Annotated in this window: 51 protein-coding genes and 1 riboswitch (2 of these 52 only partly in view); of the genes, 29 read left to right on the top strand and 22 right to left on the bottom strand. The window is 56.9% G+C overall.

From position 1 onward, the window contains the following. The 3 genes from NC979_RS12475 to NC979_RS12465 all read left to right on the top strand — a co-directional run. A protein-coding gene (locus NC979_RS12475; protein WP_242024125.1) for a CoA-acylating methylmalonate-semialdehyde dehydrogenase crosses the window boundary here: on the top strand, positions 1-1,404 show its 3' portion. The gene continues 102 nt to the left of window position 1, outside the view; only the last 1,404 of its 1,506 coding nucleotides appear in the window; its start codon lies off the left edge, out of view; the stop codon is at positions 1,402-1,404. Between the two features lie 85 nt (positions 1,405-1,489). After that, a complete protein-coding gene (locus tag NC979_RS12470; RefSeq protein WP_190521785.1) occupies positions 1,490-2,377 on the top strand; it encodes an AEC family transporter in 888 nt (295 codons plus the stop codon). 40 nt (positions 2,378-2,417) lie between these two features. After that, positions 2,418-3,074, top strand: coding sequence for a DNA-3-methyladenine glycosylase family protein (locus tag NC979_RS12465; protein ID WP_190521783.1), 657 nt, complete (start codon positions 2,418-2,420; stop codon positions 3,072-3,074). Here the strand turns inward: NC979_RS12465 and NC979_RS12460 are convergent. Beyond that, positions 3,060-3,533 carry a Fur family transcriptional regulator gene (locus tag NC979_RS12460; protein WP_190521781.1) on the bottom strand — a complete coding sequence of 158 codons (474 nt, stop codon included), beginning with the start codon at positions 3,531-3,533 and terminating at the stop codon, positions 3,060-3,062. The genes NC979_RS12465 and NC979_RS12460 overlap by 15 nt on opposite strands. Before the next feature lie 362 nt (positions 3,534-3,895). Here NC979_RS12460 and dpsA point away from each other — a divergent pair, with 362 nt between their 5' ends. Continuing rightward, positions 3,896-4,432, top strand: coding sequence for a DNA starvation/stress protection protein DpsA (gene dpsA, locus NC979_RS12455; protein ID WP_190521779.1), 537 nt, complete (start codon positions 3,896-3,898; stop codon positions 4,430-4,432). 201 nt (positions 4,433-4,633) lie between these two features. On the opposite strand, the gene NC979_RS12450 is transcribed toward dpsA, so the two are convergent. The 3 genes from NC979_RS12450 to NC979_RS12440 form a co-directional block, all read right to left on the bottom strand. Continuing rightward, on the bottom strand, positions 4,634-5,263 hold the full coding sequence (locus NC979_RS12450; RefSeq protein WP_190521777.1) for a (2Fe-2S) ferredoxin domain-containing protein: 630 nt from the start codon (positions 5,261-5,263) through the stop codon (positions 4,634-4,636). Next, positions 5,212-5,499, bottom strand: coding sequence for an Asr1405/Asl0597 family protein (locus NC979_RS12445; protein WP_190521775.1), 288 nt, complete (start codon positions 5,497-5,499; stop codon positions 5,212-5,214). Before NC979_RS12445 ends, NC979_RS12450 begins: the two co-directional genes overlap by 52 nt. Before the next feature lie 636 nt (positions 5,500-6,135). Continuing rightward, positions 6,136-7,170 (bottom strand): sulfotransferase family protein, encoded by a 1,035-nt coding sequence (locus NC979_RS12440; protein ID WP_255524859.1) that lies wholly within the window; start codon positions 7,168-7,170, stop codon positions 6,136-6,138. A 1,264-nt stretch (positions 7,171-8,434) separates the two neighbouring features. Between NC979_RS12440 and gltB the strand changes: the two genes are divergently transcribed. From gltB to NC979_RS12410, 6 genes are all read left to right on the top strand, one after another. After that, a complete protein-coding gene (gene gltB / locus NC979_RS12435; RefSeq protein WP_190521770.1) occupies positions 8,435-13,069 on the top strand; it encodes a glutamate synthase large subunit in 4,635 nt (1,544 codons plus the stop codon). 143 nt (positions 13,070-13,212) lie between these two features. After that, on the top strand, positions 13,213-14,697 hold the full coding sequence (gltD, locus tag NC979_RS12430) for a glutamate synthase small subunit (RefSeq protein ID WP_190521768.1): 1,485 nt from the start codon (positions 13,213-13,215) through the stop codon (positions 14,695-14,697). 552 nt (positions 14,698-15,249) lie between these two features. Further along, on the top strand, positions 15,250-15,807 hold the full coding sequence (locus NC979_RS12425; protein ID WP_190521766.1) for a J domain-containing protein: 558 nt from the start codon (positions 15,250-15,252) through the stop codon (positions 15,805-15,807). A gap of 2 nt (positions 15,808-15,809) precedes the next feature. After that, positions 15,810-16,823, top strand: a complete 1,014-nt coding sequence (locus tag NC979_RS12420; protein WP_190521764.1) for a hypothetical protein — start codon at positions 15,810-15,812, stop codon at positions 16,821-16,823. A gap of 211 nt (positions 16,824-17,034) precedes the next feature. Continuing rightward, positions 17,035-17,688, top strand: a complete 654-nt coding sequence (rnc, locus tag NC979_RS12415; RefSeq protein ID WP_190521762.1) for a ribonuclease III — start codon at positions 17,035-17,037, stop codon at positions 17,686-17,688. Then, positions 17,685-18,509, top strand: coding sequence for an SDR family oxidoreductase (locus NC979_RS12410; RefSeq protein ID WP_190521760.1), 825 nt, complete (start codon positions 17,685-17,687; stop codon positions 18,507-18,509). Before rnc ends, NC979_RS12410 begins: the two co-directional genes overlap by 4 nt. Before the next feature lie 5 nt (positions 18,510-18,514). Here the strand turns inward: NC979_RS12410 and NC979_RS12405 are convergent, their stop codons facing one another. The 3 genes from NC979_RS12405 to NC979_RS12395 all read right to left on the bottom strand — a co-directional run bounded on the left by NC979_RS12405 (position 18,515) and on the right by NC979_RS12395 (position 22,796). Further along, positions 18,515-20,152: an alpha/beta hydrolase family protein gene (locus NC979_RS12405; protein WP_190521758.1), complete on the bottom strand. Its 1,638-nt coding sequence runs from the start codon at positions 20,150-20,152 to the stop codon at positions 18,515-18,517. A 196-nt stretch (positions 20,153-20,348) separates the two neighbouring features. Continuing rightward, positions 20,349-21,902: a D-Ala-D-Ala carboxypeptidase family metallohydrolase gene (locus tag NC979_RS12400; protein ID WP_190521756.1), complete on the bottom strand. Its 1,554-nt coding sequence runs from the start codon at positions 21,900-21,902 to the stop codon at positions 20,349-20,351. A gap of 72 nt (positions 21,903-21,974) precedes the next feature. After that, positions 21,975-22,796: a cation diffusion facilitator family transporter gene (locus tag NC979_RS12395; protein ID WP_190521754.1), complete on the bottom strand. Its 822-nt coding sequence runs from the start codon at positions 22,794-22,796 to the stop codon at positions 21,975-21,977. Between the two features lie 304 nt (positions 22,797-23,100). Here NC979_RS12395 and NC979_RS12390 point away from each other — a divergent pair, with 304 nt between their 5' ends. After that, positions 23,101-23,853 carry a histidine phosphatase family protein gene (locus NC979_RS12390; RefSeq protein WP_190521752.1) on the top strand — a complete coding sequence of 251 codons (753 nt, stop codon included), beginning with the start codon at positions 23,101-23,103 and terminating at the stop codon, positions 23,851-23,853. Here the strand turns inward: NC979_RS12390 and ubiG are convergent. Both ubiG and NC979_RS12380 read right to left on the bottom strand, forming a co-directional pair. Further along, on the bottom strand, positions 23,850-24,617 hold the full coding sequence (ubiG, locus tag NC979_RS12385; RefSeq protein ID WP_190521750.1) for a bifunctional 2-polyprenyl-6-hydroxyphenol methylase/3-demethylubiquinol 3-O-methyltransferase UbiG: 768 nt from the start codon (positions 24,615-24,617) through the stop codon (positions 23,850-23,852). The two genes, NC979_RS12390 and ubiG, sit on opposite strands and share 4 nt — an antisense overlap. 60 nt (positions 24,618-24,677) lie before the next feature. Then, a complete protein-coding gene (locus tag NC979_RS12380; RefSeq protein ID WP_190521748.1) occupies positions 24,678-25,667 on the bottom strand; it encodes a hypothetical protein in 990 nt (329 codons plus the stop codon). Positions 25,668-25,872: 205 nt separating this feature from the next. Between NC979_RS12380 and NC979_RS12375 the strand changes: the two genes are divergently transcribed. Both NC979_RS12375 and NC979_RS12370 read left to right on the top strand, forming a co-directional pair. Then, entirely contained in the window at positions 25,873-26,490 is a 618-nt protein-coding gene (locus tag NC979_RS12375; protein WP_190521746.1) for a GNAT family N-acetyltransferase, read from the top strand. A gap of 285 nt (positions 26,491-26,775) precedes the next feature. After that, positions 26,776-27,264 carry a hypothetical protein gene (locus NC979_RS12370; protein WP_190521744.1) on the top strand — a complete coding sequence of 163 codons (489 nt, stop codon included), beginning with the start codon at positions 26,776-26,778 and terminating at the stop codon, positions 27,262-27,264. Between the two features lie 60 nt (positions 27,265-27,324). On the opposite strand, the gene NC979_RS12365 is transcribed toward NC979_RS12370, so the two are convergent. Then, complete coding sequence (locus NC979_RS12365) at positions 27,325-28,449, bottom strand: histidinol-phosphate transaminase (protein WP_190521742.1); 1,125 nt, start codon at positions 28,447-28,449, stop codon at positions 27,325-27,327. 202 nt (positions 28,450-28,651) lie between these two features. Between NC979_RS12365 and NC979_RS12360 the strand changes: the two genes are divergently transcribed. From NC979_RS12360 to NC979_RS12345, 4 genes are all read left to right on the top strand, one after another. Next, positions 28,652-29,734 carry a PIN/TRAM domain-containing protein gene (locus tag NC979_RS12360; RefSeq protein WP_190521740.1) on the top strand — a complete coding sequence of 361 codons (1,083 nt, stop codon included), beginning with the start codon at positions 28,652-28,654 and terminating at the stop codon, positions 29,732-29,734. A 49-nt stretch (positions 29,735-29,783) separates the two neighbouring features. Beyond that, the gene (gene aroA, locus NC979_RS12355; protein WP_190521738.1) at positions 29,784-31,139 is read left to right on the top strand and encodes a 3-phosphoshikimate 1-carboxyvinyltransferase; all 1,356 of its coding nucleotides are present in this window, start codon (positions 29,784-29,786) and stop codon (positions 31,137-31,139) included. 111 nt (positions 31,140-31,250) lie between these two features. Next, positions 31,251-31,697: a hypothetical protein gene (locus tag NC979_RS12350; RefSeq protein ID WP_190521736.1), complete on the top strand. Its 447-nt coding sequence runs from the start codon at positions 31,251-31,253 to the stop codon at positions 31,695-31,697. A gap of 166 nt (positions 31,698-31,863) precedes the next feature. Further along, entirely contained in the window at positions 31,864-32,322 is a 459-nt protein-coding gene (locus NC979_RS12345; RefSeq protein ID WP_190521734.1) for a GatB/YqeY domain-containing protein, read from the top strand. A 115-nt stretch (positions 32,323-32,437) separates the two neighbouring features. Here NC979_RS12345 and NC979_RS12340 read toward each other — a convergent pair whose 3' ends face one another. The 3 genes from NC979_RS12340 to NC979_RS12330 form a co-directional block, all read right to left on the bottom strand. Then, positions 32,438-32,947 (bottom strand): hypothetical protein, encoded by a 510-nt coding sequence (locus NC979_RS12340; protein ID WP_190521732.1) that lies wholly within the window; start codon positions 32,945-32,947, stop codon positions 32,438-32,440. 99 nt (positions 32,948-33,046) lie between these two features. Continuing rightward, positions 33,047-33,514, bottom strand: a complete 468-nt coding sequence (locus NC979_RS12335) for a globin family protein (RefSeq protein ID WP_190521729.1) — start codon at positions 33,512-33,514, stop codon at positions 33,047-33,049. Between the two features lie 105 nt (positions 33,515-33,619). Next, positions 33,620-35,650 carry a serine/threonine-protein kinase gene (locus NC979_RS12330; protein ID WP_190521727.1) on the bottom strand — a complete coding sequence of 677 codons (2,031 nt, stop codon included), beginning with the start codon at positions 35,648-35,650 and terminating at the stop codon, positions 33,620-33,622. A 499-nt stretch (positions 35,651-36,149) separates the two neighbouring features. Between NC979_RS12330 and cobM the strand changes: the two genes are divergently transcribed. From cobM to hypB, 4 genes are all read left to right on the top strand, one after another. Then, the gene (gene cobM / locus NC979_RS12325) at positions 36,150-37,016 is read left to right on the top strand and encodes a precorrin-4 C(11)-methyltransferase (protein WP_431191060.1); all 867 of its coding nucleotides are present in this window, start codon (positions 36,150-36,152) and stop codon (positions 37,014-37,016) included. A 37-nt stretch (positions 37,017-37,053) separates the two neighbouring features. Next, positions 37,054-37,187, top strand: a riboswitch (guanidine-I (ykkC/yxkD leader). 108 nt (positions 37,188-37,295) lie between these two features. Beyond that, complete coding sequence (locus NC979_RS12320) at positions 37,296-38,492, top strand: agmatinase family protein (protein ID WP_190521725.1); 1,197 nt, start codon at positions 37,296-37,298, stop codon at positions 38,490-38,492. Positions 38,493-38,628: 136 nt separating this feature from the next. Then, positions 38,629-38,994, top strand: a complete 366-nt coding sequence (gene hypA, locus NC979_RS12315) for a hydrogenase maturation nickel metallochaperone HypA (RefSeq protein WP_190521723.1) — start codon at positions 38,629-38,631, stop codon at positions 38,992-38,994. Between the two features lie 150 nt (positions 38,995-39,144). Next, the gene (hypB, locus tag NC979_RS12310; protein ID WP_190521721.1) at positions 39,145-39,846 is read left to right on the top strand and encodes a hydrogenase nickel incorporation protein HypB; all 702 of its coding nucleotides are present in this window, start codon (positions 39,145-39,147) and stop codon (positions 39,844-39,846) included. A 76-nt stretch (positions 39,847-39,922) separates the two neighbouring features. Here the strand turns inward: hypB and NC979_RS12305 are convergent, their stop codons facing one another. After that, complete coding sequence (locus tag NC979_RS12305) at positions 39,923-40,435, bottom strand: 2TM domain-containing protein (protein ID WP_190521719.1); 513 nt, start codon at positions 40,433-40,435, stop codon at positions 39,923-39,925. Positions 40,436-40,695: 260 nt separating this feature from the next. On the opposite strand from NC979_RS12305, the gene NC979_RS12300 reads away from it, so the two are divergent. From NC979_RS12300 to NC979_RS12280, 5 genes are all read left to right on the top strand, one after another. Beyond that, complete coding sequence (locus NC979_RS12300; protein WP_190521717.1) at positions 40,696-41,577, top strand: DUF1838 family protein; 882 nt, start codon at positions 40,696-40,698, stop codon at positions 41,575-41,577. Between the two features lie 106 nt (positions 41,578-41,683). Continuing rightward, positions 41,684-42,058, top strand: a complete 375-nt coding sequence (locus tag NC979_RS12295) for a CU044_2847 family protein (protein WP_190521715.1) — start codon at positions 41,684-41,686, stop codon at positions 42,056-42,058. Positions 42,059-42,414: 356 nt separating this feature from the next. Next, positions 42,415-43,089, top strand: coding sequence for a hypothetical protein (locus NC979_RS12290; RefSeq protein ID WP_190521712.1), 675 nt, complete (start codon positions 42,415-42,417; stop codon positions 43,087-43,089). Positions 43,090-43,204: 115 nt separating this feature from the next. Further along, complete coding sequence (locus tag NC979_RS12285) at positions 43,205-46,174, top strand: glycerol-3-phosphate acyltransferase (RefSeq protein ID WP_242024123.1); 2,970 nt, start codon at positions 43,205-43,207, stop codon at positions 46,172-46,174. Positions 46,175-46,438: 264 nt separating this feature from the next. Next, positions 46,439-47,074, top strand: a complete 636-nt coding sequence (locus NC979_RS12280; RefSeq protein WP_190521708.1) for a M23 family metallopeptidase — start codon at positions 46,439-46,441, stop codon at positions 47,072-47,074. Here the strand turns inward: NC979_RS12280 and NC979_RS12275 are convergent. The 4 genes from NC979_RS12275 to NC979_RS12260 all read right to left on the bottom strand — a co-directional run bounded on the left by NC979_RS12275 (position 47,048) and on the right by NC979_RS12260 (position 51,924). After that, on the bottom strand, positions 47,048-47,893 hold the full coding sequence (locus NC979_RS12275) for a M28 family peptidase (RefSeq protein ID WP_190521706.1): 846 nt from the start codon (positions 47,891-47,893) through the stop codon (positions 47,048-47,050). The genes NC979_RS12280 and NC979_RS12275 overlap by 27 nt on opposite strands. 9 nt (positions 47,894-47,902) lie before the next feature. Continuing rightward, positions 47,903-48,682 (bottom strand): SDR family NAD(P)-dependent oxidoreductase, encoded by a 780-nt coding sequence (locus NC979_RS12270; protein WP_190521704.1) that lies wholly within the window; start codon positions 48,680-48,682, stop codon positions 47,903-47,905. Positions 48,683-48,725: 43 nt separating this feature from the next. Next, positions 48,726-50,648, bottom strand: coding sequence for a tRNA uridine-5-carboxymethylaminomethyl(34) synthesis enzyme MnmG (mnmG, locus tag NC979_RS12265; protein ID WP_190521702.1), 1,923 nt, complete (start codon positions 50,646-50,648; stop codon positions 48,726-48,728). Positions 50,649-50,712: 64 nt separating this feature from the next. Continuing rightward, on the bottom strand, positions 50,713-51,924 hold the full coding sequence (locus NC979_RS12260; RefSeq protein ID WP_190521700.1) for an aminotransferase class V-fold PLP-dependent enzyme: 1,212 nt from the start codon (positions 51,922-51,924) through the stop codon (positions 50,713-50,715). 178 nt (positions 51,925-52,102) lie between these two features. Between NC979_RS12260 and NC979_RS12255 the strand changes: the two genes are divergently transcribed. Together NC979_RS12255 and NC979_RS12250 are read left to right on the top strand one after the other, a co-directional pair. Next, on the top strand, positions 52,103-52,279 hold the full coding sequence (locus NC979_RS12255; RefSeq protein WP_190521698.1) for a hypothetical protein: 177 nt from the start codon (positions 52,103-52,105) through the stop codon (positions 52,277-52,279). 85 nt (positions 52,280-52,364) lie between these two features. Next, complete coding sequence (locus NC979_RS12250) at positions 52,365-53,861, top strand: TM0106 family RecB-like putative nuclease (RefSeq protein ID WP_206755268.1); 1,497 nt, start codon at positions 52,365-52,367, stop codon at positions 53,859-53,861. A gap of 19 nt (positions 53,862-53,880) precedes the next feature. Here NC979_RS12250 and NC979_RS12245 read toward each other — a convergent pair whose 3' ends face one another. After that, a complete protein-coding gene (locus NC979_RS12245; RefSeq protein ID WP_190521696.1) occupies positions 53,881-54,324 on the bottom strand; it encodes a DUF6918 family protein in 444 nt (147 codons plus the stop codon). A 173-nt stretch (positions 54,325-54,497) separates the two neighbouring features. After that, positions 54,498-54,707 (bottom strand): RNA-binding S4 domain-containing protein, encoded by a 210-nt coding sequence (locus NC979_RS12240; RefSeq protein ID WP_190521694.1) that lies wholly within the window; start codon positions 54,705-54,707, stop codon positions 54,498-54,500. Between the two features lie 120 nt (positions 54,708-54,827). Here NC979_RS12240 and NC979_RS12235 point away from each other — a divergent pair, with 120 nt between their 5' ends. Next, positions 54,828-55,166 (top strand): hypothetical protein, encoded by a 339-nt coding sequence (locus tag NC979_RS12235; RefSeq protein WP_190521692.1) that lies wholly within the window; start codon positions 54,828-54,830, stop codon positions 55,164-55,166. Positions 55,167-55,207: 41 nt separating this feature from the next. On the opposite strand, the gene NC979_RS12230 is transcribed toward NC979_RS12235, so the two are convergent. Then, positions 55,208-55,414, bottom strand: coding sequence for a glycogen debranching protein (locus NC979_RS12230; protein ID WP_190521690.1), 207 nt, complete (start codon positions 55,412-55,414; stop codon positions 55,208-55,210). A gap of 69 nt (positions 55,415-55,483) precedes the next feature. Further along, positions 55,484-56,760 carry the 3' portion of a pilus motility taxis protein HmpF gene (gene hmpF / locus NC979_RS12225; protein ID WP_190521689.1) on the bottom strand. 475 nt of this gene lie beyond the right edge of the window, so only the last 1,277 of its 1,752 coding nucleotides appear in the window; the start codon falls outside the window, past its right edge — the gene reads right to left on this strand; it ends in the stop codon at positions 55,484-55,486.

Below are 56,760 nucleotides of genomic sequence, written 5' to 3'. Positions count from 1 at the left end.
GTCAATAACCCGGCGACCGGAGAGGTGCTGGCCCAAGTTCCCATTTCTCCTAAGCAGGAGGTCGATCAGGCTGCCCAGGCAGCGGCAACAGCGTTTGAGGAGTGGCGTCGAGTTCCCCCGCCCCAGCGAGTGCAGTACCTATTTAAGCTGAAAGACCTGTTAGAAACGCACCTAGAGGAGCTGGCCCAGACTATTACCCAGGAGTGTGGCAAAACCCTGGCTGAGTCGAAGGGCGAGCTGCGGCGGGCGATCGAAAACGTAGAGGTGGCCTGCGGCATCCCGATGATGATGCAGGGCACGGTGCTGGAGGATATTGCCAGCGGCATTGATGAGTTTATGATTCGGCAACCGTTGGGGGTGGCAGCGGCGATCGCCCCCTTCAACTTCCCCGCCATGATTCCCTTTTGGTTTATGCCCTACGCTCTGGCCTGCGGCAACACCTACATCGTCAAACCCTCCGAGAAAGTGCCCCTAACTATGCAGCGCATCTTCGAGCTGCTAGATCAGGCGGGCTTTCCCCCCGGCGTGGTGAACCTGGTAAATGGGGCCAAAGAAACGGTGGATGCGATTCTAGAACACCCCACCATTCAGGCGATCAGCTTTGTCGGCTCCTCGCCGGTCGCCAAATATATCTACGCCCAGGCGGCGGCCCACGGCAAGCGGGTGCAGTGCCAGGGCGGGGCCAAAAACCCGGTGATTGTGCTGCCCGATGCTGACCAGGAGATGACAACACGAATTGTGGCCGATAGCGCCTTTGGTTGTGCCGGTCAGCGCTGTCTGGCGGCGTCCCTAGCGGTGACGGTGGGAGAAGCGACCGAGTGGTTTACTGATGCGATCGCCCACACCGCCGCCACCCGCACCGTTGGCAATGGCCTCGACCCCGAGGTGCAGATGGGGCCGGTGATTACAGCCCAGAGCCAGCAGCGCATTGGGAGCCTGATTCAAACCGGCGCTGATGAAGGGGCAACGGTTTTAGTAGACGGCCGCAACGCTCACATTCCCACCCTAGAAGCGGGTCACTTCGTCAAACCCACGGTGCTACAAAACGTGCCACCCTCTGGAGAAATCGCCCACACCGAAATCTTCGGCCCCGTGCTGGGGCTGATGCCGGTGGATACGATTGAGGCGGCGATCGCCCTAGTGAACCGCAGCCCCTGGGGCAACATGGCCTGCCTCTTCACCAACAGCGGCGCCGCCGCTCGCCAGTTTCGCTACGAGGCTACCGCTGGCAACATCGGCATCAACATCGGCGTGGCTGCACCGATGGCCTTCTTCCCCTTCAGCGGCTGGAAGGATAGCTTCTTCGGCGACCTCCACGGGCAGGGAGCCCACGCGATGGAATTTTTCACACAGACCAAGGTAGTAGTCGAGCGCTGGCCGCAGGAGTGGAGTCGGCAGTTTTAGAAGTCATCGCCGTGGTTCAGTCGCCGCATCGCCCCCCGAACAGTCACCCTGTCACAGGTGGTAGGGTGAAAATCACTAGGTATTTATGGAAGTTTTGATTTCGGCGATGCTGCCTGTGGCCCTGGTCGCCCTAGTGGGGTTTGGCGTGGGCCGCAGCTTTGAGCTAGACATGCAAACCCTGACGCGGTTGAACATCTACGCCCTGCTGCCCGCGCTGGTGTTGACTAGCCTGGCTGAGACCACGCTGGCGATGGGCAGTGCGATCGCGATCATCACCAGCTTTTTGCTCAATACCGTGGTGCTGTACCTGCTGGCGGTGGGGCTGAGCCGTCGCCTCGACTTTTCGGTAGATGAGCAAAAGAGTCTCATTGCCATCGTGATGTTCTCAAACGTAGGCAACCTGGGGCTGCCCTTCATTTTGTTTGCCCTCGGCGAGGCCGGGCTAGAGCGGGCGGTGGTGTATCTGGTGGGCTCTAGCGTCATGATCGCCACCGTCTTCCCCATTGTGCTGCAGCAGGCAGGGCTAAAGGCCGGGATCAACGTCACGCTGCGGCTGCCGGTATTTTGGGCCGCCCTCGCGGGCATCGGTCTCCAGGCTACACACGAAGCGTTTCCGCTGCCGCTGGAGCGGGGCATGGCGCTACTGGGGGAGGGCGCAATTCCGGTGGCGCTGCTGACGCTGGGGGTGCAGCTAGCGCGGACGGAGCTGGTATTCGACCGTTATGAATTAATCGGTGCGGTGCTGCGGTTGGTGGTGGCGCCGTTGCTGGCCTACGGCATTGGTACGGCGCTGGGTTTGCAAGGATTAGACCGGCAGGTGCTGGTGCTCCAGGCGGCCATGCCCGTGGCCGTCAACTCGCTGATCTGGGTGACGGAACTGGGTGGCGACAGAACCCGCGTGGCTAGAACCATTGTGCTCTCGACCTTTCTCAGCGTGTTTACCCTACCCGTGGTGCTTTGGCTCAGCAGTTGATCGGGCGATTTCGGATTCTGGATTTAGGATGATTGTTGCGATGCCGCGTAGTGATGTAGCCAAGATCTTGGATAGCGAGCTACTGCCACCTAGCCCTCAGTTGCGGCAGGCGGTGACGGTGGTGTGCGATCGCGCCCCCACCTTTCAGCGCATTGAGGCCGAAGCTGGCCCCCTCACCGTCCGCGCCTGGGCCGCCGGATTGCCATCGCTAGTGCGCATCATTATGGGACAGCAGCTGTCGTCTAGAGCGGCCCAGGCAATCTTTCAGCGGCTGATGGCGACCATAGAGTTGACCCCTGAAGCGATCGCCTCTACCCCAGACAGCACCCTCAAACAGGTGGGGCTCAGCCAGGCTAAAATCGCCACTTGCCAACGACTTGCCAACGCCATTTTATCGGGCCAGCTCAGCCTAGAAACCCTCGCCACCTTGTCCGACACAGAGGCGATCGCACATCTGACTCAGATTAAAGGCATTGGCGTTTGGACGGCGGAAGTCTACCTGCTGTTTTGCCTCCAGCGGTTGAGCAGTTTCCCCGCCTCAGATTTGGCCATTCAAATTAGCTACCAGCGGCTACACAATCTGGAAAGCCGCCCCACGCGCAAAGACCTATTGGTTTCTACAGCAACTCTCGATCCCTACCAAGGTGCGGTGGCCCACCTACTGTGGCACTACTACCGACATCTAGCCCAGCAGTAACTGGCAGCTAGGGCAGATGCCGTACACCGTAAACTGGCAGTTCAGCAGCGAGAACCCATGGGAGGCACTCTCATTGCTGCCCACCTGGGTCATTTTGGCGTCTTCAAACTCTTCTACATCGCCGCAGTGAACACAGACCAAATGGTGGTGCTGATTCATAAAGGGAGTATTGAGTTCGTAATACTTTCTGCCCTCAGCTAGCTCTAGCTCTTGCAGCAACCCTAGTCTGACCATGACGTGCAACGCTCTATAGATGGTAGAAAAGCTGATTTTTTCACCCTGATCTAGCAACTGATGATGGATTTCTTCAGCATTGAGGTGATGACCCAGAGCTGCCGACTGAAACAAGTCCAGTATTTTTTGTCGCTGGTTGGTGAACCGAAACCCTTCCTTATTAAGAACGGTTTTGAGTAGTTCGGGCTCTTGATTTAAGCTAGGCAGAGCTGGATCTTGTTCCATCGTCTGGTCGTCACAATTGAAGAAAGCAGTTAGGTTGACCATATAAATCAGAGCATTGACATCTAACGAAGGGAATAACTAAAGCAGGATTTTGAGCGATCGCCCAGGCTTATTAAAATAGTCATTGCTATTGAAAGTGGCTTTCACCAAAGGGTTTGAGCCTATCGCCAATCAGTTTCGATACAAAGAATTAAACCTATTGAAAATCATTTTCGCTATCTCTATTAACAGTTGAATTCTGCACTTCTCTATACTTTTTTAGGCAAACAAAGTTATTAGCTAGATTCAAAAAAATGAGCTAGGCTCAATAAGCAACCCTGAAAGGCTAGGGCTGCTTTCACTGCTAAAAAAGGGGGATGCTTATGCCGATTACTGAGACTCTGCTGCAAACCTATGGCGAGGTGGCAAACAACCCAGTATTGCTGGAGAAGTCGGTTACAGAACCAGTGGTGGATGGACTGGCGACGCTCTATGCCAGCTTTACAGCCCTGTCGCTGCAGTACCAAAAGCACCATTTTGTTGTGGAAGGTTCTGAGTACTACATGCTCCACAACTATTTCGAGGAGAGCTACGAAGCGGCTCAAGGCCATGCCCACGAGGTGGGAGAGCGCCTGCACGGGCTGGGGGGAATTCCTCCTCTCAGCTTTGGCAAGCTGGCTGAGCTGTGCTGCTTCGACATGGAAAACGACGACACCTACCGCTGCCGCATCATGATCGACCACGATCTGAAGGCTGAGCAATCGCTGATCGAACTGATTCGTCGGCTGGCTGCCCAGGCTGAGAGCTTGGGCGATCGCGCTACTCGCTACCTCTACGAGCAAATTTTGCTGAAAACCGAGGAGCGGGCTTACCATCTAGAGCACTTCCTCACTCCAGACAGCCTCAAGCTGGGCTGGTAGTTGCTGAGAAGAGCCATTTGCAAACCCTGCTGCTCATTCATTGAGGGCAGGGTTATTTTGCTGTAGTTGTCCTCCAGCGGACGATCACTCACGCTCACCACCTACGAATCGAGATACACCTTCTAGATAATCCAGTTTGAAAGCGCCCAGTCACAATCACCAGCCAATAGTTCTACCGCTGGGGATTAGATTCCTGAGCGGTCATCGTTTTGCGTCTAGCTGCGCTAAAGCGTCGGCGGGGCTGACTCGGTGCAGCATTCGGCCATTGGGCAGGCGAAGGTTTGGGCCTTGCTTGCAGGCTTTCATGCAGCCAGTTTCCTTGATAGCAACGTGGGCCAAAGCTGGATCGCGATCCACGGCCTCTTGCAGGGCGCTGTGGACTTGACGCGCCCCCTGCTTGTAGCATTTGCCCTTAGTGCAAATCTCGATGCACATGCGTTTTTGCGAGGTTCGAGTCAGCTCTGGGACAGGGGCAAGGTCGCCCCACTGCTGTTGCAGTATCTCCGCCTCGCACTTGGGCAGAGGCAAAACATTAATTGCCCGCCAGCGATCGTCTTCGGGATAGGCCCAGACCTGCACGAAGTCACCCGGTGCTAACTCACGCATCAGCATGGGACGCAAATATTTGGGCAGCTTAACAGTGAATTTGGCCTCACCGGCTTGCAGCAGCAGCCCCTTGATCTTGCCTTTGTCGGAGCGATAGACCCCACTGTATTGACCCTTGAGCACTTGGCCAGTGGGAACAGTACCAGCCTCTAGGGTGGCGGGCTCGTGGCGGCTCATGTCAAGCTCCTTTGCTGCCAGCAGCGCTTCAGGTGGTCGGCGAGGCATAGCTTGGGCTGGATAGCAGCCTGCACCACGCTCCAAACCAGCAAAGCATCGGCAGGGGTATGGATGGCGACGGTAAGCGGGCGATCGCTACCACAGGCGCACACTAGGTTCAGCTCTTGCAGGCGGCGGTAGACGTTCCAGCGGGTTACCCGGTCTAAATCAACCACGGTTTGAGCGGGGGCAGTATTTTGCAGGTCTTGCCCTGACCCTAAATAATCTGACTCTAAAACGTGCATATTAACTCGACTGAATCTCCATAGTGTTGACCGCCAATGGTCTGAACTTATTGAAACTAACTCTGAGCTAAACGCTAAGGTATGGGGCTCAGCCGAGGCTTAAAAAAGCTGAAACCCTTTCCTAGAAAGCATTAGGGCATTTTTCTAAAAATTACTGAACGCGATATCCTGGGGACTCGGTTGCTGTTGCTATTGACTATCGTTGTTACTAAGATACCCAAGCCCTGGGATTAATGCAACAGATTTTCAATAAGGGCGTTTTATTCGCAGCAAGGCCCATGCATCGGCGATAGGATTCGGCAGACTGACTTGGCCGCATCGCTTTACAGGTGGGGGATTGGCCTGTTTAGGGCGATCGCTCACCCAGCTCGCCGCCTCATCCTGCGCTATTCTGATGCGTCGTGCTGAGGATCCAAAATCGGAAAAGTTAGTACGGCCTTATGCCTTATGCCGCCATTATGGCTACGATGATGAGTCTAGCGATCGCGCCCACCCTACGGGCCGACTTTGGTCTGGTGCGATCGGCCTGCGGTCCCCACACCTTATAGATATAGAAATCCCCAGATCTTCTCTTGTTCGAAAAGGGCTGGGGATGAAGATGAATGCGGCAAAAGCGGAGGCAGTCTCGTCGCTCTGCTAGCGCTTCAGAGCAGGAATTGCGATCGCATGCATCTCTTGCTTTACCTGGCTGTGCCACCCACGTAGACCAAGGCGACGTGAAAGGTACTCAACTGCTGATAGGCGTAAGCCAAAGAAGCTAATGCGGCGCTGCCACATAAACACTTTCTCCATTAGCTTAAACCGCTTGAGATCTAGAGAGCTAACAGTCAATCTGGGCAGTTCGCTGAGCTTATAACCTCTATCGATAAGCAAGTCTGAAATGTTAGCTTCTGCTACTTGTATTTCCCAGGGCGAGAGATGCGATCGCCATAGACCACTAAACTTTGGATCTGGCAAAGTGAAGTAGCTTCCTGCTTTACTAAATTTCAGCATTTCAGCATCATAGTCAACACCTAGAAACTGACAAATCTCTGTCAGTGTACCTACCGTGTCGTTGACCATATCCTCATAGGTAATTTCTAGATACTGTCCCTCGGGAAGACGCTGAGCCAACCGCTCCCAAGCCTGCTCTGCCTCACGCCATTTCTCAGCGGCGAACCAAGGATTTTCAAAGAGATGCATCTCCTTCATCCAGGAATAGGCGACATCTCGCCCATCTCGCACCATGTGAATAAAACGTGCATCTGGCCAAAGCTTTAAAAGCCGAATGAAATCAAAATGGCTGATTGCACCCACTGCCTGCTTATTGCTGCAATCCTTCTGTTGGCAAAGAAAATCGTTTACCAATTCATAGAAGTCTAAATCAGGGTCGATAGTGAAGTCGCAACAAGATTGAAAAATGAAATCAGATTCTAGCCACTGGCGGTACGTTGCCACATCAGGCATATCGCCATCATCAGACACCAGTTCAGTGATGTAACCCACTTCATCAACACAAGATAACTGAGGGTGGTGATCCAGCATGAGGCGTAGGTGGGTAGAACCAGACCGCCCTGAGCAACAAATAAAGAAGGGAGATTTTACGAGAGGGCGCTGAGTGCTGAGCCCTCGGGTTAACGTATCAACAGCCGAAGTCGCAGTAAGGCGGGGCGATGCACCTTGCTTCACCATGTCTATGAATCCTAAGTTGGGGGCAAAACTTAATAGCAATGGCGACAGATAACCTATGCAAAAGAAGGTCAAAGGTTATCTAAAGGTAAACTTATACTTAAGTTATGGTAGGTAAGATTAACTAGAGGTTAATTAAAGTTTTGATAAACTTCAATGAAATTTCCATAAAGCTAATGGCACAGTGAGTTGCTTTTTTCCGTCATCTACCTTTGGGAATAGGTACTAGAAGAACGCAAAATCAAGGGTCAGGTGCCTTAGAGCGCTGCCAAAAAACTCTCAGGCTCTGACAGAATAACCATCGAGCGAAATATTGACATTTGGCAAGAATTTGTGTACGGGTCTAATCTCGTTAGACAGGCCTATAGAAAGCTTAGATAGAGGAAAAGCTTATTAACTGCTTAGGAAGGAAGCGGTGAGGAAGCAGAGACAGACTTTTGAGAAGGTTAAGGAAGCAGGGAACTCCGCTCAATGGCATGTCAGCCTTGTGAGGCGATCGCCCTATGTTCTTCGCCACAACATTAAAAGCAACAAAATGAGGCTGGCATTTCTCAGTAGTCGAACAAACCATGGTCTTTTCACAGCATTTTTCTGACCAAAGGAAGCGATAACCAGATCAATCGATCTAATCAACACAGCCTGCAGGAGAATGTGATCTTTGAAACTGCTGCCATTCAATAGATAGAGTGCACAATTTGCCAGCCCTTTAAATCTCATAAAGATTACGGCAGGGTAGTTACACTTTAAACTGATTCAGCCAGTATATGCGAGCAAAAATAAGGCCTGATTAAGCTTAGCTTTGTTGCTGATTACTCATCGCAGCAATATGCTTGAATATTGATTTAGAGGTTCTATCCCTACATAGCAAGAATCTGAGTTTATCCTTAAATATCCTTCTTCAAAAGAGATTCTGGGGTTGAATACACTCTTTCAAGGGGCTGTGAATCAAGTTGCGACAGGTCCCTTTGCAAACAGCCTTTCAACTTGGCAAAAATCAGGCTGCTAGCATAGACACAAGCGACTCTGGCTCACCCAAGACAATTCACTGGCGAGCACAATATATCTTTTCCTATAGATGTGCTCGATTTAGCAGAAATTCTTGGCGGTTAAAAAGCCCTAGCTTTTGTGATATTTCGCAAACTTCTTAAGACATTGATCTGATTATTTTCTTAAGGGACTAGTCAATACCCCATGGCTCATCGCAGAATAGCTAGGCACGGTCCATAGCTATGTCTGTTTGAGTTCCTTCCTGTTGCTCGATAAATCAATGACCCTATCTCAACCGCCCCAAGCTCAAGGTCTTTACCATCCACAGTACGAACACGATGCCTGTGGCGTTGGCTTCATCGTCCACATGAAGGGCGCTCAGTCGCACACTATTGTGCAGCAGGGGCTGACGATTTTGGTCAATCTGGCCCACCGAGGTGCGGTGGGGGCTGAGGCCAACACCGGCGACGGGGCAGGTATTTTGCTGCAAATGCCCCACAAATTTATGGCAAAGGTAGCAGCAGAAGCGGGCATTACCCTACCAGGGCCAGGGCATTATGGTGTCGGCTTTTTCTTTTCGTCACCCACCCCGGCAGACCGCGAACAAGGTCGTCGCATCTTTGAGCGAATTGCCGCAGAAGAAGGGCAGCAGGTGTTGGGCTGGCGCGATGTGCCCACCGACAACGCTTCCCTAGGCGATACGGCCAAGGCCAGCGAGCCGTTTATGCAGCAGGTGTTCATTCAGCGATCGCCCGATCTGGCCGACGACCAAGCCTTTGAACGCAAGCTCTATATCATTCGCAAGCGCACCCACTCGGCCATTCACCCCACCGACCCCTACTGGTATGCCACTAGCCTGTCCTGCCGTACGGTGGTTTACAAGGGCATGTTGACGCCAGAACAGGTGGGGCTCTACTTCCCCGACCTGGCCGATGAGGCGATGGAAAGCGCCCTGGCCCTGGTGCACTCGCGCTTTAGCACCAACACCTTCCCCAGTTGGGAGCGGGCTCACCCCTACCGTTATGTGGCCCACAACGGCGAAATCAACACCCTGCGCGGCAACATCAACTGGATGTATGCTCGCCAGTCGATGTTTGAGTCAGAGCTGTTTGGCGGCGATCTCGATCGCGCCAAGCCACTGATCAATAAAGAAGGCAGCGACTCTGGCATCTTCGACAATACGTTGGAACTCATGACCCTGGCGGGCCGCTCGCTGCCCCACGCCATGATGATGATGGTGCCCGAACCCTGGACGGCCCACGAGTCGATGAGCGCTGAGAAAAAAGCCTTTTACGAATACCACGCCTGCCTGATGGAGCCCTGGGATGGCCCGGCTGCGATCGCCTTCACCGACGGCACCATGATGGGTGCGGTGCTCGATCGCAACGGCTTGCGCCCTTCCCGCTACACCGTCACCAAGGACGATCTGGTGATCATGGCCTCGGAAGCCGGGGTATTACCCATCGAGCCCGAGCGCGTCGCCTACAAGGGTCGCCTAGAGCCGGGCCGCATGTTCCTGGTGAATATGGACGAGGGCCGCATTGTCTCCGACGAAGAGATCAAGCACCAGATCGCCGCCGAGCAACCTTACCGGGAATGGCTCGATCAGCACCTAGTGAAACTGGGCGATCTGCCAGAGTCCACAGACCCCGCAGGGTTAAACGGCAATGGCACTAACCCCGTAGGGGCGCAGCATGCTGCGCCCCTACCCACCCCTGCACCCCTATCGATCGCCCAAACTGCCTTTGGCTACACCTTCGAGGAGCTGCGCCTGCTGCTCAAGCCCATGGCCGAGAGCGGTGTCGAAGCCGTCGGTGCCATGGGTACCGACACGCCACTGCCCGTACTGTCGAATAAGCCTCGGCTGCTGTACGACTACTTTCACCAGCTGTTTGCGCAGGTGACCAACCCGCCCATCGACTCCATCCGCGAGGCGATCATCACCTCGGCAGACACCACCATCGGCAGCGAACGCAATTTGCTCAAGCCTGAGCCGGAGAGCTGTCGGCTGATCAACCTCAAAACGCCGATCATTACCAATGCGGAGCTGGCCAAGCTGAAGAATGCTGAGGCTAGCGGATTTCCTTCGACGACGCTGCCGATTGTGTTTACGGCGGCTGATGGTGAAGCGGGGCTAGAAGCGGCGCTGAATGGGATCTTTGCGGCGGCGGATGAGGCGATCGCCAACGGCACCAGTCTCATTATTTTGAGCGATCGCACTATTGACGCCGACCATGCCCCCATTCCCGCGCTGCTGGCCGTTGCTGGCCTGCACCACCACCTGATTCGCAATGGCAGCCGCACCCGCGTCGGCCTCGTCCTCGAGTCGGGCGAACCGCGCGAAGTGCACCACTTTGCCACCCTGATCGGCTACGGCTGTGGGGCCATCAACCCCTACCTAGTGTTCGACACCATTGAGGGCATGATTGCCGACCAGCTTCTCCCCCCCATGGATCTGGAGAAAGCCTGCCAGAACTTCATCAAGGCCGTCACCAAGGGCGTGATCAAAATCGCCTCCAAGATCGGCATTTCCACCATCCAGAGCTATCGCGGCGCGCAGATCTTTGAGGCCCTGGGCCTGAACCAAACCGTCATCGACCAATACTTCACCTGGACGGCTTCGCGCATTCAGGGCATCGGGCTAGACATGCTGGCCGAGGAAGCTATCAAGCGGCACTGCCACGCCTTCCCCGATCGCCCCACCGACCGTGTCACCCTTGATGTAGGCGGCGACTACCAGTGGCGCAAAGAAGGCGAAGCTCATTTGCTCAGCCCTGAGGTGATCCACACCTTGCAAAAAGCGGTGAGAACTGGTGACTACGATGCCTACAAGCGCTACGCCGCCCTGGTAAACGCGCAAGACAAGCAGATGTTTCGCCTGCGCGATCTGCTGCAATTCAAGCAGCGCGAGCCGATTCCCCTCGACGAGGTAGAACCGGTAGAGGCCATCACCCGGCGGTTTAAGACCGGAGCGATGAGCTACGGGTCGATCTCCAAGGAGGCCCACGAGGCGCTGGCGATCGCCATGAACCGCATCGGTGGCAAGTCCAACACGGGCGAAGGCGGCGAAGACCCCGATCGCTACACCTGGACCAACGAAAAAGGCGACTCCAAAAACAGCGCCATCAAGCAGGTGGCCTCTGGTCGCTTCGGCGTCACCAGTCTCTATCTGTCCCAGGCCCAAGAGATCCAGATCAAAATGGCCCAGGGCGCGAAACCAGGCGAAGGTGGGCAGCTACCGGGCCGCAAGGTCTATCCCTGGATTGCTAAGGTGCGCCACTCGACCCCCGGCGTCGGCCTAATTTCGCCTCCGCCCCACCACGACATCTACTCCATTGAGGATCTGGCCGAGCTGATCCACGACCTCAAAAACGCCAACCGTGAGGCCAGAGTCAACGTCAAACTGGTGTCTGAGGTGGGCGTTGGCACCATCGCCGCCGGGGTGGCCAAGGCCCACGCCGATGTCATTCTCATCGCTGGGTTTGATGGCGGTACTGGGGCCTCACCTCAAACCTCAATCAAGCACGCCGGTCTACCCTGGGAGCTGGGCCTAGCGGAAACCCACCAAACCCTGGTGATGAACAACTTGCGCAGTCGGGTGATCGTCGAAACCGACGGCCAAATGAAAACCGGCCGCGATGTGGTCGTTGCGGCTCTGCTGGGGGCCGAAGAATTTGGCTTTGCCACTGCACCCCTGGTCTCCCTGGGCTGCATCATGATGCGGGTCTGTCACCTGAATACCTGCCCCGTAGGCGTCGCCACCCAAGATCCTGAGCTGCGCAAGCACTTCATGGGTGACCCCGACCATGTGGTCAACTTCATGCAGTTCATTGCCCAAGACATGCGCGAGATTATGGCCGAGTTGGGTTTCCGCACCCTCAACGAGATGGTGGGCCGCACCGATGTGCTAGAGCCAAAGGCGGCCGTTGAGCACTGGAAGGCCAAGGGCCTCGACCTCTCCCCCATGCTGCACCAGCCGGAGGTGGGGCCAGAGGTGGGCCGCTACTGCCAGATGGCCCAAGACCACGGTTTAGAAAAATCCCTCGATATGACCAAGCTGCTGGATCTATGTGCCCCCGCCATTGAGCGCGGCGAGAAAGTTACCGCCAGTCTCCCCATTCAGAACATCAACCGGGTGGTAGGGACCATTCTCGGCAACGAAATCACCAAGCGCCATTGGGAAGGGCTGCCCGAAGACACCGTGCACCTGCACTTCCAGGGCAGCGCCGGGCAGAGTTTTGGGGCCTTTGTGCCCAAGGGCGTCACGCTCGAACTCGAAGGCGAAGCCAACGACTATCTGGGCAAGGGCCTCAGCGGTGGCAAGCTGATTGTCTACCCACCTAAGCAGTCGACCTTCGTGCCCGCTGAAAACATCATCACTGGCAACGTCGCTTTCTACGGAGCTACCAGCGGTGAAGCCTACATTCGCGGCCTGGCGGGCGAGCGCTTCTGCGTGCGCAACTCTGGGGTAACGGCGGTGGTAGAAGGGGTTGGCGACCACGCCTGCGAATATATGACCGGCGGCAAGGCGATCGTGCTGGGGTTAACTGGGCGCAACTTTGCGGCAGGCATGAGCGGCGGCATCGCCTACGTGCTGGATGAGGCGGGTGACTTTGCCACCCGCTGCAACACCGAAATGGTGGATCTGGAGCAGCTCACCGACCCCGAAGAAATTCGCGATCTGCAAGAGCTGATCCAGCGCCATGTCGATTACACCCAGAGCAAGCGGGGGCTGAGTCTGCTAGAAGATTGGGATAGTGCGATCGCCAAGTTTGTGAAGGTGATGCCCCGCGATTACAAGCGCGTGCTGCAACACATCCAAAAGGCCCTGGCCGATGGGCTGACCGGCGATGATGCCCTCACCGCCGCCTTTGAAGAAAACGCCCGCGACGTCGCCCGCATCGGCGGCAGTTAGACCAACCGTAGGGTGCATTCGCGCCAGCAATGCACCGCGCGCGAAACCTCGGATTATGGTGCATTGCTTCGCGAATGCACCTTACACACCTGCCCTAGGCAAAGTACATTTCCCCCATCAACACGCTTTTCAGGATAAACACCATGGGAAAACCGACTGGCTTTATGGAATATCTGCGGGAAGTGGCGCAAGAAGTCGCCCCTGCCGATCGCATTCGCAACTGGGACGAGTTCCACCTCCACATGCCGGAGGAAAACCTCCGCACCCAGGGCGCGCGCTGCATGGATTGCGGCACCCCCTTCTGCCACACGGGCATGACCATTAGCGGCATGGCCAGCGGTTGCCCCGTCAACAACCTGATTCCTGAATGGAACGACCTGGTCTATCGCGGCCTGTGGGAAGAAGCCCTGGAGCGACTGCACAAGACCAACAACTTCCCCGAGTTTACCGGGCGCGTTTGCCCCGCCCCCTGCGAGGGTTCTTGCGTGCTAGGCATCACCAACCCCCCGGTGACAATCAAAAATATTGAGTATTCCATTGCCGAAAAGGGCTGGGAATCGGGCTGGATTACCCCCACGCCACCGCAGCAGCGCACGGGCAAGAAAGTCGCGGTGATTGGCTCTGGCCCCGCTGGACTGGCCGCTGCCGCCCAGCTCAACTCGGCAGGCCACTGGGTGACCGTGTACGAACGGGCCGATCGCCCCGGCGGCCTGCTTATGTATGGCATTCCTAACATGAAGCTCGATAAGCAGCAGGTGGTGCAACGCCGCTTAGATGTGCTGGAAGCCGAAGGTGTGACCTTTGTTTGCAACACTGAAGTCGGCAAAGACATTTCAGCTGAAAATCTGCTCAATGAGTTCGACTCTGTAGTGCTCTGCACTGGCTCCACTAAGCCCCGTGACCTGCCCATCGAAGGGCGCGAGCTGAAGGGCATTCACTTTGCGATGGAGTTTCTCACCGCCAATACGCGATCGCTGCTGGATGGCTACCCCGGCAACGACTACATCTCGGCGGCGGGCAAGGATGTGGTAATTATCGGCGGCGGCGACACGGGCACCGACTGCGTGGGCACATCCATTCGCCACGGGTGCAACAGCGTCACCCAGGTGGAAATTATGCCCCAGCCGCCCGAAACCCGCTCGGCGGGCAACCCCTGGCCCGAGTGGCCCAAGGTCTACAAGATGGACTACGGTCAGGAGGAAGCCGCCGCTATGTTTGGCGACGACCCCCGTGCCTACCTGACTACAGCCACCAAGTTTGAGGGCGATGAGCAGGGCAACGTGAAAGCTGTCCACACGGTGCAGATTCAGTGGGGCAAGGACGAAAACGGGCGGTTTGTGCCGCAGAACGTGCCCGGCACCGAGAAGGTTGTTCCCGCCCATCTGGTGCTGCTGGCCATGGGTTTCCTTGGTCCGGAGCAGCCGCTGATCGATGCTTTGGGCCTAGAAAAGGATGGCCGCAGCAATGTGAAGGCTGAGCATGAGCAGTACACCACTTCAATTCCGGGCGTGTTTGCGGCTGGGGATTGTCGTCGGGGCCAGAGCCTAGTGGTGTGGGCGATCAATGAAGGGCGTGGGGCGGCGCGGGAGTGCGATCGCTACCTGATGGGCACCACTGAGCTGCCCTAGCCCACTAACTCGAAGTCGAATCTATTGTCCAGCTCAACCCTTCAGACCCGTAAGCACGACTTATGAGCCTGGAGGGTTGAGTTTTTGTGGCTTGCCTACAAAAAATCCGCTGTTTCAATCAACGGATTCATTCTGTAGTGGCGGGTGAGGTTACCAGAGGTTGCAATGGTTGTAGCGAGAGACTGATACGGGCGATCGCAAGGTTGGATAAATGTTTAACCAAGGCTAAATAAACTTTTAGCCATCTAAATATATTGAGTAACCCTCTGCTAAGTAGCAATGATAGTTTGAGTAAATGACAGACGGTGATCGCCGCTCAACTCATACCGTTATGTATAAAGAAAACACTTTCTTTCAGGGAATTCACTAGTTCAGTTTTACCAGTCAGCAAAAAATTGAGCGAATCACAACCTTAAATAGAACATTTGAACCTCCGAGCAAAAATCTTTTAGGTTGTTGGAGTGGAGCAAAATTTAGGGAAAGCTAGTAGTGCCTACCAGACGATAGGTAGCTATACGCGGTTTCTACCCTCAAATCTAAAGCGAATTTATTATGCCGTCCAACCAGCTTAATTCACTTATTCAAAAAGAGGTCAGTCGCCTCGCCAAGGATTACAAAGTTGACTCTGAATTACTTCTGGAATTTGCTCAATTCGTTATTGAAAATCATAAGAAGAAAGATAAAGCAGATAAGAAAATCAAGCCTTTGCCAATGGCTGAACTTAAAAAGGCTGTTTATAACTATTTTGAGGTTAAAAATACAAATGAGCTGAAGAAATCTAGTTCATTCAAAATGGCCACAGATGGCATGGAGCAAATGAACCTAGGCTTGAAAGATTCTTGGGAAGTTTTATATCGGAAGTTTATCGGCGTTCTTCCTGGAGAAGATCAGGAAGAGGGCTACGGCTGCATCAATGGGATTGATATTTTCAAGTACTTCTTACCTTGGCGAGTATTTGACCTCGATCCAAAGTCGGCTTCAAAAGAAGATATCAAAAAGGCTTATCACACTTTAAGTAGAACGTATCATCCAGACGGCTCGGGCACGGACGACACGAAAGTTTTTGACCGCATCAACACCATGTACCAGAGCATTGGTGCGGAGGCTTAAAAATGGCAAAGGACACCTCGAATTTCACCATCAAGGAGAAAGATCTAGCAGATGCCTTAGGGATTTCTGTTAGTAAGTTAGATAAAATCATAGTCTTCTTTGAGTCTGATCCTAATGACGAGTGGGATTTAAGAGAGAACGATCACTACATCTACTTAAACAAGAAGCTCAAAGAACGGATCTTTGCAGAGCATGGAGCCTTTGCGATCGCAAAGTACATGGACTCAGTAGAGCCAAAAAGCCTCTGGGAAAACCTGGTTGAGTTTATAACGAGACATAAAGAAAAACTCCGGAATGCTTTTGTTCGCCGCAAAATCCATGAAAACTGTAGTTCTCTAAGTCCTAGAAACAACAGATACTTTTTGTCTAAGAAGGATGTAGTTAACATCTTCTGCACAAGCTATGCCCGGCTTAACCGAGCTTTTGATTCAATTCAACGCTCTGAAAGGCCACTTGTTAAATTTGAAGATTTCGACGATTTCGATGGAGTTAGATATTACTCTTTATCTGGTTTTGATCGTTTAAGCCGGGAACTAGCTCAGTCATTGACTATAAAAGACCGTAGAGAATGGTGTAAAGCCGTCGAGGTAGTAGGGAAGAAGACGCTTAATTTAATCATTGACACCGAGACAGCTCGGCAAAAAGAGATTACTAAAGCCAAAGCGGCTGCCAAAAAGCGAGATAAAGAAACTTGCCAAATTACTCGCAGTAAATATGGTAAGTCTCATAAGTTTAATCTCGCTGCTCACCATATTTACTCCGACAGAGACTATCCAGACTTAGCCGCTTGCATAGATAACCTTATAACCCTTAATGAGGAGGTTCATAAGGAGTTTCATAGCTGGAACGGTGGCACTCAGAAAAGCTGTACGGCCGATGAGATGATCAACTTCCTTATGGAGCGATATCCTGACGCTGAAGAAGCCTTGCTAAAGCTTTACAAGGTCAAAACCTTGTTTGGTCAGCACAGTCCAAAATCTGCATTAGGTTATAAGTCTTTTCCACCTGCGGCCTAACAGTAACATAGGCTTTACGCCCTACTTCACTAGCAACATGGCAAGCGATTAGGATGCGGGTTGTAGGAAACTGCGATCGCTACCTCATGAGCACCAATTAACTGTTCTAGGCTCACCAGTTTTGAAACCGGGTTTCGACTAAGCTTTAATAGCTAAATTAGCTTTGAAGTTTAGAGCAAGAAACCCGGTTTTCCTGTCTAGTGCGCCTAAAATGCTTCTGCCTAGTTTTCAAAATCCAGCTTTGCTTCGGCAAGCGCTCACCCACAGCAGCTACGCCAACGAACACCCCAACGAAGGCCCCGATTACGATCGCCTAGAGTTTTTGGGCGACGGCATTCTTGAAGTTGTGGTGCGCGACTTAATCTTTGCCCGCTATCCTCACCTGGCAGTGGGAGAAATGTCGCAGCGGTGCGATCGCCTCGTCGATGAGCCTTCCCTCGCAGAGATAGCAGTGCAGCTAGGCATTCCCAACCAAATGCGCCTAGGGGCTGGAGCCCAGCACGAGCGCCACAATCCCAGCGTTCAGGCCGACATATTTGAAGCGGTGATTGGCGCTTACCGCTTAGACGCTGACATTGCCGCCGCCTATAGCTATGTTGAGGCGCTCATGAGCCCCCTGATCGATCGCGCCCTAGACCGTCAGGCCACCGACCCCGTGACCGAGCTGCAAGAATATGTACAGGCCCACATGGGTGGTACATTGCCCAGCTACCTAGAAAAAGAGCGGCTTGGCCCAGACCACGCCAAAGTGTTTACCCTAGAAGTTTGGGCGGGCGGAACAAGCTATGGCATCGGCCAAGGCCGCAGCATCAAAGAAGCACGTAAAAACGCCGCGATCGCAGCACTGAGGATTTTAAAGCCATGAATGCAGCAATTTTGGGCTGTGGATACGTGGGCAAAGCAGTGGCCCAGCTTTGGGGCAGTCAAGGCGTCAAGGTCACCGCTACCACTACCAACCCCGACCGGATTGAGGAGTTACGTTCCATAGCAGCGGCTGTGCAGGTAGTGCAGGGGTCAGATGCAGGCGGCATTGTCACTCTCCTACAAGATCAAGACACACTGCTCATCTGCGTAGGGGCCGGTCGCCAGGCCAACTACGAAGAAGTCTACTTAAAGACTGCTCGAACGGTTGTGGGCGCTCTCGATCGCGCTCCCAACCTGAAGCAAATTATTTTCACCAGCAGCTATTCCGTGTATGGCAACTACGACGGGGCTTGGGTAAGAGAAGACGACCCAGTTAAACCCGCCACCGATAATGCTCGTATCATGGCCGAGACCGAGCAAACGCTGCTAGGAGCGGCTACACCCGATCGCCAAGTCTGCATCTTCCGCCTCGGCGGCATCTACGGCCCCGGACGAGAGCTGGTCAAAATCTACAGCCGCGCCGCTGGCACAACCCGCCCCGGCTCCGGCCACGAAGGCAGCAACTGGATTCATTTAGACGACATCGTAGGGGCGATCGCCCATGCCCAAACCCACTCCCTCAGCGGCCTCTACAACCTGGTGCAAGACGAGATTCCCACCGTGCGCGAGCTGATCGATCGCGTCTGCCAAGCCAACAACCTAGACCCCGTACAGTGGGATCCATCACAACCCAGTGCTCGACCCTACAACGTGCGCGTGTCGAATCAAAAGCTCAAAGCAGCAGGCTACACCTTTCGCCACAGCACCTTTGAAGGCATTTAGGAAGCCTAATTCTGCCCCACAAACTCAATACTGGCCAGATGCAGCTTGCCCTGAGAAACTTGATCAAACACCAACTCGACACTCGCCAACGCCGCTAGATCCACGCCTGCAAACTGCCCCAGAGGAATGCGCAGGGCGCTGGGGTAGAGAGGCGCTGTAGCTCCGTGGGTAGGGTCAGCCTCAAACTGCGGCAGAGCAGGCACCATAGAGAGAATTTCAACCCGTGCAGCGTTCCCCTGGCGATCGCGCAGCACCACCGCAAACGCTGGTTGCCCTTGGGGTAGCGACCAAGATGGGTCAGGGGCAAGACGCAGTTCAAGGCTAGTAAAGTCGCTGACGTTGACACCCTCCAACGGCACCTGCAGCGATTCTGTAGCGGCATCCCACCCTAGCGTGAGCAGGGTCGGAAAGTGGGGATAGGGCCGCGAGGGCTGCTGGCAATCGGTTAACAGTTCGCAGAAGGTTGCCTTTAGCCCAGCGGTGAGAATAGATGCCGGAGTATTCTCGGCCTCAAACACGGTGTAGCGTTCGGCATTGGGAGACACGAGAGTGGTAAGTACCGGCTGGCCAAACAGCTCCGCTGGGGCTACTCGATCAGGAGCCATGCCCACCTCAGCGAGGGCTGCCTCCCCAGAGGCAGGCCAGGCGGTGCGCAAAAACGCCTGGGTATACTGAGCAAGAAAATTTTCTTGGGCCACCCGCGATAGGCGATCGCGCGATCGCTGCGGGTTGCACAACGGCCCATTGTTGGGTCTGCGGTAGTAGTCATCCTCCGCCACAGCAGCGTTGAAATAGTTGTGGTTGGCCCCCGTCAGCAGTAGCCCCACAACCGGCGTTGTGCGGGGCTGCTGGCGGGCCATTTCGACGTAGTAGAGGCTGCTAAGGTCAAAAATGTCGCGATCGCATCCCCCAGCGATCACCGCCGTCGGCACATCGGGTAGCTGATAGGCCTCGGGGCGTTGGGCCATGGGGTAGCTGCGCGTAGGGCTAATCAGCACCAAGGCCGACGGGCTGAGGCCAGAGACGGTTCTGCCTTGCAGAGCGCTGAGGGCCGCTGCGCCACCGCCCATAGAGTGACCCACCATCGCCAGACGAGTCGAGTCAACCCGTCCAGTCAGAGAAATTTCAAAGCCGGCATCATCCCCTTGGTGGGCCAGGGCCAGGCGGGTTAGGTGGGCGTCAATAATTTGGCCGCTGCGCTGGTCAGCAAAGTCGTTGCGGGTGTCAGCGGTGGCCCCGTAGGTTTCGCTAAAGGCCGCATTTAGATTAGGCATCAGCACGCCGTAGCCCGCTTCAGCCAAAGACTGAGCCAGGTAGGCAAAGCCCAGATCAAAGCGAGGTTCAGGGTCACAGGGCCACTGGCTAGTAGCCTCGGGCTGAAAATGGCAGCCGGCATGGCGACCATGGAGTACCACAACCCAGGGAATAGAGGAATCGCCGGGAGGGAGGGCGATCGCCCCAGTCAGCGCCAGCGGCATGGTGTCAAATTCATCCCCGCTCTGGGCCAGGTTAGACATCCCCAAATCGTAGGATTTCACTAAGGGGAAATCGGCCAGATCAGGGGTGAGATCAGCATTAGGGGGCGGCAAGAATGCCAGGCCCGGTACCAGTATTCCCCCCAAGCTCAGCGCCAGCGTGAGCATTGTCAGAGCTAAAAACCTTCTGACATCTCTAATTTCCCCGCGTAGGGGCGCAGCATGCTGCGCCCCTACAGCACGTGAGGTGTCAATCGAAGCTATTGCAGCGCGATTTGGCCAAGGATACCGACATCGCAAAACGGCTCTACGACGAGTTTTTTGCCATCGCAGAGCCATCCAAACTTGCAAAACGCGACCTGACCTAGTAGCCGTAGCTCCAGCGGGCTCGGTAGCCCCGCACGTCGATGTGGGTAAACACTGAAGAGCTGGCCAAGCCGCCCCGGCTGCCCCACCAGCCGTTGAGCCGCGCATACACGTCATAGCACCGCACGCCGGGCACCACAAAGTCCACCGCGTCGCCTGATAGGTGACGCGACATCGAGGCTCCGCCGACCGCTGCGTTGGTAGCCGGGTCACGATACCAGGAATTAATCTTTAGTGGCTTATCGCCGTACATCTTGCGAATTTCTTCCATGGCATCGGCCACTTTCAAAATGTTGTAGATGACGCCGGCGTTGGCGGGGCGACGGTAGGCCCCCGTAGAGCGATTGACGTGCAGAGCCTCGCCCCAGGTAAAGTTGCCCCGCACCCCGTAGCGGTTTTTAGGCTGAATCGGGTCGTTGGAGTAGTAGGTGCCCGTAAACCCAGGGAAGCTCATCGCCACGCCCCGATCGGCTGGGTTAGTGGGCTGCCCTGGCCCTTGGTCACTGGGACGGTTGCCAAGCTCGGTGCCCGAAATTTGAATATCAGGCACATAGGCATGCCAAGACGTGCGGTTTTGGGGGCCGAGAAAGGCGCCTTGCAGGGCCACCCGCACATGGTTGCTCTCGGGCTGAGCGTAGGAGTTCAACAAGAACACCGTGCCCTTCTTCACCAGCACCTTATCGGCATCAGAGAGCTGGCTAGCTTGCACTGGCCGAGCCTTAAAGATGGTGTCGCCTGTAACCTCTAAGGTCTGACGGTTGCCGTCCACCTTGGTGTCGAGGCTGTAGACATACCACTTGGTGTTGACTTCGGCCCCCGCGATCGCATCAGCGAGTTCAATCTCGTAGTGGTCGCCTGCCGCTGGCTTAAAGGCCAGCAGACTTACCTGCGTGCCGTTTTTGACAAACAACTTCTGCGACTCGCTCAGCTGCGACGATATTTTAGGCTCGGTCTTAAAGAGGGTATCGCTGATCACCCGTAGCCGAACGCCAGTCAGCACATCAATGTCTGGGGTGTAGACATACCAGGTGCGATTGGTTTTATCGCCCAGGGTGGGTTCGAGCAGCTGCACCTGCCAGTGGTTTTTGCCTACGTCGATGTAGTACTGAATGTTAAAGGTCGTGCCGTTGGTGACCAGCACCTTCTCGGCATCGGTCAGCTCGTTGGCCAGCTTGGGCTGGAGCTTAAAGTAGGTCGTGCTCTTAACTCGCAGCGCCAGGTTCTTGGCTGGTTCGGGAGCGGGTTCTGCTCCTGAACCAGGCTCTTCGGGCGAGGTGTCGCCGCCTATGGGGAGTGGGGTTTCTCCCTCAGGCGGTGGAGTCTGGCCGCCACTCGAGGAGCCAGCCTGCTCTGGCTCTGGCCCGCCAGTTCCTACCGACACCGTCATGGCCAGGGGCGAATCCGATCGCAAAAACCACTCCCGCATGCCTTCCACATTCAGCACCCGCTCGTTGGGGTTTCCGGCAGAGGGGCGCTTCTGAATGCGGGAGATCCACTGGTTTCCCTGCATCAAGTAAAAAGCTTCATCGGTTTCCTTAACCCAGGTACCCATGGTTTAACTCCCGTAGACACAGTGCAGTGCTGGCCCATGCAGAGATGGCCACCTAGCTATGAATATTAGAATCTAAAAGCCGTTGTGGTGCAGTTTTGTCGCCAATACACCAGGTTTGTTACCCAAAGCCGTTACCAACGGCGCGCTAGAGGAGGATGACCCCAAGATGTGGGCACTCAAGTCAGTGCGCCCGGCCTCTAAAAACCCGAGGGCGGATAGGTCTAGGCTAGCATTGCCCCTATTGCCCCTCAGGTGGCCCCAGCTTTGGTAGATCAGCGGCAGGGCACTACTGCCAATTAGCAAGGCGATCGCCAAACTCAAGGCCCCATCCACCCAAAACCAGTGGAACAGCGCCATACACAGCGCCCCCACGATTACCCCCACCGAGCTCACCAGGTCGGCCACCACATGCAAAAACGCCCCGCGCCGGTTCAGCGACTCATCGCCCTGGCCGTGCAGCAGCCAAACCCCAAATCCGTTAATGCCCAAGCCCACCAGAGCCGTTCCTAGCATTGGCCCGCTGACCAAGGCCACAGGTGGCGCACTTAGGTGCTGCCAGGCCTCTAGAGAGATCAACCCCGCCATGGCCAGCAGCCCCAGCCCATTTACCAAAGCCGCGATCGCTTCCAGGCGCGGCTGCCCCGGTCGAGGGCGGGCCAGCGTCAGCCGGGTCAGCCAGCTCGCCGACAGCGCCAGGGCGATCGCCCCCACATCCGTTAGCATGTGCCCCGCGTCTGACTGAAGTGCCAGGCTGTGGCTCTGACTGCCCACCAGCCATTCCACCACCGCAAACCCCAGCACTACGCTAAGGAATAGGCCCAACCGTTGGCGATCGACAGCATCCAGACCACAGCGACAGGCAAACGGCGACGTTGGGTGAACCGAACAAACCATGGGTAAACCGTAAATCTAGGCAATTTTCATAGCATCTTGGCATGCTTCCAGCATTCTGGGCGCATCAATAGACACTTTCCCCATTCCCCTAGCCTACCCCTCATCCCCTGCCTACTCACCCTCTACTCCCCTAAACCCCATCGACGGCTTCCCCTCCAGATCCAGAGAATCTTCTGCCGATCGCTCTCGAGCAAGCCCAAGCGCACCTGGTTGATCACCCTCTGAATCTAGCCGTCTATGGAAAAGGTCGCCCAATGGGCGACCTAAACTTAGGTTTGGGATAGCTTACTGTTGAGTCGAGCCGATGACTGTTCTCAAACTGCTGCTTGTGCGTCACGGTCAGTCGGTGGGCAACACCGAGGGCCGAATGGAAGGATGCAGCTCTACCGGGCTAACCCCCCTGGGCGTTGAGCAGTCGCGACGGTTGGGCCAACATCTGGCCACTACCGGCTGGCATCCTACCCACATCTATTGCAGCCCCTTGGCACGCTCAACCACCACTTTGGCAGAAATAATCAACGGCCTGGGGAAAGAGGCTTTTCAGGCTGTTAATGAACCGAATTCAGCCCCACAGGCTGCGATCGCAGGAACGCTCCAAGCCTTTGGTCAGACAGTGCCCGTGACCCTGCTGGATGACCTCAGAGAATACGACGCCGGCATCTTTACCGGTCTGACCTGGGCTGAAGCTTGCGATCGCCATCCCGACCTCTGCCACCAGCTCGAAACCAGCCTCGACTGGCAGCCCATTCCGCAGGCTGAAACCCTAGAGCAGGGCCACAACCGAGCCCAGCGGGTGGTGGATGGGCTGATCGAGCGTCACCGCAACGGCGATCGCGTTCTCGTCGTCGGCCACCACTGGATTTTGCAGCATGTGATTGCCTGCCTGATGGGCTGCGATCGCGCTTGGGGGCTGCCCATGGCCAACACCGCCCTGTTTGAGTTTTGGATCGATCGCGATCGCTGGCCCCAAACTGGCCCCAACCGCCTCAATAGCGAACTGTGGCGCATCAGACGCTTCAACGACACCAACCATTTACACCATCCGCACGGACGTTAACCCCACTCACCCACCTGCTCCGCACCCCCTTTTACTGCCGTGCCGATATACATCACTCGCATATCCTCATCGAAGCGCGCCTCAAACTTGCCCGCCGTCTGATACAGCCGATAGGCCGCCACCACTTCCCTCACCGTGCTGCCAAACATATTGAAGCCAGCCATCTTCACTTCCCCAAAGCCCGCCTGGGCCAGCATGGCGCGCAGCTCATCGGGGGTGATGAACTTCTCCCAGTCGTGAATGCCCACCGGAATCTGGCGCAGGATGTTCTCTAGCAGCCAGATCATGACTAAGCGCGATCGCGCCGTGCGGTTGATCGTGTCAAAGCAAAACAACCCGCCAGGTCTCAGCACCCGGCTGATTTCCTGCACCGATTTCAGAGGGTCGGCCACATGCTCTAGCACATCCACACAGACCACCACATCAAAGGCAGCTGCCTCAAAGGGCAGCGCTTCTGCCACGCCCTGGCAGTAGGTAATCGGCCAGCCCTCCGCCTCGGCATGGGTCTGAGCTGCCGCAATACAGCTGGCCGACTGGTCTAGCCCCCACACCTGAGCCTGTTGGTGAGCCAAAAACTCGCAGGTAAAGCCCCCGCCACAGCCCACATCCAGCACCCTCAGCTCTTTCCAGTGGGGTATGACCCGATCAAAATATTTGAACCTCAGTGGATTCAAGCGATTGAGCGGCGCAATGGTGGCGGTTTCGTCCCACCAGTGGGCAGCCTGCTGATCGTAAAAATCGAGGTTGTTGCGCTGTCGTCCCAAAATTACTTTCCTAAAAACTCCACTACCGGCATGCAAAAGCCCCGTCCACTGTAGGCATTGCTAGAACTGAATCTGAGCATCCAAAATAAACGCGTCCGTCAGCTGAGACACCCCAGCCGAGCTAGCCGGTTGCAGGCGTAGACGCTGCCGCACTACGCAACCCACCAAATCATCCACCGCGCTGCTGCCCGTGCCCTGTAGCAACCGAACGTTGGAAATTTCGCCGTTAGGCTCCACCCGAATTTGCATTTGCACCGAGGCAGCCGGAACTCCCGCCAGCAGCGCGTCTAGGTTGGCAAACCCACAGCTCGATGCCAAAGGCCGCATGGCAATGGCGCTGGTATTTAACAGCTGGGGAGCCGTTTCAGGAATATCCCTGCCATTGGGATCAAGGCGAAGACCCACGGGCACCACCTGTCCGCCCTGTCCTTCAGCTCCACCCGGTGCGGCATTCCCTGGGGGTGCCGACGGTGGCGGCGCAACGGGGGCAGGATTCTCCACCCCAGGCGAGCCCTCTGCTCCTGGCGGTCGGCTGACCTCCGGGGCGGGCACCACTGGCTCTGGACGGGGGGGAGCTGAAGCCACAGGTGGTGCCGATGTCGCTGGAGCGGGAGTAGGCTGAGGGGCTGGTGCAACCGGCGGACTATCCACTGGAGGAGCCGCTGGCTGAGGGGCTGGTGCAACCGACGGTTCTGGCGTCGGGGGCAGGGGGGTAACAGACGGAGCCTCTGCGGCTGGGACGGCTTGAGCCGCTAGGGGCGTAGCGGCATCTGTCGATGGCACTGCTGCGATCGAGGCTTCAGCCAAGGATGCGGCACCTGTGTCTTCAGCGGTCGGTCCAGGGGCAGCCTGCTCGGCAGACAACTCCACTAGCTGAATGGGTAACGGAGCCACTTCGCCCTCGGGCAGGGTAGGGGTTTGAATAGCAAGAGTCCGTACCATGCCCAGGGCCAGGCCGTGGGTTAGCACTGAGGCTACAGCGGCCACTGGCCACAGCAGCTTGGGGTCGCGGTGGCGGGCAAAGGTCGTCAGAAATGGAGAGTTGGCCATAGCTAGCGATGCCCTCGCTAGGGCAGACCAAAGGCAGTATCAGCGTTGTCGAGCTGTAAATAAAACGATTCTCTAGATCGTACCCCTTGAGCAGGGAGAGAAGGGTATATTGACTGCTAAGGCGATGGCCAACGTCCGGTTAAGTGCTGCGCACTCGCTCCGCGAACGGCAGCGCTGGCAGTAGTTGTGTTTGCCGCAGAGGCTCATGGTACAGGCCGACCCAAATATTTCTCCCCTTTCGGCCTCGGCAGCACCCCAGCCGCACGTTCGCACAGCCACTTTGCGCGACCTCGATCGCCTTACCGATGTGCTCACCGCCAGCTTTTATGATCGCGATGGCTGGCGGCAGTGGGTATATCCCTTCATTCGACTCGGCATTTACGAAGATCTAAAGCAGCGACTCAAGGCCCAGTCGCCTCGCTACGCTTGCCTAGCTGCCGTCGCTATCCCCACCGCAGGTTCTATTGCAAGCAATGAAGAGGCAGTTGCTGGCACTGTTGAAGCCTCGCTACGCCAGCCCTGGCCCTGGCAGGGCGATCGCCATGTCTACATTTCAAATCTGGCTGTAGATCAAACCTTTAGGCGGCAGGGCGTTGCTCTTACCCTGCTGCGATCGTGCGAACAGGTGGCGCAACGGTGGGGTATCCGTGAGCTGCAACTCCACGTCATGGAAGACAACTTGGCAGCCCGAGCGCTTTACCGCAAGGCCGGATTTTCAGTCGTGCAGACCGAAGACTCACCAGCCTCGTGGCTAGGGCTACAGGCCCGTCGGCTGATGATGCATAAAACCCTACAGCTGCCGACTCATCCAACCAAGCCCTAGTCCAACCGGGCAACTTCACAGAAACATCAAGCTACAAGCAGAGAAATTTATCCCTACTTCAGCGTAGCTAAACACTTCACGGAGGGTCTGGTAGGCGTTTACCCTAGAATGAAGGCCTGGGCACCTCTGTAATCAGAGCACCCAAAAAGAACCCAAGACTGTAGCTAATTGAGCTGTTGTCGCTACTATGTGACGGGGATGATCTCCAATTTTGAGCAGAATATTCCAGGACCTAGATACGGGAGTTCTCTGCACTCCCCTGGATTTTCTGCGGCATCTCGGCCTATGCGTCCCTACGCCGTTAGCCCAGTGGATAGCCTGTCAAACCCATTTTTTGAGTCTGGCCTGCTGTCAGAGGAAGATGACATTCTGGCTAGGATTCGCGGCGGCGAACTGTGGGTTGTCAACAGCCGCCGTCGCAACGGTTTGATTATCCACAAAGAGTTTTACACCGAATTTGCTGGCCCTGGTGCCGCCGTGGGTGGTGGCTTGGATGCCGATTGCCGAGCCGTGATTCCCCTGGGCAGCCTGTCGCTAATTTCTCCCGAGTCAGCCGAGGCCCAGCAAAAAGCCCTCAAAATTCGCCTGCAGTGGGTGCGGCTAACCCAGAATTTTACCGACAAGCCGGTGCCCATCGATCGTGCCCAGCTCATCCTCGAACAGTTCAAGAGCTACTTTGACCAGAACATTGTCGATAACGTGCCCGACGAGGCCTTTGCCCTGCTAGTAGGCGTGCTTCCCTACACCGTTCGCCGCGCCCGCGCCCTAGTGTAGGGGCAAATGGCATTTGCCCAACTACATTGCTGGTGCTGGACAGGATTTCGGCGGAGAATCCTACAGCTGCTGCATGTGAGCTAAAGTTCGCTGATTCTCCGCCGGAGTGCCGATAGTAATTCTTAGACCGCCGCCCGTGTGGCGCACCAGCGTTCCCTGCCTGCGCAGACAGTTGAACCAGCGCTCTAGCTCTGCGTTTGGGGATTGGCCAGAGGGCACTGGCAGTCGCCCGTAGAGAAAGTTGGCGTCGCTGGGCCAGAGATGTAAGGGGGTGTGTTGGGCGATCGCCGCCGCTAATTCCCGCCGCTGCTGCTGAATCTCAGGCACCACCGCCAATAGCTCCTGCCGGTGAGCTAGAGCCAGTTGAGCCGCCGCTTGGGTGAGGCTGGGCAGGTTGTAGGGCAGTCGCACTTTCTCAAGCGCTTGAGTCAACTCTGAGCTCGCCACTGTATAACCCACCCGGTAAGCCGCTAGGCGAAAGGCTTTCGAGAAGGTTCGCATCACCACCCAGTTGGGCCGAGGCAGCACCTCAGCCACGGTGGTTTGCTGGCTGAATTCAAAATAGGCCTCATCCACCACAACCAAGATCTCGGGAGGCAAAGATCTGAGCCAATCCAACTCTGCGGCGGTGAGGGCGTTGCCCGTGGGAGAGTTGGGGTGCACCATAAACACAACTCGCACCGGCAATTCTGAGGGAGAGTCGATCGCCTGCTGCGCCGCCGCCAGATCCACCTCAAAAGTTTCCTCGCTCCGCTCCACCGTCACCACCGGAATGCCTAGGGTGCGGGCGAGAATGCCGTACATCGAAAAGGTGGGATTGGCTACCAGCACCGACCCTTCACCCCCAATGCAGGTGGCGATCAGCAGCGAGCGAATCAGTTCGTCAGAACCATTGCCGACGGAGATATGAGCGGCGCTAACCGCGGTTCCGCTGGCGGATTCGGTGACGTACTGGGCGATCGCGCTCTTCAACGCCCCATGCCCACCGTCGGGGTAGCGGTTGGCGGCGACATCGTGGTGCAGGTGCCAGGCCAGCTTTTCTTTGAGCGCCTCAGGCAGGTCGTAGGGGCACTCGTTGGTATCAAGAATGTCGAAACTAGCTGGGGATGGGTCGTCTGCCGACTCAACATGAGGGGTATAGGCCGTCAGTTGAACCACCGCCGATCGCAAAAAGGGCAAAGCCATGAAGAACGCAAGTGCAGTAACCCCCCCATTATTGCAGAGCCGGTGGGGCGGCTAGGAAGATGGGCATTAGCGGTATACTTTTGCCAACCTGGCTCCCCTAGTGGCGTTTCATCGGTTGCTTTTGATCCAGGGGAGTACACTGAGAGGGATAGGCACTCAGCCTCTACCCGCTGCAAAATCAAGGCCAGAGCCGCAGACCACCATGCTAGACGCACTGATTATATTTTCATTTATCCTGGCCGGGGCGGGCATTGGGTTCTACAGCATTGATCTGCTGCCCCAGCCGATTTTGCAGCAGGTCACCAATATTGAGGCGCTGGGTGCGGTAACCGCCGTGTTCGGTGGGCTGATTGGCACTGGCTTGGGCTTGGTCATGCAGACCAGCTACCGCCGTCTAGAACGCCAGGTTAAAGAACTACCGCCCGATCGCATTCTCACCCGCGCCGTGGGTCTGGTGCTGGGCCTGCTAATCGCCAACCTGATGCTGGCGCCGTTGTTTTTGCTGCCCATTCCCTCAGAGTTTGGCTTTATTAAGCCGATGACGGCGGTACTAGGCAGCGTGCTGTTTGCGGTGTCAGGCATGAACCTAGCCGATACCCACGGGCGATCGCTGCTGCGCCTGATCAGCCCCAGCACGCTGGAGTCAACCTTGGTGGCCGAGGGCACCCTCAAGCCCAGCAAAACCAAGGTGCTTGACACCAGCTGCATTATCGATGGCCGCATCGAAGGGTTAATGGAGACGGGCTTTTTGGAGGGGCAGCTGCTGGTGCCCCAGTTTGTGCTGCAAGAGCTTCAGAATGTGGCCGATGCCAGCAATGACCAAAAGCGCGATCGCGGTCGGCGTGGGCTGGATGTGCTCAACCGCATTCGCGAGTCCTACCCCAACCGCCTGTTGATCAACTCCGTCGACTACGACGACATCCCCACCGTGGATGCCAAGCTGGTGAAGCTGGCCCAGGAACTCAACGCCATGTTGCTCACCAACGACTACAACCTCAACAAAGTCGCCAGCTTCCAAGATGTCGAAGTCCTCAACATCAACGATCTAGCCCAGGCTATTCGTCCTGCCTATTTGCCCGGTGACGACATTGACCTGAAGATTCTCAAAGAAGGCAAAGAGCCTTCCCAGGGTGTGGGCTACCTGAACGACGGCACCATGGTCGTGGTCGAAGAAGGCCGCGACTATATTGGCGAAGAGCTAGAGGTGGTGGTGACAGGGTCACTGCAAACCTCCGCTGGGCGGATGATTTTTGCTCGCCCCAAGACCTCTATAGTGGCCTCCTAGGCCGGACTGCAATAGGGTACGATCAGCATCGGCTTTTATTACCGCTGCCATGACTGCCCGCATTGAGTTGACTGACGCTGCCCCACATCAAACCCTGACTCTTGAATTCCCTGACGATGGGGTGGCGCTGCGGGGCCGGGTGCGGGTGCCGGGGGATAAGTCAATTTCCCACCGATCGCTGATGCTAGGAGCGATTGCCAAAGGTGAAACTCGCATTCAGGGCCTGCTGCTGGGTGAAGATCCGCGCAGCACCGCCGCCTGCTTTCAAGCCATGGGCGTTACCATGTCATCGCTTGAAGACGAATGGGTAACGGTGCAGGGAGTGGGTTTAGGCAATTTGCAAGAACCGGCGGACGTGCTCAACGCCGGAAATTCAGGCACCACCCTGCGGCTGATGCTGGGGCTGCTGGCGTCCCACCCCGATCGCTATTTTGCAGTCACGGGCGATGGTTCACTGCGATCGCGCCCCATGGACCGGGTGATTAAACCCCTCAGTCAGATGGGCGCAGAGATTTGGGGCCGGCAGAACAACCGCCTTGCTCCCCTAGCGGTGCGGGGGCAGTCTCTTAAACCCATCCACTACCGCTCCCCCGTGGCCTCCGCCCAGATCAAGTCCTGCATTTTGCTGGCCGGGCTGCTGACCGAGGGCGAAACCACTGTCACTGAGCCCAGCCTGTCGCGCGACCACAGCGAGCGTATGCTGCGAGCCTTTGGGGCCGACATTGCCGTAGACGCCGACACCTGTAGCGTCACCGTGCGCGGACCAGCCACCCTCACCGGGCAAACCGTGGTGGTACCTGGCGACATCAGCTCGGCTGCCTTTTGGCTGGTAGCTGGAGCCATTACCCCCGGCTCCGATCTAGTCATTGAGAATGTGGGCATCAACCCCACTCGCACCGGCATTCTCGACGCCCTAGAAGCCATGGAAGCCGACATCACCTTAGAGAATCTGCGTGAGGTTACCGGAGAACCCGTGGCCGATCTGCGGGTACGCCACAGCCGCCTTAAGGCCACCACTTTGAGCGGCGATCTGATCCCCCGCATGATCGACGAGGTGCCGATTTTGGCGGTGGCAGCTCTGTTTGCCGAGGGCACCACGGTAATCACTGACGCCGAAGAATTGCGGGTGAAGGAGTGCGATCGCATCGCCGTTATGGCCAGCCAGCTTGCCCAACTGGGTGCCCGCGTTGAAGAACACCCCGACGGCCTCACCATCTATGGTGGCACCCCCCTCACAGGGGCCGTCGTCGACAGTTACACTGATCATCGAGTCGCAATGAGTCTGGCGATTGCTGCCCTGCGAGTCAAAGGCTCAATGCAGGTACAGCGGGCCGAAGCGGCAGCGGTTTCCTACCCGAGCTTTACCGCTACCCTAGCTGAGCTTTGCGGATTGAGCCTGGACTGAGCTAAGTTCATGCCGAAATCATGACTTAGACCGTTGCCCTGGGCACACTCTAAGCAAGCCCCAGAGGCCAAGCCCCAGAAGCAATTTTAGGGCTCGACGTTCAAGCAACCGATGTGGCAACCGTTGAAAAACTTTGTCAATAGCCTTACCACCTATATGGCCCTCAGCCCCGACATGGTCGCCCGTCAACGGGTGAACCAGTGGCTGCGATCGCGCCGATGCCTCACCTGCGACGAGTGGTACCGCTACCATTGGACCCCGCCAGCAGTGCGTCGGCCTCTGCCCAAACCGCTGATTGACTTTGTCTACCAGCAGCTCACCGCCTACTCCGGCCTCGAAATCGGCTGCGTAAAACCCAGCGATAACCTGGTTGACGATCTGTCGTTTCCAGCGGTGTGCTGGTTTGACTGGAGCCTCACCCTCTGCGAAGACTTCTACGAAACTTTTGATCTCGATATCAGCGAGTACTTCGACGAAACCCAGCTGTTCACCTGCGCTGATTTAGTGAATTTTTTAGAACAGCAGTTGGAGAGTCGGAAAGATGAAGAGATGGAGTAAATAGGTGGATGAGGAAGACAGAGATGCTTAGATGTCTGCCTTTTACCTTGCTCTCTCCCCTTATCGTCCTCACCTCCCCATCTCCTGATCGTCCAACCAGCGGTTTGAATTAAAGTGAAAGGGTAGCCTACAGCGCGCCGTCGAGATAGGCGTAAGGATCTTCCCCATGAGTCTGAAAGACCGCATCAGCGACGACATCAAAACCGCCATGAAGGCCAAAGACAAGGTGCGCCTAGAGACGGTTCGCAGCATTAAAAAAGTGATTCTCGAAAAAGAGTCTTTGGTGCGCCCCAGCGGACAAGATGAGCTTACCGCCGACCAAGAACTAGAGGTGCTGACCCAGCTGGCCAAACAGCGCAAAGACTCAATCGAGCAGTACCAAAAAGCCGGGCGCGACGAGCTGGCTGCCCAGGAAGCTGAAGAACTAGCCATTATTGAAGAATATCTGCCCCAGCAGCTCAGCGATGCCGAAGTCGAAGCCGTCATTGACGATCTGATCGCCCAGACCGGGGCCTCGTCGCCCAAAGATATGGGTAAAGTGATGGGACCAGTCATGCAGCAGCTCAAAGGCCGCGCCGATGGCGGCAAGGTGCAGGCTTTAGTTAAGGCCAAACTAGCGGGCTAGAGCTGAGTTTAAAGCCTCTTAATTCCCCGTTTGTGGAGGCATAGGGCGATCGCTTACAAGAGACCTAGCGATCGCCAGACCCCTTAAAACACTTTGCATAACCTTTTGGAGATGTCTATACAGTGGGCTGTTGGTTCTGGCTTTGCAGCTTATAGCGCAGCTCGGCTAGATAGTCATCGCCACCAATCAGGTGCTCGTCATAGTTGCGCTGCCACACCGACTGCCCCAGCTGGTTTAGCCGTAGGTTAATGCGCTTGGCCGCTACCGCTTTAAAGCTGGCAATAAATGACGACAGCAGCCAGGGTTTTTGGCCTTCGTGGAGGCCGGTTAGCCCAGCACCAACTGTAGCTGGCACTTGCAAAAAGACAACGCTTTGTAGGCTAGTGGGGGTGATCGTCCAGACATCAAGGTCGATGCCTTTGCGGTTGGCGGCAGCTCGTACCCACTCGTCGGCCACAATCTGGCCGCAGTCGTTGAGGCACAGCTGACCCTGCCTATAGTCGCCCAGTAGCGGCTGCTGCTGAAAGGTCGAAAGCCTGATCAGGTAAGGCTTAGGCGCAGCGGAATGAGTCAAAATATTTGCCCTCGAAGCAACTGTGGCGTAGGCGTTATTGCGTAGACTCATGAGCGCCAAACCATGAAAGCACCAGTACCCTAAGTCTTCCCAGCCGACTCGGGCCAGTATCAACGTTGGGGATGAAGTTACGGTGTTGTTGCGGCTGGTCTACAGGCCATCGCTCAAGGCTTGGATGAGTTTGTCTAAATAGCTATTGATGAGCTGAGCTGAGGTTTCGGGTAAGGTAGCCAGAACTTGAGCTTGCAGGCAGCGATAGGCGGCGATCGCAGAGTCTTGTTTATGCAGGGCGCGGGTAATGTTCTGCATCCACATCACATACTCTTCCATAAAGCCGTCCGGGTCATCGAGCAGAACGGCTTTAGCAATGCACTCTAGGGTATAGAGCATGTCGCGCTGACACTTGGCTCCGTGGACCTGCACCACCTCGCGATAGGAACCCACCATGAGCTGGCGCAGGGCGTTGAGTACCAGGGTTTTACCGTCTGCTCTCAGGCGGGTATAGGTCTTAAAACGTGTATCGAAGGACGCCACAAACTGGGCTAGGGGCCGTAGTTCTGAATCGCTTAGGTACCGACCCTCAGACTCCCGAATGGAGTTGAGCAGAATGTGGTTCATAACCGTGGGAAAGTGCGTTGACCCCAACAAATATCGCCCTAAGTTGCTCCCAAAGTTGCAAAAGGTAACAATCGGAAACGGTAGAGAGAGCAGGCTGTGCTGACATCAATTGTTCTTTTCAGGCGGATCTGGTTGGTTAATAATGTCGTTGATGACGTTATCAACTGCCACGGTGAGGCGGTAGGGAATGACATTCTCTGATTGAGATACCACCACAATCTCGTAGTAACCTGACTGGGGCAGCTCTCCAGCCCAGGTGTTTTGTTGGGCATCGGCCAGAATGTGGGTCAGTTCGTCGGTAGGCACCGGCACGTAGAGCGAGAGGCGGGTACTCTCCGGTGGGGCTTGCAGGTTTAGTCGAAGCAACTGCTGAGCGGTGAGATTGACAACATAGATCTGGCCATGGCCAGGGCTAAGATTGCCTTCCTGCTGCTGGTTGAAGGTGCCCTGCTCGAAGGTAACCTCGGTCAGGTTTTCGCCAGATTCCATGGCGTTAACTTGGTCTTGGGCCAGCGCAAACCAGATTTGGTCAACAGCGGTTTCGACAAAGCCCTCCCTTTCCCGCCCTGGAAACAGCTGGCTAAAGCGGGCGTCAGCTAAATCATAGAGGGCGTTGCTGCTGACGTAGAGGGCATTAACCTGCTGCTTCCAACGATCGCTGTCGGTGGGGTTATAGCGGCCTAGCTTGCTGCGGGCGTCAGTGCTGAGGTTGGCTTCGATCAGGTTTAGATTATCGGCGGCGATCGCATCCCACGCCGCCCGCAGGGGCTCATCCTGGGGCTGATCGGTAAGCTGGGTGCCCTGGCGATCAGGGTTTTGTTCATAAAACAGTTGGTCGGTCAGGCTGGTGACGTAGGACCAGTCAACGCTGAGGGCGACGGCGCGATCGCGCAGGGCCTGTTTGCGATCGCGCTCGGCCTCGCTGAGGTTGGGATTGCTGGTATCACTGCCGCCAGGCGAGACGACTTCGGAGCTAGCCCCCCCAAACTGGCTCAGGGGGTCGAGCCACCACCACAGCCCTCCGGCGACTCCCACCAAAACCAATAGCCCCGCTAAGGCCGGCCAGCACCCCGGCGATGTTTTTTGCACCGGCACCGCCCGAGGCGGCGGAGCCACCGTGGCCGTGGGGTCGTGGGCCATGGGTGGCGCATAGGAAGCCGCTGGGGCGACCGCCATCGTGGGCGCTAGCCTTGGCGGTTCGGGTTGGGGCGGTGGCACCGTGGGCTGCATGCGAACGGGCATGGGCTGCGACCAGGTCGCTGAGAGCGCGTCGGGGTGGGCCAGGTTGAGGGCAGCCAGCGCCTGCCCCGCCGACTGGTAGCGATCGCTCGGATCGTGAGCCGCCAGCTGAGTCAGCACCTGGCTTAGGGTAGCCGATAGCTCAACCTGCTCTGGCCAAATCCAGCGATCGCGGCGATCGTCGTAGAGGGCGTCGGGGTCTTTGCCCGTCAGCAGCACCAAGGTGGTCATGCCCAGAGCGTAGAGATCGGTAGCCGGGCTCACTTGACCTGATTCAAGCTGTTCTTCGGGGGCATAGCCCACGGTGCCCAGGCGAGTGATGGTGCCATCGGCGGCCTGGTAGGGCTGGGCGACCCCCAGCTGATAGCGCACATTCACCACCAGCTGCTTCACGCCGCCAAAGTCGATGAGTACCGGCCGACCGTCGGCATTGCGCTGAATCAAGTTGTCGGGCGAAATATTGCGATGCACGATACCTATGCTGTGCAGGTATTGCAGCAGCGGCAGCGTTTGCATCAAAAACTGCACCCCCTCCGCTTCGCTAAAGCTCTCACCCACGGCGCGGCGGCGATCGAGCAGTTCTCGGTAGGTGGGGCCTTCGACGTAGTCTTGCACCAAAAACAGCCGTCCCTGATCCCTCAGCAGTTCACGAAACCGAGGCACCTGGGGATGGTTGATCTGATAGAGAATGCTAGCCTCGCGCTCAAACAGAGTTTGGGCTTTATCCAAAGCCAGCTTGCCGGGCACCTGAGGGTTAAACTCCTTCAGCACGCAGAGTTCTTGAAATCGGTGGGTGTCTTCGGCCAGGTAGGTATCGCCAAAGCTGCCCCGACTGAGCTGCCGCAGCACTCGGTAGTGGCCTCCGAGCAATCGTTCTCCCTGTCCTGCTTCAGCCATAGGTGCGTACTGCTGAACCCAGCTATCTAGTGTTGCGTTCGATGCATCTGTCACAGATTAGCGCAAACCCGCACTATTTCTGTGAACGGCTAAAGTGGGTCACCCCTGGCGGAGCTGGGCATTGGTGCACCGCTGCTCAATTCCGCTCGGGCCACCGACTCGGCTGTAACGTGAGCCAATTCGAAGCGCATTTCTAAACACAGAAATCTGAGTTACTCCGGCGCTGTCGCGGCTCCACAGTCGGCAACAAGCCCATCGAAAGGCATTAAGTTCCTGGTTCTAGGGTGCAGCAACGAGGGAATAGCTCTCGCCCCCAAGACAAAAAGACCCCTGAGTTAGCTATCCTCAGGGGTCCGAATCAGGGTGCATCTACCGCTCCAATCTCCTAGAGCGATCGCTAAATCCCGGGGAAATACCTAGAGTTCACGGTTACTTGAAACAAAGTGGCTATGATCCAATGGCTGTGTGAATTGTTGACGTTTGCCCTATGGCTAGCCCTGTGACCTCCTCTAGAATCGAAGATTTTCCCGCCCATGCCCCTACTGCGGGGGCGGCCCTAGCGCCGGGAGTGTACATCGTCGGGGCGGGGCCGGGCGACCCAGAGCTATTGACGGTTAAAGCCCAGCGACTGCTGAGCCAGGCAGATGTGATTCTCTACGCCAACTCTCTCGTACCTCAGCAAATTTTGGCTTGGACCCGTCCCGACGCCGAGCGCATCGGCACTGCCACTATGACCCTGGAAGGTATTTTGCCGCTGATGGTAGAGCGGGTACGGGCGGGAAAGTCGGTAATTCGACTGCAATCGGGCGACCCTAGCCTCTACAGCGCCATTCACGAGCAAATCCAGGCGCTGGCGGAAGCAGAAGTGCCCTTTGAGGTGGTGCCGGGCATTAGCGCCTACCAGGCGGCGGCGGCGAAGCTCAATGCCGAACTGACGATTCCGGGGCTGGTGCAGTCGATCATTCTCACCCGAATCAGCGGGCGCACCCAGGTGCCCGAGGCGGAGGACTTGGCCTCGCTGGCGGCCCACAAGACTAGTCTGTGCCTCTACCTCAGCGCCCGCCATGTGGAAGAATCTCAGGCACAACTCTTGCAGCACTACGAGCCAGATACCCCAGTGGCCATCTGCTTTCGCATCGGCTGGCCCGATGAGCAGCTTTTAGTAGTGCCCTTGTCAGAGATGGCCAAAACCACCCGCGAAAAAGACTTGATTCGCACCACGCTCTACATAATTAGCCCAGCGCTGCGAGGGCAGAAGGTCAGGTCACGCCTTTACAACCCCGGCCACACCCACCTATTTCGCCCCCGCAACGGCTCAGCGGCTCCTTCAGACGCTACCCAAGATGCTGTGTCGCCTCAGCCTTGACCAGGGAGAGTTCTGGGCTTAGAGTATCTGCATGAAAAATTTATGTCTCTAGGGTTCCGGTTTGGCTAATGGGTCAAACGCCTGGTCCGAGAGAGGCAGGTTGGTGATGGTCAAAGACCGGCCCCTAAAGGGCCATCGCTAACTACACGGCGGGACAAAAGCCCGGGAGAATTCTAGGAGTTGAACCATTCAACTTCCGTGGTTTTCCTGGGCTTTACTATACTCACCCTGGGAATCGCGTTTAGTGTAGTGCTCAGTGCAATCCTGCGAGGCGTTCCGATGACCACCGACCCATCCAATGACCCTGTATTTCAAAGCCCGAACGGCAACTCGACCGAGGCCCAGCGTGCCCTAGAGATGGAAGCCCGCCTACCCATGACGGGCTGGCAGCAGGAAGTTTCCCAGGGGCTAGAGTATGGCCTAGAGGCAGCGGCGAGCATTCGCGATCGCACCATCCCTACCTTCTCTCGCGGTGAGCTGCCCCACTACGCGGGCATCAACACCTTCTTAAAGGCACCTTACATAGAAGATGTGCGCCGGGTGGGCGAGTTTGACGTGGCGATCGTCGGCATTCCCCACGACTCGGGCACCACCTATCGCCCCGGCACCCGGTTTGGCCCCCAGGGCATTCGCCGCATTTCAGCCCTCTACACCCCCTACAACTTTGAGATGGGGATTGACCTGCGCGAGAGCATCACCCTCTGCGACGTGGGCGATGTGTTCACCATTCCGGCCAATAACGAAAAATCCTTCGACCAGATTTCTAAGGGCGTGGCTCACGTGTTTGCCTCGGGGGCGTTCCCAATTTTGCTCGGGGGCGACCACTCCATTGGCTTCCCGACGGTGCGGGGCATCTGTCGCCACCTGGGCGACAAGAAAGTCGGCATCATCCACTTCGATCGCCACGTTGACACCCAGGAGACCGACCTGGATGAGCGCATGCACACCTGCCCCTGGTTCCACGCCACCAACATGGCCAATGCTCCAGCCAAAAACCTGGTGCAGATGGGCATTGGCGGTTGGCAGGTGCCCCGCCAGGGGGTGAAGGTGTGCCGCGAGCGGGCCACCAACATTCTCACGGTCACCGACATTACCGAAATGGGCCTCGACGCCGCTGCCGATTTTGCGATCGCCCGCGCCACCGACGGCACCGACTGCGTTTGGATTAGCTTCGACATCGACTGCATCGACGCGGGCTTTGTGCCCGGCACCGGCTGGCCCGAACCCGGTGGCCTGCTGCCCCGCGAAGCCCTCTACTTGCTCAAGCGCATCATTCAAGAAACCACTGTCTGCGGCATCGAAGTGGTGGAAGTCTCACCCCCCTACGATGTCAGCGACATGACGGCGTTGATGGCCACCCGCGTGATCTGCGACACCATGGCCCACCTAGTGAAGTCGGGTCAGCTGCCCCGCCGCGAGAAGCCCAGCTACATCCATGAGGAAGCGAACATGAGTGTGGATGAGCCTTGGCAGTAAGTGAACTAGCTCTAGCGTCAAGAGTTCATTAGGTCAGGAGGATGAGGTGGTGAGGATGGTGAGGTGAAAGAAAGCAGCCCTCCCCACCTCCTGACCTCCTCATCTTCCTCATCTCCTCACTTTTTACTTTCCTGCCATGCATGAAACCGACATGACTAAGGCCCTGATTCTCACCGTGCGCGACTGGTGGGAGGTGCAGCCTGGGCAGCCCGCGATCGAAAAAGTTCACCTGACCGTGGGCAAGTTCACCTGTGTGGAGCCGGTGGGCCTACAGTTTGCCTTTGAGGTGCAGACCAAGGGCACCTTTCTGGACGGGGCCGAGCTGGTAATCAACGAAACGCCGCTGGTGGCCTTTTGTCACGACTGCCAGAGTGAATATCGGCCTGAAATTGGTTTGCAATACGCCTGCCCCACCTGCAAGTCGCCGATGGGCGACATTCGCTCAGGGCGCGAGCTAAAGATCGATCGGGTAGAGTATGCAGAGGCGATCGCCCAACCGTAGGGTGCATTCGCGCAGCAATGCACCATCCAAAGTCTCGCTATAGCGACCGAATTATCTAGAATCCCTCAGCAGCCCTCTCCCCCAGCCCCTCTCCCAGAGGGTGAGGGGAGCCGGATATCCAAAATTCCCAATTCAAAAATTGTTCCCCCCATGCACCAAACCTTTGACGCTGCCTTAGGAATCGATCTGCTCCACGTCAACCAGGCGGGGGCCGACCATAACCGCACTCACTTCGACGCCTGGGGCATCACCTGCATGAACATCATGAGCAGCCCAGGGGCGGGTAAGACGGCGCTGCTGGAACGAACCTTGGAAGGGCTGCACCAAAAGCTAGCGATCGCCGTCATCGAAGGCGACATGACCACCGAACTGGATGCCGATCGCCTGCGCCAGTACGGGGTGCCGGTAGTGGCGATTAACACGGGGCGATCGTGCCATTTAGACGCCAAGATGGTGGCCGGTGGCATTCACACTTTAGAGCACCAGTACGACCCGAATGCCCTCGATCTGGTGCTGGTCGAAAACGTGGGCAACCTGGTCTGCCCCGCCGAATTTGAGGTAGGCGAACACGCCAAAGTCGCTCTGCTGAGCATTACTGAGGGAGAAGATAAGCCCCTCAAGTATCCGATCATGTTTCAAGAGGCCGACTGTCTGCTGATCACAAAGGTAGATTTGGCTCCCTACCTAGACGCGAACATAGAGCAGATCGCGGCCAACGTGCGGCAGATGAATCCCCACTGCACGATTATTTCGGTTTCGGCTAAGACCGGCGAAGGATTAGAAGAATGGTTTGGGTGGGTGCGATCGCGCGTTCAGGCGTCCCCTTTGACCAAAACCCATAGCCACGCCTAGGCTGCACCGCTGCGCGCATGCACCCGTTGTTTGTGCTCCCCATCGAGAGTTAAAAATTGAAATACCTGGCAGGCCGCTAGGACGGCCCCAGCAGTCGCCGCATGGCACCGCCAACCACCCGCTTCATCTGCTGGTTACGTCGCCAGCGCTGAAATTCTTGGCGGTAGGCGTATTCAGTGGGGCGATAGACACGCCAGGCATTCCAGCTAACCTGCAACGCCCAGGGACCAAGGATTAGATAAATCAACCAGTTCCAGAGCCAGCCACCAGTTACGAGTTGAAACACCAACACAAAGCCAGCGGTGATCAAAAACTGGGTTAGACCGTGCTGAAACCGCTGCCGGCGCTGGCTATCGAACAGCCTTTGGTCGGCAAGCTCGTACTTTTTCATATCCCACTCGCGCTCGGCGGCGGCTATGGTGTCGGCAGAGATACCCAATTCATCGGCAATTTCTAGCAGCTGGGTGCGGGAAAGCTCACCTGACTCGGTTTGGCGGGCGATCGCTATACTCAAAATCTGCTGAGCATCCTCAGCCTGGTATAAAAACTCACCACTGTTGGTGTAAGCATCCGTCGCCAAATCTGCCATCGTCACCTTCTCAGCCGAGATTCCCTTCTTTCTTATAAACAAAAAGCAAAGGGTTTGGTGGTCGGTTGCGGTACGGGAAACCTATTGTCACAGACTCGAGCGATCGCAGGTTGCTGGCTCGCATCAACAACCTTGACCAGAGTTAATGGCCAAACAGCCTGATTTGATATGGTTGGAGATCTCTGCCTTGGGCTAAGCATACGGGCCTGTCAACCGGCAATCAGCGGCCCATCAGTTGCCAGTCGTTGAGGAGAACGCTCATGCTGTCAAAATTGTTGGGAGTCATGGTCGGGCCTTGGGCTGCCACCACTTGGTCTGGGGCAGCGATCGCCATCCCGCTCAACCTCAATCGCCCTGAGGATGCGCTTCAGGTATTTCGCAAGTTGCTTTGCTCGGTGGAAGACGGCAAAACTGTGTATTTTGTCTGGCAGGGTAAGGTTTTTAGCCGCCGGCCCGGAGAAGCCGACCGCCATTTGTTTAATGTGCAAGGTGTGAGTACTCGCGCCTGCACTTCGCTAACGTCTGAAACCGGTGCGGCAGGATTTCGGCAAGTCACCCGAGAAGTGATGATCTACCTTGACCCTGAAACGAACGCCCTTCTGAACACCTGGGAAAACCCTTGGACTGGGGAAACCACGACCGTACACCCAGTAGCCAACGATCCCGTCAACTCTTCCCCGTTTTGGGTCGACACCACTGGGCAACGCCTTCAGTTTCAAAGTTTTGGTGACACAGACCTCCTCTTCTTCACGGTGACGTTGCCCTTGTTCTACGCCGATCCGTTAGGAGGGGATTATCAAGACTACGTTGGTGGCCATTACCATGCGATGGAAATGTTCACCTTTTCGGCCCGGCGATCGCACCTACTGGCCTCAGCAGATCAGGACATAGACGATATAGCTGTCAGCTGGAATCGCATATCTCCCTGGCTACCCTGGATGAAAATGGGAGGGCACCCCGGCGAACTCGTGGTGCATGCGGCCGGCACCCGTGTAGGCACGTGGCAACAGTTACCCGAGCCCCTGCGGAGCCAAATTGCAGATAACTTTGCTCTCTATCAAACCCCGCCCCCTCTAGACGACAATCGCCCCAACCAAACTACCTGGACCAACTTTCGCGACTTTTTAGACGGTCAGCCTTGAGCTGAGTGCTGCGCTGCCCAGAAAAGTCACCCAGAGTTGGCAAGCAGCCTTGAATTTTGGGAATGCTAGCGATCGGATACGCATCTTAACCATCGGAGTGTGCACTATGACTCAACTGGTCCCCATCCGCTTAGAGGATGGCACCGAGATCTACATGGAGGCCACCGATGACGTGGTTACTCCCGACTCGGCCCCAATCCTCGACTCCTCTGGCGAAACCACCCGCACCGCTAAGGGATGGAACAGCGCCAACCAAGCCGTTCAAATTCAGGCAGCTCAGAGCTTCAAGGCCATTGAAGGCACCATTCGCACCTACACCAGTCACACCATGAGTGCCTTCAAAGACATGGCCACCGCCAACGTCGAAAAAGTCACCCTAGAGTTTGGCCTTAAGGTCGGCGGAGAGGCAGGCGTTCCCTATGTTACTAAAGGCACCGCAGAGAGCAACTTGAAAATTACCGTAGAGTGCTCGTTCAACTAAACTGCCTTTAGAACTAGAAATCATCGTCACCCAGCCGGGTTTCGGCCAAAATAGCTAGCTTTTGTTGGCTACCCTGGCAGAAACCCGGTTTTTGTTGTGCCAATTCTGGGCCGATGTATAATGATCTGATGTATAGGTCTTAGAAATCACGGATTTCTTCTGCATCTTGTTTACTGTTAATGGGATGCAGCAGGCCGTAGGTCTCAGGATATCTGGCGATTCCCACAGCAGATCGGTTACTGGATCGCTCTTGGGAAACCTACCATTGCGTTACCCTTCCCTTAGGCTGGGTTTGATCGTCTTTAAGACCGTTCCTGAAAATCTAATTAACACCACCACAACAAGGGAATGAGATCTTGCAGGGATTGACGAGGGAAAAACCTATCTTAATCACCTGTTGCGCTGCCGGTGGTGCGCTGTTTATTCTGACGCTGCTGGTCAAAACCGGCACGGGAACAACGCCGTCGCTGCCGCCACCCCCTCCCAGCGCAGAAAGTCTCAACGTTCAGACCGTACCGGTGCCGTCGCCGCCCACTGCTGGCCAAGATTTACAGCAAGACCGCTTTGAGCGCGATCTAAACCGGCAGCAAGATCTGGTGAACAGTTTACAGGACGAGCTGCGCGCCCAGGAGAATCTGGCCGATGACCTCAAGGCTCAGCTTGAGCGCCAGCAGGCCGAAACCGAAGCGGTGATGGAGCAACTCGACACCTACCAGACGGCGGTAGAGGAGATGACCTCTCAGCAGGTGCGGCTGATTGAGTCAATACCACGCAGCAACGAGACTCAGACCATGCTGCTGTGGGGCATTTTGGGTCTGTTTATGCTGCTGGTCTTAGGGGGTGGCACGGCCTTTGCCATCATTGCCCTGTGGCTCATGCACCTTCAACGGCGTACCCCGCAGCCTCCCCAACCGATGATGTATCCGGTGCGCATGCCGCCCAATCCCTACTTCTATTACGAAAAGCAGCCCCTACCGCCGCCTGCCCAGCCGCAGCCCTACATACAGTACGACGTTAGACCCTATGAATAGGGCTACGTCCCTGCAACGGCTCAGAGATACAGAGGGTTTAAGGTTCCCGGTGTAAGGTTTAAGGGGTATTACAACGCCTTGGCCCTTTGCTGATGTCATCTAACCCGCAACGACAATGGCTATGACCCTTACCCAGGTTTGGGGTGCCTTTTTAATATTCGTGCTGTCTCCGATAGTGGGCGGGTTGCCCCTAACGGGGTGGTCGACTCGGCTGATCTCGGGAAAACGGCTGCGGCGAGTGGGCACGGGCAATGTCGGCGTGTCGGCTGCTTTTTACCACGGTGGTAAAGTGGCAGGCATTGTGGCGGTCTTACTGGAGGCGGCCAAGGGCATTGGGGTCGTGCTACTGGCGCGGCACTACTTCCCAGCAGACCCGGTGTGGGAACTTATTGCTCTGATTGGGCTGGTGATGGGTCGCTACTGGTTTGCCAAGGGAGCGGGCACTACCAACGTGGTGTGGGGCGTCGCAGCCTATGACTGGCCGACGGCACTGCTAACGTTTATGCTCAGCGGGCTGGGGTTTACCATCTTTCGCGAGCGGCGTCAGGGTCGCCTGCTGTCGCTGGTGTTGCTGCCGCTGATCACCGCTCTGCGCCACTCAGATGGAGAGCTGGTATTGGCGATGTCTTGCCTAAGCGGGCTGATCGCTTGGATTTATCAAAAGCTACCTGACGATCTCGATTTGCCTGACGACGAAGGACGATTGGAGTCTCGCACCATGTTTCGGTTTTTTCGCGGCGATCGCGCCCTTGTTGCCCTCGATCGCGCCCTTGACCCCACCAAGTTTGGCCACAAAGCGGCCACCTTGGGCCAGCTAACAGCCTGGGGTTACCCGGTGCCACGCGGCTATGTGCTGCCCGCCGGGGATGATCCGACTGCGCTACTGGCGATCGCGGAGCCCTCCCCCACCCAGCCCCTCGCCGTCCGCTCCTCGGCCCAGGACGAAGACACGGGCACGGCCTCGGCGGCGGGAGTGTATCAATCATTTCTGAATATCACTGACCAGGAGGCGCTGGCGGCGGCGATCGTGCGGGTGTTCTCGTCCTACAGCGCACCTCAAGCAAAGGCCTATCGGCAGAGCAAGGGTTTACCCGAGCAGGGGCTGGCGGTAATCGTGCAGCAGCAGGTGCAGGGGCAGTTTTCGGGGGTGGCCTTTAGCCGTGACCCCATTGCTCGCTGCGGCGATGCGGTGGTGATCGAAGCGTTACCTGGCGGGGCCGACCAGGTGGTGGGAGGTCAGGTGACGCCCGAACAGTATCGGGTGCTGGTGCAGCCCGACGATGTGCCCCCCCTGGCAGCGATCGCTGAGGCCGATTGGCAGCTCTCCGACGCGCTGACGCTGACGGTAGAGGGCCAAGGCCAGACACCCTCGCGGCTGCTTCAGCAGGTGGCCTACCTGGCCCGCCACCTGGAGAGCCGCTACCAGGGCATTCCCCAAGACCTTGAGTGGAGTTACGACGGCAACACCCTATGGCTGTTGCAGAGTCGCCCCATCACTACATTGCAACCGCTCTGGACGCGCAAGATTGCCGCTGAGGTCATCCCTGGCACGATTCGTCCGCTGACCTGGTCGATCAATCGGCCTTTGACCTGCGGCGTGTGGGGCGAGATTTTTACGGTGGTGTTGGGCGATCGCGCCCGTGGGCTCGACTTCGAAGCCACCGCTACGCTGCACCACGCCCACGCTTACTTCAACGCCACCCTGCTGGGAGACATCTTCCGCCGCATGGGTCTGCCGGCCGAAAGCTTGGAGTTTTTAACACGCGGAGCTAAGTTTAGCCGCCCTCCCCTCGGCTCCACGCTGCGGAATATGCCCGGTCTGGTGCGCCTGCTGCGCCGTGAACTCAAGCTGGAGCAGCAGTTTGCCCAGGAGAATCGCGATCGCTTCGCCCCAGCCCTGCAAGCCTTAGCCGAGACTCCCAGGGATGCCCTCACGCCCCAGGAATTGCTCGACCGAGTAGACACCATTCTCGATCTGCTGAAGCGGGTCACTTACTACAACATCCTCGGCCCGCTCAGCTTTGCCCTGCGCCGCGCCCTGCTCAAGGTGCCGGAAGAAAGCCTCAACCCCATGCAAAATGACGAGATTGCAGCCTTGGAAGCGTTGCGGGCGATCGCCCAAGACATTCGCCAAACGCTCTCGAAGCCCGAGCTAGCCCGCATTACCGACAGCTCGTCGCTGATGACGGCCTTAGCCGAAAGCACCGACGGCGAATCGTTGCTCAAGGCTATGGGGCAGTTTATTGAGCAATATGGCTACCTCAGCCCCGTGGGAACCGACATTGCCGTGGCTACCTGGCAAGAAAGCCCTGGCCCAGTGCGTGAACTGCTAGCCCAGTTCGTACGGCAGCCGCCACCTCCCAAATCTGCCGCCTCCCAAGGCAAAGCCACTACCGTCCAACGCCGCCTAGATCTAAAGGGGCAGGTGAACACCCTCTACAACCGGCTGCTGGCCGAGCTGCGCTGGAGCATTCTAGCCCTGGCCACCCAGTGGCAAACGCAGGGGCATTTGCAGGAGCGGGACGACATTTTCTTGCTCACCCTGGAGGAAATTCAGGAGCTGGTGGGGAATGGAACGCCCAACTGGAGAGCGGTGCAGGAGCGGGTTGGCGATCGCAAAGCCCAGTACGAGCGAGACAAGAAGATGCCCGCCGTTCCCTACCTAGTGTTTGGCAACGAGCCCCCCAGCCGCCAGCTTCCCCTGATGCCGACAGCTACCGTGCAGCAAAAGCTCACTGGCATTGGCGCCAGTGCCGGCACCGTTGCGGGTCCAGTGCTGGTAGTGACCCAGCTTGAAGCCGTAGCTGCCGCCAATGGACCCTTCATTCTGGTGGTGCCCTACACCGATGCTGGCTGGGCACCCCTGCTGGCCCGCGCCCAGGGATTGATTGCCGAGGTGGGGGGTCGTCTCTCCCACGGGGCAATCATCGCCCGCGAATACGGCATCCCCGCCGTTATGGATGTAACCAACGCCACCCAGCGGCTGCACACTGACCAGTGGGTACGAATAAATGGCGAAACCGGCGTTGTCGAGGTGCTAGAACCACCCACAAACAGTCTGGCCTTAGAAGCCGGTAACGAATAGAGCGATGGATTGAGCTCAACTCTGGACTCCACAACCCCAATTCAACGCAAGGGAGGTCTGTAGGTGCAAACGGTGTTTGCCCTGTTCAATTAGGAGCAGATAGGAGCAGAGCAACAAAGTTCGCCCCTAGCTTGGCTATAGAGTCAAGCCCTACTAGCCCCTCCGGTGACTCTAGAGAAAAAGCTTGGCAAATTAGTACAATTGCACTATCTTTATGAATGCAATTGTACTATTGCAGGCCCCAGCAACTCGGTTTTTGCAGCTATGGATGGTCGTTTTGACAGGGCGCAAGCCTTGGGTTGGATTGTTGCGCTTAGCGTTGGCATTGGCACGATGACAGAACTCACTCGATCAACTCCCCAAGTGATTGCCGAAGAGCAGATTGCCGCGGAGACAGCCCCTGCTAACCCCTGGCTAGGATCATCTTTTCCCCTAGAAAATTTTTCGCGCTACACGTCACCCTTTGGCTACCGTCAACACCCTATGGGCGGGCACCGCTTTCACTACGGGCTAGACCTGGCCGCTCCCATGGGCAGCTATATTCGCAGCTGGTGGGAGGGCAAAATAGTCGAAGTGCACGACCACACCGCCTGCGGCACCGCCGCTATCATTCAATCCGGCTCGTGGACTCACATCTACTGCCATATGCAGGGCAGCATTGTGATTGAAAAAGAAGGCGGCCGGGTACTGGTCGATCGCGACGGCGGCATCGAGATTCGCCAGGGGCAAATGGTGACTGCAGGCCAGCGCATTGGTCGCGTGGGCATGACCGGCAGCACTACTGGCCCACACCTGCACTGGGGCCTCAAGTATGAGGGAGCTTGGGTTGACCCAGCTCTGGTGCTCAGAGCAACTTTTGACTATCAGCAGGCCTCACAGACGGCGCAGGCCATAGATTAACCCCTGGCAAACCTGGGTGAGAAAATCTAGATCCAGCGTCTCCAACGTATCGGTAGGCTGGTGGTAGTGAGGGTTGCGCAGGTATGCGGTGTCGGTGACCAAGATAGCCGGGTAGCCCAAATCCCAAAAGGGAACGTGGTCGCTGCGGCGAGTGTCGGGCACGGCCTTTCCTTGGTTCACAACGGGTAGCCACTGGCTACGCACCCCGGCGGTGCGAAAACCCCACCACAGCCCCATCATGGTTAGCACGCTCTGCCAGGGGCCGATTTGGGCAATGTAGTTGCCCTGGTTAGGGTAGATGCGCTCTAACCCAGATGGATAATTCTGGGAGTGGGACTGGTGACAGCAGTAGCCCAGCATTTCAAGGGATAGCATGAGTCCCAGAGGTTCACCGCCCTGGTACAGGTCAGCAACGTAGTGTCGGCTACCTACAAACCCCAATTCTTCTAGGTCAAAGGCGACTAGGCGCAGGGGAGACTTCCCTGGCTGCTCGGCAAAAGCACGGGCCAGCTCCAGCAGCACAGCAACTCCAGTGGCATTGTCATCGGCTCCGGGGGAGCCGGGCACTGAGTCGTAGTGAGCCCCAACTAAGATAGGCGGACGACGAGCATCGCGCCCTGGAAGGTTCAAAACCCAGTTGGTGTGCTGTTGACCTCGATGCTCGAAGGTGTGGCCGGAGAACTGGCCCCAGCGGGAGAACTCCTGCTGGATGTATTGCTGCACAAAAAAGTGGTTAGCAGAGGCAAAGTAGGGGTTGCGATCGCTCACCACCTGCTGCAAGTGCGCCTCTAAGCGCGATCGCAAATCCGTATCGGGCAAGGGCTTCACCTAGGCAGGCTTTTGCAGGCCCTTAGTGACGTCGGCCAAATTTTTGCGGGGCAGCAGCCGGGTTACCAGGGAAATCATTTTGTTAGTCGTTCCGTGGACGGCAATGCGCTGGCCTTTTTCCATCGCTGTGTAGGCATAGGCGGCGACTGCCGCTGAGGTGGGCAGGGTTTTGCTCGCAAATAGCTTGGCGTCTTTAATCTCAGCCCGCGTCTGAAACTCTGACTGAGTGGGGCCAGGGCAGAGGGTGGTAGCGGTGACGCCAGTACCCTCGAGTTCAGTGGCGATCGCATCGGTAAACGACAGCACGTAGGCCTTACTAGCGTAATACACCGCCATATACGGCCCCGGCAAAAACGCTGCCGTAGAGGCCACATTGAGAATGCGGCCCTGGCCCTGGGCAATCATGGCAGGCAGATACAGTCGCGTCAGGTGGGTCAGCGCCACAATGTTGAGCTGAAGCATGGCGTTTTGCTTGTCCCAATCGGCCTCGGCAAAAGCGGTCAGCGACCCAAAGCCAGCGTTGTTCACCAAAGCGTAGGGCGTTACGCCCTTGAACTGAGTCCAGTCATAGAACTGGTGGCGGGTATTGGCATCGGTGAGGTCACCTCGGTAGGTGAGCACCTGCACACCGTGGGCCTGCTGTAGCTCATCCTTAAGCTTTAGCAGGGGTTCTTCCCGACGGGCAACCAGCACCAGGTCGTGGTTATGGGCCGCGCACACTTTAGCCAGTTCATAGCCAATGCCGCTAGAAGCTCCGGTGATCAGAATTGGCTTGGCCATGGTTTGTCCCCAGAGAGTCAGCTTAGAGAGAATCGGCTTGATTCTAACGAATTGCCGCTGGGATCGCCTGACCACGCCGCGACTGAATCTCCAGGTATACCAGCAGGGCGTTGACGTCGGCAGGGTTAACGCCGCCAATGCGCGACGCTTGACCAATGGTCAGCGGTTTGACCTGATTTAGCTTTTCGCGCGCCTCTTTTGAAAGGGTGTCGATCGCCATATAGTCGAGGGTTTCGGGCAGCTTGCGGTTGGTGCTCTTGGCTACCTGGTCGATTTGGTTTTGCTGCCGTTGAATGTAGCCCGAATACTTGATGTCGATCTCGGCCCCCTCTTTTTCTTCGCGAATTAGAGACGGGTTGCCGAGGCCATAGCGCTCTAAGTCGCCGTAGTGCAGCCCCGGACGGCGCAGCAGATCGGCCAGGGTAATCGAGCCTTTGATGCGCTGGTCAGTATCCGCCGCAATTTGCTGGCCCAGCTCATCGTGCTCTTTGACCCGGGTTTCCTGCAGCCGCTCTTTTTCGGCGGCAATGTTGTCGTACTTGCGGGTGAAGATCTCCCAGCGGCGATCGTCAATTAGCCCAATCTCGCGGCCCAGGGGGGTCAGGCGCTGGTCGGCATTATCCGATCGCAGCAGCAGTCGATATTCTGAGCGCGACGTCAGCATGCGGTAGGGTTCCTGCAGATCCTTAGTGCAGAGGTCGTCGAGCAGCGTGCCAATATAGCTCTGCTCGCGGGAGAACACCAGCAGCTCTTGCCCCCGCACCAGCCGCGCCGCGTTGAGCCCAGCTACAAAGCCCTGGGCAGCAGCCTCTTCATAGCCAGTGGTACCATTCACCTGACCGGCGCAGAAAAGCCCCTCAACCCGCTTGGTCATCATGGTGGGATAGCACTGGGTGGCGGGCAGGTAGTCATACTCCACAGCGTAGGCGGGGCGCAGCATGGCGCATTGCTCTAGGCCCGGCAGGGTGCGCAGCATAGCCAGCTGAAGTTTTTCAGGCAGGCCAGTCGAAAAGCCCTGTACATAGATTTCAGGAATGTCGCGGCCCTCGGGCTCCAGAAAAATCTGGTGGCTCTCCTTGTCGGCAAAGCGCACAATTTTGTCTTCGATGCTAGGGCAGTAGCGAGGCCCTTTCGAATCGACCCAACCGCCGTAGATCGGCGACAGGTGCAGGTTTTCTTGAATGAGCCGGTGGGTAGCGGCAGTGGTGCGGGTGAGGTGGCAGGGCATTTGCTCACGCTCAACCCAGGCCTCGGGGTCAAAGCTAAACCAGCGCACGTCGTCATCGCCGGGCTGGGGTTCGAGCACGTCGAAGTTGATCGAACGGCGATCGACCCGCGCTGGGGTGCCGGTTTTGAGCCGCCCCGTTTCGAACCCGAGGCGGTTGAGGGTGTCAGTCAGGCCGGTGGCAGCGAACTCCCCAGCCCGGCCTGCTGCCATTGATTTGTCACCAATCCAAATTGTGCCGCCCAAAAAGGTGCCGGTAGTGAGAATGACAGCCTTGCATTTGAAGGCCACACCAAAGTAGGTTTCGACCCCCACCACCTCGTCGTTGGGGCCAAGTACCAGATCCGTCACCATGCCCTCGCGAATCACCAGGTTCTCCTGGTTTTCGACGATGGTTTTCATCACGTTGGCATATTCGCGCTTATCGGTCTGGGCCCGCAGCGCCCACACGGCAGGGCCACGGGAGTTATTGAGTACGCGCTTTTGTAAGTAGGTGCGATCGGCCATTTTGCCAATTTCGCCCCCTAAAGCATCGACTTCGTGGGTGAGCTGCGATTTGGCCGGGCCGCCCACGGCGGGGTTGCAGGGCTGCCAGGCAATTTTGTCGAGGTTGAGGGTAATCATCAGCGTGCGACAGCCCAGGCGCGCCGAGGCTAAGGCCGCCTCACAGCCCGAGTGGCCACCACCAACGACGACCACATCATATTCATCGAGAAAGTCGGCAACACCTGGGGCGATCATGCAGTCTGGACAAAATAGTACTCACGGACTTCTAGTTTAGCGGGTTGCCGGTGGGTCTTTGGGTTTATGTCAAGCCTGAGAGGATGCTCTTAATAGCAGCTACTAAACCATCTATTTCTGACTCCAGCGTGAGGTAGTGGGTGCAGGCGCGGACGCAGTTGGGCGCTTGCAGGGTGCGGAGAAAAATATTCTGGCCCTCCAGCTCATCCACCAATCGCTTGTGCCAGGCTGGGGAAGGTTCGCCATTTTCTAAAATCCAAAAGGAAACTAGGCCAGAATCCGGTGGGGTTTGCCGCACCGGGCGAAGGTAGGGCAGCTCTTGCAGCTGCAACCACAGCCGCTGGCTGAGTTCCACCAGACGTTGGTAGCGTTGGGCTGCGGTGCCCCACTCGGCCTGATGGGCGATCGCCGCCCTTACCCCCGCCAGCAGCGGATAGTTTGAGGTCGCCACCTCGTAGCGCTGCCCGTTGGGCTTCCAGCCGGTGGGGTTGGCGGCAGCATCGGTAGTAATGCCGCGCCAGCCAATAAATGTGGGAGCAATCTGCGCCATCGCCTCGGGGCGCACGTAGAGCCCGCCTAGGCCGGCGGGGCCGCACCACCACTTGTGACCGGTAAAGGCGTAAAAATCGACCCCAAAAGCGGGCAGATCCAGCGGCAGAGCACCGACGGACTGGGCCGCATCCACTAGCACTAGCACCGGGTTGGGGCAATCGCGGCAGACTTCAACGATGCGCTCCAGGGGCAAGACCTGGCCGGTATTCCACAAAATATGGCTAATTACCAGCAGCCGAGTGTTGGGTTGCAGGTGATCAGCCACGACTGCGGCTGGGTCACCGCCATTCACGGTTTCGAGTAGGGGGCAGAGGCTGTAGGTGACACCGAAGCGACGGCAAATTTCCTGCACGGCGGCGATCACGCCGGGGTGCTCGCAGTCTGACAGCAACATGTGATCCCCAGTATTCCAGGCGATGCCCCAGAGGGGAATGTTGCAGCCGACGGTGACATCTTCGGTAAGGGTGATGGTGTCGGCAGTGGTGCCCAGTTCAGCGGCGATCGCCGCCCGGGTTTGGGCTGCCTCGGCCATGATCCACTGGTTGGTTGCCCCCGAGAATGGCCCCATTTCCTGGATCCGCTGGTGGGCCTGAAAAATAGCGTCTAGGGTAGCTTGAGCCATCGGCCCCTGCCCACCATAGTTGAAGTACTGCTTACCCCTCAGGGCCGGGAACTGCTGGCGGTGGAGAGCGAGGCGATCGAGCACAGCGGCAGAAGAATCCATCACGGTTAGGGGATTAAAGGCATCTTTTCAACCCTATACCACCCAGCCCAACCCTGGGGGCAGCCTCAGTCCATTCTCAAACGACCTAAACCGTGCCCCGCTTCCCCGGAAGCCGCTGTAGGGTATAACATGCTTAGAATAAGAAACCGTGGGATTGAGCCCAACCCAGTGGTCAGCTATGGGAAGTGATTGGCAGCAGTGGAGCGATGATACTCAGCAATGGCTGTCGCAGCACTGCGGCGTGGCCATGCCCGTCGGCACTCTAAGCGGTTCTGCTGCAGCTTTGGTGCATCCGCAACAGCAGCCCCTTTCTTTGTTCTCTAACACCTGCCCTATAACTCGCTTTGTCTGTTAGCCACCCCTTGCCACCGCGTTCAAGTTCAGGGGGTGGCTCGCAAAGCCCCCTGAGCCTTCCCGCTGAGACGACAACGCCTAAACCCTTGATTCAATGGCTCACCGACGATGTGCTGTTTCATTACCAGCGCTGTAGTCGGCGGGCCTTTTTAGATCTGTATGGCGATCGCACTCAGCAAACCTTCCCCTCTGACTACCTGCTCAAGCTGCGCCAAGACAGCTTCTCTCACCGTGAGCGAGTGCTTGAAGATTACTATCCCCTCTACCGACCCGAGTTTCCATCGGGCGACTGGGCTGCTGGGGCAAAAGCCACTTTAGATTTGATGGCCGAGGGCGTTGAGGCCATTCGCCAGGGGGTATTGGCGGCTCCCTCGGCCATGGATGGGGTGCAGTTGGTGAGCCAGCCCGACCTGCTGATCAAGCGGCCCGGCTGGTCGTGCTGGGGCGATTGGGTCTATGTGCCTGTAGATATCAAGTTGGGCAAAAAGCCAAAGCTCGACTATCAGGTGGTCGCGGCTTACCATGCCTACGTGCTCTCGCGGGTGCAGGGGGTGTGGCCTGACACCAGTTGCCTATCCCTGCGCGGTGGGCAAACCTACCACATCGACCTGGCGCGGCTGGTACCTAAGCTGCAAATGGTGCTCAACGATTGCCTTAGGGATCTGCGCAGTACAGCTACGCCTGAGCTGTTTATTTCCCACAGCCGCTGCGATCTCTGCCACTGGTTCAACCATTGCTACACCGAGGCCAGAGCAACCCGCCATCTATCGCTGCTGCCGGGGGTCACCCCTGCCCGCTACGAATTGCTGAAGCAGCATCACCTCACCACCGTTGCCGCCCTGGCCCTGGCCAGTCCTGCCCACCTTGCTCCCCTGCCTGGCTTTGGTGAACAAGTGGCCGAAAAGTTAGTTCACCAGGCCCAGGCCCTGATCGACAACCGCGCTATTCCGCGCAGCGCCCCCCACGCTCCCCATGGGTTCCCGCTGTGGCCCGAAGATTTACCCGAGGGCGAAGTCGAGCTGTACTTCGATATCGAGGCCGCCCCCGATCAGAACCTGATCTATCTCCACGGAGTACTGGTGGTTAACCACCGTACGGGCGACACTAACTTCCACGCCCTGCTAGCCGAAAACCAGCATCAGGAGCGCCGCGCCTGGAACGATTTTCTCGATTTGGTGCACACCTATCCCTACGCGCCGATCTACCACTTCTGTCCTTACGAGGCCCAGGCAGTTCGCAAGCTGGGGCAGCTCTACGGCACTCCCCACCGTCGCATTGAGACGCTGCTCGATCGCTTCTTTGACATTCACAAGTGCATCACCGATGGCGTCACTCTGCCCATCGAGAGCTATGCCCTCAAGCACATTGCCCGCTGGATGGGCTTTGACTGGCGCGACGAGGGAGCCAACGGAGCTCAGTCAATTTGCTGGTACAACGCCTGGACCGAAACTGGCGATCGCACCTACTTGGATGCGATCCTGCGCTACAACGAAGACGACTGCCGGGCCACCTACCACATCAAAGACTGGCTAGTCAAATTCGCCGAACCCTACTGGGATCAGCTCTACCAAACCATCGGCTAAGCAGTCCGTCTTCCAGTGCCTAGGAGACAACCACGCTGTAGCGGCCAAAAATCTTGGCTAGCTCTGGTACAGCGCTCTCCACGTCGCCTTTCACCGACTTGCGCAGCTTGGTATACGACGATCGCACCACCCCATTGTCGGTCTTGGCAATGCGGCGATCGGTCACTCCCAAAATGACATCGGCAGCTCGCACCTGGTTCTGAGTCAGGTAGGCCACTGGATCACCCGCCTGCTCGCCCTCGGTCCACATAGGTTCTAGGGAGGCCACCACCTCGGGCAACATCCGCCCAATGGCCCCAGGAATGTAGCCTGAGTTCATCCCCTTGACGACTCCGTAGGTGGTTTTCAGGGCCATGCCCCCAAAACCACCCTTAGAGGCCACCTGGTTATCGATAAGGGAGGCACAGTCAGCCACCACCTGGGCCTTCACAGCCTTGTCACTTAAAATATCGCTTAACCCCATAGCGCTCAAAATCTCAGTAAAAGGTTTTGTACTGGTCTCATCTTCTATAGCTCTAAGGCTAGATCAGCATTCCCTGGGTAAGATTCGAGATTGCTTAACACATCGATAAACTTTGCAGGGCAACCCTTGTCGCTGGCCCGCTTGCTCAGTAACGTCTTCTAGTGTGAAGCTGTCTACTCAAGAGCCGCCAGATCGACAACCCAGGTCTGCCCGTCTAGAGAGACGCGATCGCCGGTTATCAGCTTGCGCCCCCGCCGGGTTTCGACCTCACCATTGACGCTCACCTCGCCGTCTTGAATCATCAGCTTGGCCTGTCCCCCCGTAGAAACCACCTGCATTTGCTTCAAGAACTGGTCGAGTTTGATGTAATCCATACTGGGCATAGGGCTATCAGAAGAATGGCGTGAAAGAGCAATAGAAAGTCTTCAACTCTAGAGGCTAAACCGCCCCTTACACTCAAGTAAGAGTGTTTATATCACTGCTGCCAGTGAAGGGGCTCGAAGTTGACCAATCACCAACTCCTGCAAGAACTTAGACAAAAGCAACAGCAGCTTGAGCAATTTCGCTGCGCCGCCAGCGCGTCGCTCCAGGCGCTGTTAGACCAGTATGACTGGGGGGTTATTACTGGCGCCGGGCATGGGGGCTTGCCCCTACTCACCCTGCGGTTTGACCATCGCATCGCCCTCGACGACCCCTGTTTACTGGCCTTGGCAGAAGAGGCAGAGCAAACCTGGGGACCCATAGACTTTGCCCTCTTCTCCGGTGAATCGCAAGATCCCGTGCGAGTGCTGAGTCGCACGCTACTCGATCAGCGCTGGCGCTGGCGGCAATCTAGTCACTAGTCTCTGTCTTGCCTGGCTACTCGCACCCTGGCTATTTGACCTCAATAGCTCAGCTTTAGTGCGTTGACAGGCACCTCATCCCACGACTCAACGGTGCGTATTTGGGCGACCCAGCCAGCGGCTCGTTGCTCCTCAGACAGGTTGTCCAAAAACGACTGGTAGCAGTCCTGCGCCTGGGCTTCGTCGCTGCAGGCAATGCACGAGTAAATGATCCCTGACGGATCAATCTGTTCGTTGACCCAAATCATGTTCGGTTGTGCCTCTAGACGTCTATTAGCCGACTCTAGCACTTGAAACCTCTGTTTTTGAGGCAGATCTTAGGAAGCAGCTACCTGGGGAGTGCCGACGCTGGCCACGGTTTGGCGCAGCTCTGCGATCGCCTGCAATTGGTAATCGTTAACTTCCTGAAGCTTGGTAACTGCCCCAGTTAGGTTCTCTAAAGACTGCCTTAGCCCATTGACGCTTTCCTGCGCCGGGTTAAGCAGCTCTTCACAGACCGCTAGCTTGCCCATCAAGCCCACTAGATCTTGCTGCTGCCGCCGCAGATCTGCCTCAAACGCCTCCACCTCAGAGCGGTGGGTAGTCAGGGCCGACTCAGCAGATTCAATCTCTCTCTTGAGCTGGCTAATGCCGTCCTGGAGCTTCTTGACCTCAGTTTCTAGAGCCTGAATCGTATCTGTCGTATGCTGGCGCTGAATATCAATGGTGTTGAGCAAAGGCTCTAGATCGACAGCACTAACCTGCGTTTCTTCCACTGTTAGGCCCTGGCGTCGTCGCAGCACCGCCTGATGCTGACTTAACACTTCTTCACGCTCCAGCAGGTTGCGCCGCTGGCCCACCAGGGTCTCGTTAAGCATTTGGTAGCGATCCTGCTCCTCTTCAATCTCGGTCTCTAGCTGAAGGCGCTCAAACTCACTGGCCTGCTCAATCTTGAGCTGAATCTCATCAATGGCCTGCTGCTCTAGGGTCAGCTCCTCTTCCTGATCGGAGACAAAGCGAGACATTTTCTCCAGATCTTTTTCCAGATCACCCACCATGGTTTGGAGATGGTCTAAATCCATTGCCTCCAAAGCGGCCACATCGACCTTTTTGCTCAGCCGCACCTTATCAGTAGTGTTGAGCAGGTCGTAGATTTTCTGGTGCAGGTTCGCCTGGGCTTGCAGGGTATCCGTTAGAGTTTGAATCTGCTCCTGCTGGGTTTTAACCATCTGCTGACGCAGCTTTAGCTCTTCGCGCTTGGCCATCAGCGCGGCTTCGGCCTGACGCCAGTCGGCCCAGCGCTGATTGAGCTGGCTAGCCTGCTGATCTAGCTCCTGCTGGCGCTGTTCCAAGCCCGGGCGCTGGTCTTCGAGTGCTTGTCGATAGTCGCCCAGCAGTCCCTGATGGTAGTTCAGCCCATCGGTGGCATGGGTGAGCGGATCTCGCAGTGCTTCAACGGGCATCACGGCTTCGGTAAGACGGTTGAGAGCACCCTGCAGGTTGGCCACCTGGTCTGGGTCGAGGCCAGCGGCTGAACTACCCTCAGCCCGCTGCTCTTCCAGGCGGCGCATTTCACCATTGAGGTGGGCCCAAGCTCCTTCGAGATCCTGATTTT

The sequence above is a fragment of the Leptolyngbya subtilissima AS-A7 genome (genome assembly GCF_039962255.1).
Lineage (GTDB): Bacteria > Cyanobacteriota > Cyanobacteriia > Phormidesmidales > Phormidesmidaceae > Nodosilinea.
The sequence above is the reverse complement of the archived record's forward strand: the minus strand, read 5'-3'. Positions and strand labels throughout refer to the sequence as shown.

What these genes read in the sequence shown, in the direction of transcription:
- NC979_RS12470 (WP_190521785.1), top strand. Translation starts at nt 1,490, where the DNA reads ATGGAAGTTTTGATTTCGGCGATGCTGCCTGTGGCCCTGGTCGCCCTA.
- NC979_RS12465 (WP_190521783.1), top strand. Translation starts at nt 2,418, where the DNA reads ATGCCGCGTAGTGATGTAGCCAAGATCTTGGATAGCGAGCTACTGCCA.
- NC979_RS12460 (WP_190521781.1), bottom strand. Translation starts at nt 3,533, where the DNA reads ATGGAACAAGATCCAGCTCTGCCTAGCTTAAATCAAGAGCCCGAACTA.
- dpsA (WP_190521779.1), top strand. Translation starts at nt 3,896, where the DNA reads ATGCCGATTACTGAGACTCTGCTGCAAACCTATGGCGAGGTGGCAAAC.
- NC979_RS12450 (WP_190521777.1), bottom strand. Translation starts at nt 5,263, where the DNA reads ATGCCTCGCCGACCACCTGAAGCGCTGCTGGCAGCAAAGGAGCTTGAC.
- NC979_RS12445 (WP_190521775.1), bottom strand. Translation starts at nt 5,499, where the DNA reads ATGCACGTTTTAGAGTCAGATTATTTAGGGTCAGGGCAAGACCTGCAA.
- NC979_RS12440 (WP_255524859.1), bottom strand. Translation starts at nt 7,170, where the DNA reads ATGGTGAAGCAAGGTGCATCGCCCCGCCTTACTGCGACTTCGGCTGTT.
- gltB (WP_190521770.1), top strand. Translation starts at nt 8,435, where the DNA reads ATGACCCTATCTCAACCGCCCCAAGCTCAAGGTCTTTACCATCCACAG.
- gltD (WP_190521768.1), top strand. Translation starts at nt 13,213, where the DNA reads ATGGGAAAACCGACTGGCTTTATGGAATATCTGCGGGAAGTGGCGCAA.
- NC979_RS12425 (WP_190521766.1), top strand. Translation starts at nt 15,250, where the DNA reads ATGCCGTCCAACCAGCTTAATTCACTTATTCAAAAAGAGGTCAGTCGC.
- NC979_RS12420 (WP_190521764.1), top strand. Translation starts at nt 15,810, where the DNA reads ATGGCAAAGGACACCTCGAATTTCACCATCAAGGAGAAAGATCTAGCA.
- rnc (WP_190521762.1), top strand. Translation starts at nt 17,035, where the DNA reads ATGCTTCTGCCTAGTTTTCAAAATCCAGCTTTGCTTCGGCAAGCGCTC.
- NC979_RS12410 (WP_190521760.1), top strand. Translation starts at nt 17,685, where the DNA reads ATGAATGCAGCAATTTTGGGCTGTGGATACGTGGGCAAAGCAGTGGCC.
- NC979_RS12405 (WP_190521758.1), bottom strand. Translation starts at nt 20,152, where the DNA reads ATGCTCACGCTGGCGCTGAGCTTGGGGGGAATACTGGTACCGGGCCTG.
- NC979_RS12400 (WP_190521756.1), bottom strand. Translation starts at nt 21,902, where the DNA reads ATGGGTACCTGGGTTAAGGAAACCGATGAAGCTTTTTACTTGATGCAG.
- NC979_RS12395 (WP_190521754.1), bottom strand. Translation starts at nt 22,796, where the DNA reads ATGGTTTGTTCGGTTCACCCAACGTCGCCGTTTGCCTGTCGCTGTGGT.
- NC979_RS12390 (WP_190521752.1), top strand. Translation starts at nt 23,101, where the DNA reads ATGACTGTTCTCAAACTGCTGCTTGTGCGTCACGGTCAGTCGGTGGGC.
- NC979_RS12380 (WP_190521748.1), bottom strand. Translation starts at nt 25,667, where the DNA reads ATGGCCAACTCTCCATTTCTGACGACCTTTGCCCGCCACCGCGACCCC.
- NC979_RS12375 (WP_190521746.1), top strand. Translation starts at nt 25,873, where the DNA reads ATGGTACAGGCCGACCCAAATATTTCTCCCCTTTCGGCCTCGGCAGCA.
- NC979_RS12370 (WP_190521744.1), top strand. Translation starts at nt 26,776, where the DNA reads ATGCGTCCCTACGCCGTTAGCCCAGTGGATAGCCTGTCAAACCCATTT.
- NC979_RS12365 (WP_190521742.1), bottom strand. Translation starts at nt 28,449, where the DNA reads ATGGCTTTGCCCTTTTTGCGATCGGCGGTGGTTCAACTGACGGCCTAT.
- NC979_RS12360 (WP_190521740.1), top strand. Translation starts at nt 28,652, where the DNA reads ATGCTAGACGCACTGATTATATTTTCATTTATCCTGGCCGGGGCGGGC.
- aroA (WP_190521738.1), top strand. Translation starts at nt 29,784, where the DNA reads ATGACTGCCCGCATTGAGTTGACTGACGCTGCCCCACATCAAACCCTG.
- NC979_RS12350 (WP_190521736.1), top strand. Translation starts at nt 31,251, where the DNA reads ATGTGGCAACCGTTGAAAAACTTTGTCAATAGCCTTACCACCTATATG.
- NC979_RS12345 (WP_190521734.1), top strand. Translation starts at nt 31,864, where the DNA reads ATGAGTCTGAAAGACCGCATCAGCGACGACATCAAAACCGCCATGAAG.
- NC979_RS12340 (WP_190521732.1), bottom strand. Translation starts at nt 32,947, where the DNA reads ATGAGTCTACGCAATAACGCCTACGCCACAGTTGCTTCGAGGGCAAAT.
- NC979_RS12335 (WP_190521729.1), bottom strand. Translation starts at nt 33,514, where the DNA reads ATGAACCACATTCTGCTCAACTCCATTCGGGAGTCTGAGGGTCGGTAC.
- NC979_RS12330 (WP_190521727.1), bottom strand. Translation starts at nt 35,650, where the DNA reads ATGGCTGAAGCAGGACAGGGAGAACGATTGCTCGGAGGCCACTACCGA.
- NC979_RS12320 (WP_190521725.1), top strand. Translation starts at nt 37,296, where the DNA reads ATGACCACCGACCCATCCAATGACCCTGTATTTCAAAGCCCGAACGGC.
- hypA (WP_190521723.1), top strand. Translation starts at nt 38,629, where the DNA reads ATGCATGAAACCGACATGACTAAGGCCCTGATTCTCACCGTGCGCGAC.
- hypB (WP_190521721.1), top strand. Translation starts at nt 39,145, where the DNA reads ATGCACCAAACCTTTGACGCTGCCTTAGGAATCGATCTGCTCCACGTC.
- NC979_RS12305 (WP_190521719.1), bottom strand. Translation starts at nt 40,435, where the DNA reads ATGGCAGATTTGGCGACGGATGCTTACACCAACAGTGGTGAGTTTTTA.
- NC979_RS12300 (WP_190521717.1), top strand. Translation starts at nt 40,696, where the DNA reads ATGCTGTCAAAATTGTTGGGAGTCATGGTCGGGCCTTGGGCTGCCACC.
- NC979_RS12295 (WP_190521715.1), top strand. Translation starts at nt 41,684, where the DNA reads ATGACTCAACTGGTCCCCATCCGCTTAGAGGATGGCACCGAGATCTAC.
- NC979_RS12285 (WP_242024123.1), top strand. Translation starts at nt 43,205, where the DNA reads ATGGCTATGACCCTTACCCAGGTTTGGGGTGCCTTTTTAATATTCGTG.
- NC979_RS12280 (WP_190521708.1), top strand. Translation starts at nt 46,439, where the DNA reads ATGGATGGTCGTTTTGACAGGGCGCAAGCCTTGGGTTGGATTGTTGCG.
- NC979_RS12270 (WP_190521704.1), bottom strand. Translation starts at nt 48,682, where the DNA reads ATGGCCAAGCCAATTCTGATCACCGGAGCTTCTAGCGGCATTGGCTAT.
- mnmG (WP_190521702.1), bottom strand. Translation starts at nt 50,648, where the DNA reads ATGATCGCCCCAGGTGTTGCCGACTTTCTCGATGAATATGATGTGGTC.
- NC979_RS12260 (WP_190521700.1), bottom strand. Translation starts at nt 51,924, where the DNA reads ATGGATTCTTCTGCCGCTGTGCTCGATCGCCTCGCTCTCCACCGCCAG.
- NC979_RS12255 (WP_190521698.1), top strand. Translation starts at nt 52,103, where the DNA reads ATGGGAAGTGATTGGCAGCAGTGGAGCGATGATACTCAGCAATGGCTG.
- NC979_RS12245 (WP_190521696.1), bottom strand. Translation starts at nt 54,324, where the DNA reads ATGGGGTTAAGCGATATTTTAAGTGACAAGGCTGTGAAGGCCCAGGTG.
- NC979_RS12240 (WP_190521694.1), bottom strand. Translation starts at nt 54,707, where the DNA reads ATGCCCAGTATGGATTACATCAAACTCGACCAGTTCTTGAAGCAAATG.
- NC979_RS12230 (WP_190521690.1), bottom strand. Translation starts at nt 55,414, where the DNA reads ATGATTTGGGTCAACGAACAGATTGATCCGTCAGGGATCATTTACTCG.